The organism is Bordetella genomosp. 13, assembly GCF_007679965.1.
Taxonomy (GTDB): Bacteria; Pseudomonadota; Gammaproteobacteria; order Burkholderiales; family Burkholderiaceae_B; genus Bordetella.
Genome location: NZ_VEHL01000011.1, coordinates 1 through 56,080, shown reverse-complemented (window position 1 = coordinate 56,080; position 56,080 = coordinate 1). Strand labels below are relative to the sequence as shown.

Annotated in this window: 51 protein-coding genes (1 of these 51 cut by a window edge); 21 read left to right on the top strand and 30 right to left on the bottom strand. The window is 68.4% G+C overall.

Translation table 11 applies throughout. The features are described 5' to 3' along the window. On the bottom strand, positions 1 to 1,030 hold the 5' portion of the coding sequence (locus tag FS845_RS23185) for a TauD/TfdA family dioxygenase (protein ID WP_144639838.1). The gene continues 71 nt to the left of window position 1, outside the view; the window shows 1,030 of its 1,101 coding nt (coding positions 1-1,030); it begins with the start codon at positions 1,028 to 1,030; the stop codon falls past the left edge of the window. A 387-nt stretch (positions 1,031 to 1,417) separates the two neighbouring features. Here FS845_RS23185 and ispF point away from each other — a divergent pair, with 387 nt between their 5' ends. Next, complete coding sequence (gene ispF / locus FS845_RS23180) at positions 1,418 to 1,912, top strand: 2-C-methyl-D-erythritol 2,4-cyclodiphosphate synthase (RefSeq protein ID WP_144639835.1); 495 nt, start codon at positions 1,418 to 1,420, stop codon at positions 1,910 to 1,912. Positions 1,913 to 1,980: 68 nt separating this feature from the next. On the opposite strand, the gene murI is transcribed toward ispF, so the two are convergent. Further along, positions 1,981 to 2,802 (bottom strand): glutamate racemase, encoded by an 822-nt coding sequence (gene murI / locus FS845_RS23175; protein ID WP_144639832.1) that lies wholly within the window; start codon positions 2,800 to 2,802, stop codon positions 1,981 to 1,983. Between the two features lie 229 nt (positions 2,803 to 3,031). Between murI and FS845_RS23170 the strand changes: the two genes are divergently transcribed. Both FS845_RS23170 and FS845_RS26625 read left to right on the top strand, forming a co-directional pair. Further along, complete coding sequence (locus tag FS845_RS23170) at positions 3,032 to 4,264, top strand: MFS transporter (RefSeq protein WP_144639830.1); 1,233 nt, start codon at positions 3,032 to 3,034, stop codon at positions 4,262 to 4,264. Next, complete coding sequence (locus FS845_RS26625; RefSeq protein WP_186332389.1) at positions 4,261 to 4,413, top strand: hypothetical protein; 153 nt, start codon at positions 4,261 to 4,263, stop codon at positions 4,411 to 4,413. The genes FS845_RS23170 and FS845_RS26625 overlap by 4 nt, the downstream gene beginning before the upstream one ends. 194 nt (positions 4,414 to 4,607) lie before the next feature. Here the strand turns inward: FS845_RS26625 and FS845_RS23165 are convergent, their stop codons facing one another. The 4 genes from FS845_RS23165 to ompR form a co-directional block, all read right to left on the bottom strand. Beyond that, on the bottom strand, positions 4,608 to 5,126 hold the full coding sequence (locus FS845_RS23165) for a carboxymuconolactone decarboxylase family protein (RefSeq protein WP_144639827.1): 519 nt from the start codon (positions 5,124 to 5,126) through the stop codon (positions 4,608 to 4,610). Positions 5,127 to 5,185: 59 nt separating this feature from the next. Continuing rightward, on the bottom strand, positions 5,186 to 5,734 hold the full coding sequence (locus FS845_RS23160; RefSeq protein ID WP_006217982.1) for a peroxiredoxin: 549 nt from the start codon (positions 5,732 to 5,734) through the stop codon (positions 5,186 to 5,188). A 63-nt stretch (positions 5,735 to 5,797) separates the two neighbouring features. Then, positions 5,798 to 7,243, bottom strand: coding sequence for an ATP-binding protein (locus FS845_RS23155; protein ID WP_144639824.1), 1,446 nt, complete (start codon positions 7,241 to 7,243; stop codon positions 5,798 to 5,800). Continuing rightward, positions 7,230 to 7,964, bottom strand: coding sequence for a two-component system response regulator OmpR (gene ompR / locus FS845_RS23150; protein WP_015040250.1), 735 nt, complete (start codon positions 7,962 to 7,964; stop codon positions 7,230 to 7,232). Before ompR ends, FS845_RS23155 begins: the two co-directional genes overlap by 14 nt. A gap of 131 nt (positions 7,965 to 8,095) precedes the next feature. Between ompR and tsaB the strand changes: the two genes are divergently transcribed. After that, positions 8,096 to 9,526 carry a tRNA (adenosine(37)-N6)-threonylcarbamoyltransferase complex dimerization subunit type 1 TsaB gene (gene tsaB / locus FS845_RS23145; RefSeq protein ID WP_144639821.1) on the top strand — a complete coding sequence of 477 codons (1,431 nt, stop codon included), beginning with the start codon at positions 8,096 to 8,098 and terminating at the stop codon, positions 9,524 to 9,526. Between the two features lie 344 nt (positions 9,527 to 9,870). Beyond that, a complete protein-coding gene (locus FS845_RS23135; RefSeq protein WP_144640242.1) occupies positions 9,871 to 10,659 on the top strand; it encodes a uracil-DNA glycosylase in 789 nt (262 codons plus the stop codon). 252 nt (positions 10,660 to 10,911) lie between these two features. Here FS845_RS23135 and lplT read toward each other — a convergent pair whose 3' ends face one another. Further along, complete coding sequence (gene lplT / locus FS845_RS23130) at positions 10,912 to 12,225, bottom strand: lysophospholipid transporter LplT (protein ID WP_144639818.1); 1,314 nt, start codon at positions 12,223 to 12,225, stop codon at positions 10,912 to 10,914. A gap of 276 nt (positions 12,226 to 12,501) precedes the next feature. Between lplT and smc the strand changes: the two genes are divergently transcribed. From smc to ligA, 3 genes are read left to right on the top strand one after another with little or no spacing between them, the layout of a single operon-like run. Beyond that, entirely contained in the window at positions 12,502 to 16,029 is a 3,528-nt protein-coding gene (smc, locus tag FS845_RS23125) for a chromosome segregation protein SMC (protein WP_186332388.1), read from the top strand. A 41-nt stretch (positions 16,030 to 16,070) separates the two neighbouring features. Then, the gene (locus FS845_RS23120) at positions 16,071 to 17,138 is read left to right on the top strand and encodes a cell division protein ZipA C-terminal FtsZ-binding domain-containing protein (protein ID WP_144639812.1); all 1,068 of its coding nucleotides are present in this window, start codon (positions 16,071 to 16,073) and stop codon (positions 17,136 to 17,138) included. A gap of 60 nt (positions 17,139 to 17,198) precedes the next feature. Further along, positions 17,199 to 19,304, top strand: a complete 2,106-nt coding sequence (ligA, locus tag FS845_RS23115) for an NAD-dependent DNA ligase LigA (RefSeq protein ID WP_144639810.1) — start codon at positions 17,199 to 17,201, stop codon at positions 19,302 to 19,304. A gap of 72 nt (positions 19,305 to 19,376) precedes the next feature. Here the strand turns inward: ligA and FS845_RS23110 are convergent, their stop codons facing one another. The 4 genes from FS845_RS23110 to msrB are packed head-to-tail and all read right to left on the bottom strand — an operon-like array spanning position 19,377 to position 21,445. Then, entirely contained in the window at positions 19,377 to 20,153 is a 777-nt protein-coding gene (locus FS845_RS23110) for a peptidylprolyl isomerase (RefSeq protein WP_144639807.1), read from the bottom strand. 18 nt (positions 20,154 to 20,171) lie between these two features. After that, positions 20,172 to 20,447: a BolA family protein gene (locus FS845_RS23105; RefSeq protein ID WP_144639804.1), complete on the bottom strand. Its 276-nt coding sequence runs from the start codon at positions 20,445 to 20,447 to the stop codon at positions 20,172 to 20,174. A 13-nt stretch (positions 20,448 to 20,460) separates the two neighbouring features. Further along, complete coding sequence (locus tag FS845_RS23100; protein WP_144639801.1) at positions 20,461 to 21,030, bottom strand: septation protein A; 570 nt, start codon at positions 21,028 to 21,030, stop codon at positions 20,461 to 20,463. Positions 21,031 to 21,046: 16 nt separating this feature from the next. Continuing rightward, on the bottom strand, positions 21,047 to 21,445 hold the full coding sequence (gene msrB / locus FS845_RS23095) for a peptide-methionine (R)-S-oxide reductase MsrB (protein WP_144639798.1): 399 nt from the start codon (positions 21,443 to 21,445) through the stop codon (positions 21,047 to 21,049). Between the two features lie 324 nt (positions 21,446 to 21,769). Here msrB and FS845_RS23090 point away from each other — a divergent pair, with 324 nt between their 5' ends. The 4 genes from FS845_RS23090 to FS845_RS23075 all read left to right on the top strand — a co-directional run bounded on the left by FS845_RS23090 (position 21,770) and on the right by FS845_RS23075 (position 26,991). Beyond that, complete coding sequence (locus FS845_RS23090; RefSeq protein WP_144639795.1) at positions 21,770 to 22,933, top strand: ABC transporter substrate-binding protein; 1,164 nt, start codon at positions 21,770 to 21,772, stop codon at positions 22,931 to 22,933. A 430-nt stretch (positions 22,934 to 23,363) separates the two neighbouring features. Continuing rightward, the gene (locus FS845_RS23085; protein WP_144639792.1) at positions 23,364 to 24,401 is read left to right on the top strand and encodes a branched-chain amino acid ABC transporter permease; all 1,038 of its coding nucleotides are present in this window, start codon (positions 23,364 to 23,366) and stop codon (positions 24,399 to 24,401) included. 5 nt (positions 24,402 to 24,406) lie between these two features. Further along, complete coding sequence (locus tag FS845_RS23080) at positions 24,407 to 26,242, top strand: ABC transporter permease subunit (RefSeq protein WP_144639789.1); 1,836 nt, start codon at positions 24,407 to 24,409, stop codon at positions 26,240 to 26,242. Beyond that, positions 26,239 to 26,991 carry an ABC transporter ATP-binding protein gene (locus FS845_RS23075; RefSeq protein WP_186332387.1) on the top strand — a complete coding sequence of 251 codons (753 nt, stop codon included), beginning with the start codon at positions 26,239 to 26,241 and terminating at the stop codon, positions 26,989 to 26,991. The genes FS845_RS23080 and FS845_RS23075 overlap by 4 nt, the downstream gene beginning before the upstream one ends. A gap of 80 nt (positions 26,992 to 27,071) precedes the next feature. Here the strand turns inward: FS845_RS23075 and FS845_RS23070 are convergent, their stop codons facing one another. The 15 genes from FS845_RS23070 to fdxA all read right to left on the bottom strand — a co-directional run bounded on the left by FS845_RS23070 (position 27,072) and on the right by fdxA (position 41,083). Then, a complete protein-coding gene (locus FS845_RS23070; protein ID WP_144639786.1) occupies positions 27,072 to 27,794 on the bottom strand; it encodes a LytR/AlgR family response regulator transcription factor in 723 nt (240 codons plus the stop codon). Next, positions 27,782 to 28,834, bottom strand: coding sequence for a sensor histidine kinase (locus FS845_RS23065; RefSeq protein ID WP_260986416.1), 1,053 nt, complete (start codon positions 28,832 to 28,834; stop codon positions 27,782 to 27,784). Before FS845_RS23065 ends, FS845_RS23070 begins: the two co-directional genes overlap by 13 nt. A 193-nt stretch (positions 28,835 to 29,027) precedes the next feature. Beyond that, positions 29,028 to 30,050, bottom strand: a complete 1,023-nt coding sequence (locus FS845_RS23060; RefSeq protein ID WP_144639782.1) for a sensor histidine kinase — start codon at positions 30,048 to 30,050, stop codon at positions 29,028 to 29,030. 110 nt (positions 30,051 to 30,160) lie between these two features. Continuing rightward, on the bottom strand, positions 30,161 to 30,826 hold the full coding sequence (locus FS845_RS23055) for an STAS-like domain-containing protein (RefSeq protein ID WP_186332386.1): 666 nt from the start codon (positions 30,824 to 30,826) through the stop codon (positions 30,161 to 30,163). Between the two features lie 76 nt (positions 30,827 to 30,902). Beyond that, positions 30,903 to 31,916 carry an ABC transporter substrate-binding protein gene (locus tag FS845_RS23050; RefSeq protein WP_144639779.1) on the bottom strand — a complete coding sequence of 338 codons (1,014 nt, stop codon included), beginning with the start codon at positions 31,914 to 31,916 and terminating at the stop codon, positions 30,903 to 30,905. A gap of 139 nt (positions 31,917 to 32,055) precedes the next feature. Then, on the bottom strand, positions 32,056 to 33,057 hold the full coding sequence (locus tag FS845_RS23045; protein WP_144639777.1) for a branched-chain amino acid ABC transporter permease: 1,002 nt from the start codon (positions 33,055 to 33,057) through the stop codon (positions 32,056 to 32,058). Next, complete coding sequence (locus FS845_RS23040; RefSeq protein ID WP_144639775.1) at positions 33,054 to 33,941, bottom strand: branched-chain amino acid ABC transporter permease; 888 nt, start codon at positions 33,939 to 33,941, stop codon at positions 33,054 to 33,056. Before FS845_RS23040 ends, FS845_RS23045 begins: the two co-directional genes overlap by 4 nt. 98 nt (positions 33,942 to 34,039) lie before the next feature. Beyond that, the gene (locus tag FS845_RS23035; RefSeq protein ID WP_144639774.1) at positions 34,040 to 35,254 is read right to left on the bottom strand and encodes an ABC transporter substrate-binding protein; all 1,215 of its coding nucleotides are present in this window, start codon (positions 35,252 to 35,254) and stop codon (positions 34,040 to 34,042) included. An 85-nt stretch (positions 35,255 to 35,339) separates the two neighbouring features. Then, on the bottom strand, positions 35,340 to 36,101 hold the full coding sequence (locus FS845_RS23030; RefSeq protein WP_144640237.1) for an ABC transporter ATP-binding protein: 762 nt from the start codon (positions 36,099 to 36,101) through the stop codon (positions 35,340 to 35,342). A gap of 14 nt (positions 36,102 to 36,115) precedes the next feature. Beyond that, positions 36,116 to 36,889: an ABC transporter ATP-binding protein gene (locus FS845_RS23025; protein WP_144639772.1), complete on the bottom strand. Its 774-nt coding sequence runs from the start codon at positions 36,887 to 36,889 to the stop codon at positions 36,116 to 36,118. 153 nt (positions 36,890 to 37,042) lie between these two features. Next, entirely contained in the window at positions 37,043 to 37,678 is a 636-nt protein-coding gene (gene nth, locus FS845_RS23020) for an endonuclease III (RefSeq protein WP_144639770.1), read from the bottom strand. Next, positions 37,675 to 38,481, bottom strand: a complete 807-nt coding sequence (rsxB, locus tag FS845_RS23015) for an electron transport complex subunit RsxB (protein ID WP_144639768.1) — start codon at positions 38,479 to 38,481, stop codon at positions 37,675 to 37,677. Before rsxB ends, nth begins: the two co-directional genes overlap by 4 nt. 74 nt (positions 38,482 to 38,555) lie before the next feature. Then, positions 38,556 to 39,791, bottom strand: a complete 1,236-nt coding sequence (locus FS845_RS23010; RefSeq protein WP_144639766.1) for a polyhydroxyalkanoate depolymerase — start codon at positions 39,789 to 39,791, stop codon at positions 38,556 to 38,558. A 154-nt stretch (positions 39,792 to 39,945) separates the two neighbouring features. Beyond that, positions 39,946 to 40,719: a ferredoxin--NADP reductase gene (locus FS845_RS23005; RefSeq protein WP_144639764.1), complete on the bottom strand. Its 774-nt coding sequence runs from the start codon at positions 40,717 to 40,719 to the stop codon at positions 39,946 to 39,948. Positions 40,720 to 40,759: 40 nt separating this feature from the next. Next, positions 40,760 to 41,083, bottom strand: coding sequence for a ferredoxin FdxA (gene fdxA, locus FS845_RS23000; RefSeq protein ID WP_144639762.1), 324 nt, complete (start codon positions 41,081 to 41,083; stop codon positions 40,760 to 40,762). A gap of 731 nt (positions 41,084 to 41,814) precedes the next feature. Here fdxA and pncB point away from each other — a divergent pair. Beyond that, positions 41,815 to 42,993 (top strand): nicotinate phosphoribosyltransferase, encoded by a 1,179-nt coding sequence (pncB, locus tag FS845_RS22995; RefSeq protein WP_144639759.1) that lies wholly within the window; start codon positions 41,815 to 41,817, stop codon positions 42,991 to 42,993. A gap of 51 nt (positions 42,994 to 43,044) precedes the next feature. After that, on the top strand, positions 43,045 to 43,398 hold the full coding sequence (locus FS845_RS22990) for a RidA family protein (protein WP_144639757.1): 354 nt from the start codon (positions 43,045 to 43,047) through the stop codon (positions 43,396 to 43,398). 9 nt (positions 43,399 to 43,407) lie between these two features. On the opposite strand, the gene FS845_RS22985 is transcribed toward FS845_RS22990, so the two are convergent. Next, entirely contained in the window at positions 43,408 to 43,917 is a 510-nt protein-coding gene (locus tag FS845_RS22985; protein WP_144639755.1) for a flavodoxin family protein, read from the bottom strand. Beyond that, complete coding sequence (locus FS845_RS22980) at positions 43,914 to 44,747, bottom strand: zinc-dependent peptidase (protein ID WP_144639753.1); 834 nt, start codon at positions 44,745 to 44,747, stop codon at positions 43,914 to 43,916. Before FS845_RS22980 ends, FS845_RS22985 begins: the two co-directional genes overlap by 4 nt. Before the next feature lie 76 nt (positions 44,748 to 44,823). Here FS845_RS22980 and FS845_RS22975 point away from each other — a divergent pair, with 76 nt between their 5' ends. The 6 genes from FS845_RS22975 (at position 44,824) to FS845_RS22950 (ending at position 52,842) form a co-directional block, all read left to right on the top strand. Continuing rightward, the gene (locus tag FS845_RS22975) at positions 44,824 to 47,058 is read left to right on the top strand and encodes a RelA/SpoT family protein (protein WP_144639751.1); all 2,235 of its coding nucleotides are present in this window, start codon (positions 44,824 to 44,826) and stop codon (positions 47,056 to 47,058) included. An 817-nt stretch (positions 47,059 to 47,875) separates the two neighbouring features. Then, complete coding sequence (gene argE, locus FS845_RS22970; protein ID WP_144639749.1) at positions 47,876 to 49,027, top strand: acetylornithine deacetylase; 1,152 nt, start codon at positions 47,876 to 47,878, stop codon at positions 49,025 to 49,027. Positions 49,028 to 49,126: 99 nt separating this feature from the next. Continuing rightward, the gene (trpB, locus tag FS845_RS22965; protein WP_144639747.1) at positions 49,127 to 50,326 is read left to right on the top strand and encodes a tryptophan synthase subunit beta; all 1,200 of its coding nucleotides are present in this window, start codon (positions 49,127 to 49,129) and stop codon (positions 50,324 to 50,326) included. 7 nt (positions 50,327 to 50,333) lie between these two features. After that, positions 50,334 to 51,188: a tryptophan synthase subunit alpha gene (gene trpA, locus FS845_RS22960; RefSeq protein ID WP_144639745.1), complete on the top strand. Its 855-nt coding sequence runs from the start codon at positions 50,334 to 50,336 to the stop codon at positions 51,186 to 51,188. Positions 51,189 to 51,230: 42 nt separating this feature from the next. After that, complete coding sequence (accD, locus tag FS845_RS22955; RefSeq protein ID WP_144639743.1) at positions 51,231 to 52,106, top strand: acetyl-CoA carboxylase, carboxyltransferase subunit beta; 876 nt, start codon at positions 51,231 to 51,233, stop codon at positions 52,104 to 52,106. Positions 52,107 to 52,287: 181 nt separating this feature from the next. After that, positions 52,288 to 52,842: an acyloxyacyl hydrolase gene (locus FS845_RS22950; RefSeq protein WP_144639741.1), complete on the top strand. Its 555-nt coding sequence runs from the start codon at positions 52,288 to 52,290 to the stop codon at positions 52,840 to 52,842. A 58-nt stretch (positions 52,843 to 52,900) separates the two neighbouring features. Here FS845_RS22950 and FS845_RS22945 read toward each other — a convergent pair whose 3' ends face one another. Together FS845_RS22945 and FS845_RS22940 are read right to left on the bottom strand one after the other, a co-directional pair. Next, entirely contained in the window at positions 52,901 to 53,833 is a 933-nt protein-coding gene (locus FS845_RS22945; protein WP_144639739.1) for a DMT family transporter, read from the bottom strand. Then, complete coding sequence (locus tag FS845_RS22940) at positions 53,817 to 54,308, bottom strand: PaaI family thioesterase (RefSeq protein ID WP_260986415.1); 492 nt, start codon at positions 54,306 to 54,308, stop codon at positions 53,817 to 53,819. Before FS845_RS22940 ends, FS845_RS22945 begins: the two co-directional genes overlap by 17 nt. A gap of 112 nt (positions 54,309 to 54,420) precedes the next feature. On the opposite strand from FS845_RS22940, the gene FS845_RS22935 reads away from it, so the two are divergent. Continuing rightward, positions 54,421 to 55,764, top strand: coding sequence for a PLP-dependent aminotransferase family protein (locus tag FS845_RS22935; RefSeq protein ID WP_144639737.1), 1,344 nt, complete (start codon positions 54,421 to 54,423; stop codon positions 55,762 to 55,764). Positions 55,765 to 56,080: the final 316 nt, after the last annotated feature.

The window sequence follows — 56,080 nt, the reverse complement described above, 5'->3', positions numbered from 1 at the left end:
CATTGCGGTGCCTCAGCCATAGCGCGTGGTCCTTGCCGGTGTGCATGATCTGTTCCGGCGGCAGGCCTGGCCAGTCGGGCGCGCGCAGCCACATGCGCAGCAGGTGGCGCCGCTGTCCGATCTCCGGGCTGTCCTCGTAATGTGTGCGGCCGTGCAGGATGACGCGGTTGTTCAGGAACTGGATGTCGCCGTCCTGGAACTGCATATCGAGGTAGTACTCGGGCGATTCGGCCATGATCTCCACCGCCTTGATCGCGTCCAGGTCGGCGTCGCCCAGTCGTGAATGCCCGGCCGCGGCCGCGTTGCGGATGTAGCTGCCCAGGAAATAGCAGGCCACCTGCTGTGGCCAGCCGTCCAGCCGCGCAAATACAGGGATGGGCGACAGGCTGACGCGCCGGCCGTCGCCCAGTTGCGCGTCCTTCTCGCCGCGCATGAAGCGGTAGCCCGCGTACAGGCGCGCGAGCATGTCCGGCCGGCAGCGCGCCAGCGCGTCGTGGATGGCCAACGCGCTGGAAATGCGGCTGGCGCCGCCGGAACGCGCCGTGCGCAGGCACATCAGGCCGATGATGTCGCACGAATCGGTGTGCATGCTCATCTCGCCGCCGTTCTGGTAGGCGCGCGCCACGTCGCCGTAGCCCGTCAGGTTCAGCACGTGGCCCAGCAATTCGCCGCGATGCGATTGGGACATGGGCACGCCCAGGTAGATCGACAGGCCGAAGTAGATCTGCGCCATCTGGTCGGCGTCGTACTGTTCGCGCGGCAGGCCGCGCAGCATGGCGAAGCCCTTGCCGGCGTGCAACTGTCGCGCCACCACGCGCAGCTTGTCCGCCACGCGCACCAGGGGAAAATCGTCGCGCGCCAGCGGCAGGGTTCCGGGAGGACGCTGCGCGCCCAGGGCATCCAGGGCCTGGCGGATCTCCAGCAGATCATCCGCGTCGAGCTGCACCAGGCATTCGCGCACCCAGTCCACGTCGGGCCCGCGCCACGCCGCGGGCGCCTGGGTCGGGGTCAAGTCGGGCGTGCCAGGCATGCCGCGCTCCTATTGGTTGAGGTCGAGCCAGTTTGCGCGGCGGGTACTGATATGTCTAATCCTATTCAGGCGCATCGCTGATACGTCCGACGCGCATCATCGCTGCGCATGGCGCCTTGCGCTGCCCTCAGGATCGCGTCCTCCGTCATCGCCTGCGCCAGGGCTCAGGGCGCCGCGGCGTCCTGTAGGGCAGCCTGCCGCCTACCCTTACAGGACGCCCGTGTCCGTGGTCACGACGCACTGGCCGGTGGGCAAGCGCAACGGGGGGCGAGCGGCAGAGGCCCGCGCTGGATAGAATGCTGCGATGAGCACAAGCCATCTTTCCCATCGCCTTCGCCACCACATCCCGCTTGCCACCGCCGCCGCGCCGCGACAGGAGCAACATCGATGAGCATCCCCTTCCGCGTCGGCCAGGGTTTCGACGTACACGCACTGGTCGAAGGCCGCCCGCTGATCCTGGGCGGCGTTACCATCCCGCACACCCACGGCCTGCTGGGCCATTCCGATGCCGACGCGCTGCTGCACGCCATCACCGATGCGCTGCTGGGCGGAGCCGGCCTGGGCGACATCGGCCGCCACTTCCCGGATACCGATCCCCAGTACCGCGGCGCGGACAGCCGGGTGCTGCTGCGCGCGGCGGCCGAGAAGGTGCGCAGGGCCGGCTGGCAGGCGGTCAACGTGGACGCCACGGTGCATGCCCAGGCGCCCAAGATCGGCCCGCACGCCAATGCCATGGTGCGCAACATCGCCGCCGACCTGGGGTTGAGCGAAGGCGACGTCAACGTCAAGGCCAAGACCAACGAAAGCCTGGGATTTCTGGGCCGCAAGGAAGGCATCGCGGCGACGGTGGTGGTGCTGCTCGGCCGTGTCGAGCCGGCCTGATCGGCCAGGCCGGACAGGCGAGGAAAAGGGCTGCCCTTGGGAGGCCGGTTCGCCGTCGTGGGGCAGGACTAACGCCAGCCCTCGGGCAGCCGCTGCGCCGGCAGCGCCCATTGCAGCAATTGCGCCGCCTGTACGCTCAGCCGCCGGGCATCGCCGCTGGTGTGCAACTCGCAGCCGCCGTCATACCCGGCCGGCGCCAGCAGGGCCGGCGCCTCGGTGCGCAGCCGGTACGCCAGTTGCCGCGCCAGGGCCGGGCCGGGCTCGATGATGGGCAGGTCGGGCCCCACCCGTTCGCGCAGCAGCGGCAGCAGGAAAGGAAAGTGCGTGCACCCCAGCACCAGCACGTCGGCGCCTTCGGCCAGCAGCGCGCTGGCGGCCCGGTCCACGGCGGCGCGGGCCGCGTCGTCGTGCAATTGCCCGTTTTCCACCAGCATCACCCAGTCGGGGCACGGCCTGAGCACCACGCGGGCGCCGGCGGCCGCGCGCTGCGCCAGCGCGGCGAAGCGCGGGCTGGCCAGCGTGCCGTGGGTGGCGAACACGCCGATGACGCCCGAGCGGCTGAGCTGCGCCGCAGGCTTGATGGCGGGCTCGATGCCGACCACCACCAGGTCGGGATGGTGGGCGCGCATCGTGCCGATGGCGGCAGCCGTGGCCGTGTTGCACGCCACCGCGATGGCGCGGGCCCCGCGCGACACGAAATAGTCGGCGATGGCCAGCGCGCGCTGCTCGAGGAAAGGCTGGGATTTTTCGCCGTAGGGCAGATGGGCCGAGTCGGCCACGTACACCAGCGGCTCGTCCGGCAGGGCGCGGCGGATCTCGCGCAGGGTGCTCAGCCCGCCCGCGCCCGAGTCGTAGATGCCGATGGGGCGGACGTCGGAGGGCGGAGGCATCGAAGGGCGGAGTCGGGAAAAGCGCCATTCTACGCCCCCGGCCGACGGGTCGGCTGACCGGCCCCGGCAGCACGTGCACCTGTCCGTAGGACAATTTCTTGATTCCCCGCGCGCCGGCGCGCAGACTGCTGGCACCGCCCGCCACGCCGGACGCGCCTCGACGCCATCCACGACCGGCGCGCGCCAGCTAAGCACGGCCACCTCGTCCCGACCCGGAGCGCGAACCGCCATGCCGCAACCCACCGAACTGCTACGCCACCGCTGGCTCATCGTCATCGCCGCGGGCGCCATCATGGGGGCCGCGCTGGGCGTGCGCCACGTACAGGGTCTGTTCCTGCAACCCGTGTTGTCGACGCAGGGCTGGTCGCGCGAGGCCTTCGGCTTCGCGCTGGCCCTGCAGAACCTGGTGTGGGGACTGGCCCAGCCGTTCACGGGCATGGTGGCTGATCGGTATGGGTCGGGGAAGGTGCTGGTGCTGGGCGTGGTCGCGTACGCGGCCGGCCTGCTGCTGATGGCGGGTGCCGCCACGCCCGGCGGTTTCGCGCTGACCAACGGCGTCCTGGTGGGCGTGGCATTGTCCGGCACGGCCTTCGGCACCGTCTATGGCGCGCTCAGCCGGATATTCCCGGGCGAGCAGCGCGCCTGGGCGCTGGCGGTGGCAGGCGCGCTGGGCGGGCTGGGCCAGTTCTGCATGGTGCCGTTCGTGCAGGAATTGCTGGGGGCCATGGATTGGCGCCATGTCGCGATGGCGCTGGCGGCGTGCCTGCTCGCACTGGTGCCGCTGTCGGCGTTCCTGCGCGACCGCGCCCCGTCGGCCGGGCCCGCCGCGCCGGCCGCTGCGCAGGCCGGCATGGCGGCCGCCATCCGCCAGGCGCTGCGCCATCCGAGTTTCTGGCTGCTCAACCTGGGCTTCACGGCCTGCGGATTCCAGCTGGCCTTCATCGCCACGCACATGCCGGCCTATCTGACCGAAAACGGCTTGAGCGCCGGACAGGCCGGCGCCACGCTTGCCGTCATCGCGTTGACCAACATCTTCGGCAATTACGTCTGCGCCAGGCTGGGCGGCCGCTGGCCGCCGAGACAGGTGCTTTGCTGGCTCTACGTTGCCCGGTCGCTGGCCATCGCGGTCTTCGTGGCGCTGCCGGTCACGCCCTGGAGCGCCTATGCCTTCTCGGCGGCCATGGGCTTCCTGTGGTTGGGCACGGTACCGCTGACCAGCGGCGTGCTGTCGGGCATTTTCGGCGTGCGCTACATCGGCACCCTGTTCGGCCTGGTGTTCCTCGGCCACCAGATCGGCGGCTTTCTCGGGGTATGGGTGGGCAGCGTGGCGTACGACGCGTACCAGTCCTATGACCTGATGTGGATGGTGTCGATCGGCATCGGCCTGCTGGCGGCCTGGGTGCATTGGCCGATCGACGACCGGCCGTTGGGGCAGGCCGCGCTGGCGGCTCGGGCATCATGAGGGCCGCACGGTCCGGCCGCCTGACGGCGCTGGCACGGCGCGGCGCCCTGGGTGCCGCGGCCGTGGCTTTGCTGGCGCTGGTCTTCCAGGCCTGGCTGGATCCGGCGCTGACGCTGAGCCTGGCCGACGGCCTGTTCCTGTGCCGCTGATCGCGTCCCGTGGGCGCCAGGAAAGAAAAATCCCCGCGGCATGGACATGCTGCGGGGATCAGGCGACGGGCGGCCGATGCGGCGGTCCGGCGGGACCGACCCGGCTAAACAGGCCGGGGTGCGCCGGAGACGCCCGCCTGGAAGTGCTCGGCCGAGTGCGGCCGGTCCGACAGGCCCGGCGCGCGCCCCGGGTATTACTTGCCTTGCGCCGCCAGCGCCAGCGCTGCCGCGTTGATCACCGCCGCGATGCGGCCGGCGTCACGCAGTTGCTCGGAACTGAAACCGTCCTTGCGCAGGTTCTCGAAGTGCGACTGCACGCAGAAGTGGCACTTGCCGATGATCGAGGCCACCAGGGCGAACAGCTCGAAGCGCTTCTTGTCCACGCCGCCATGGGTGGCGTAGGCGTTCATGCGCAGCTGGGCCGGCAGCGTCTTCAACTGGGCATCGCCCGACATCTCGACGTACGGATACCAGACGTTGTTCATGCCCATCAGCGAGGCCGCGGTCAACGCGGCGTTCGCGTCGGTCTCGGACAGCGCGCCCTTGAAGGCGTCGATCAGGAACGGGCTGCGCGACGCATAGGCAGCGGCCAGGGCCGCGCCCAGCGCGTCTTCCGGGGCCAGCGTCGAGCGGGCGATGACGGAATCCAGATTCAGGCGGATGTCCTTCGCCCAATCCGGCAATTGTTCCTTGATGGTAGAGAGGAATTCCATAGCTTTTACCTATATTCTGGAGCAAGGAAAGCCCGGACGAACCGGGCCAGGGGCAATGCTTACAGCGTCGCGCCGCCAACCGTACGGTTGCACGGGCACAGCTCGTCGGTCTGCAGGCCGTCCAGCAGGCGCAGGACTTCCTCGGGGTTGCGGCCGACGTTCAGGTTGTTCACCGACACGTGCTGGATGGTGTTGTCCGGATCGACGATGAAGGTGGCGCGCAGGGCAACGCCAGCACCCTTTTCACGCACGCCCAGTTGGTCGATCAGGGCGCCCGTGGTGTCGCCGAATTGGTAGTGGCCCAGCTTGTTGAGGTCCGGGTGCTCACGGCGCCATGCCAGCTTGACGAACTCGTTGTCCGTGGAGCCGCCCAGCAGGACGGCGTCGCGGTCTTCGAAGTCCTTGGCCAGCTTGTTGAAGCCGACGATCTCGGTCGGGCACACGAAGGTGAAGTCCTTCGGGTAGAAGTAGATCACCTTCCACTTGCCGGGGAACGAGCTTTCGGTGATGTCTTCGAAGGCCGAGACGCCGTTTTCTTCGTGCTGGTTGAAGCCGGGCTTGACGCCGGTGACCTTGAAGGGCTCGAGTTTGTCGCCAACAGTTTTCATGTGTACTCCCAGTGAGTGTTGGGTGGAGAGGCCCCGCGAGGAGCCGAGACATCTAATTTTACGCTATTGGTTTTCGATGTCTAATTGATAATTTCTAAATTTGGCTTTGGGCAGTTCTATTCGTGCCGTGAGCCCGCCACCCGGCCGGGGCTGCATCTTGAGCGAGCCGCCGACGTGCTTGAGCAGACGTTCGACGATGGCCAGGCCCAGGCCCGCGCCGCTGACCCCCGTGCGGGCGGCCTCGCCGCGCGAGAAGGGGCGCAGCAGGCGTTCGACTTCCTCGGGCGCGATGCCCGGCCCGCGGTCACAGACTTCGATGGCCACGGTACTGCCCTCGGATTGCACGGTCATGACCAGGTGCGCCAGCCCGTCGGTGGAGCGGCCGTAGCGGCGCGCGTTCTCGATCAGGTTGCCGACGATGCGCTTGAGGTCCAGCGCGGTGATGCGGGCGCGCAGGCCCGGTTCGATGTTGGCCTCGAGCTCGCCGCCGAGCGAGGCCGTGTGGCTGCGCTCGCGTTCGAACAGCTCGTGCAGCACGGACGAGATGTCGGTTGCCAGCTGGGGCAGGGTGCCGGCCGGACGGGCATATTCCATCAATTGGCCGATACTGTGGTCGATCTGGGCCAGATCGTCGTCGATCGCCTGGCGCGCGTCTTCCGACACGCCGCTCATCTCGATCTCCAGGCGCATGCGCGCCAGCGGGGTGCGGAGGTCGTGGGAGATGCCGGCCAGCATGAGTTCGCGGTCGGCCTCGGCCTGCCGCAGGTCCTTGGACATGCGGTTGAACGAGGCATTCAGGTCGCGGATCTCCAGCGGCCCCTGCTCGGGCAGGGAGGCCGGCGTTTCGCCGCGCGACAGCACCTGGGCCGCGCGCGCCAGCCGCGACAGCGGCCGGTTGACGAAGCCCACGCTGACCGCGGCGCCCACCAATGACAGCAGCAGCGCCGTGGCGCCCCAGCCCAGCCATTCGATGCCGCCCGTCAGCCCGATCTGCTCGCGCTCGAACACCAGCCAGTACAGGTCCTGGTCTATCTGGAAACTGACCCAGAAGCCGGGTACCTGATTGACCCCCCATGCGATGTGGGTGTCCGTGCCGAAGCGGGCACGGATGTGCTGCGCCACCCGCTGCCAGTAGTCGTCGTCGGGCAGGCCCTCGGTGAAGTCGGTGACCTCGCGGGGATAGACCTGGATGCCCTCGTTCGTCGCCAGGTCCAGCAGCAGTTTGCTGCGTTCCTCGGCGTGCGAATACACCAGGGCCGTACGGGTGATGTTCACGGCGGTGATCACCCGTTGGGCCATCTGGTTGGCGCGGGGCCCCAGCTCCATGCTGAAAAATACCTGCAACCACGCGCCCAGGCTGACCAGCATGAGCGTGGCCAGCAAAAGAAACGTGCGCCCGAAAAGACCCAGGCGCAAACGTGAAGTCAGGTTGCGGAAGATTCTGCGTAGGCGGGGCACGGGACCGCGCTCCTGCCCGGTGGGACGGGCTGTTTGGTCAGCTTCCGCCATCCGGAACGAAAACGTAGCCCAGGCCCCAGACCGTCTGGATGAAGACCGGCTTGGAGGGGTTGGGTTCGATCAGCTTGCGCAGACGCGAGATCTGGACGTCCAGGCTGCGATCGAAGGCTTCGTATTCGCGGCCGCGAGCAAGTTCCATCAGCTTGTCGCGCGACAGGGGGATCTTGGGATGGCGGGCAAACACCTTCAACACCGAGAACTCGCCGGTGGTGATGGGCACCTGTTCGCCGTTACGGGTCAGGGTGCGCGTGGACAGGTTGAGCACGTACGGACCGAAGGCGATCGACTCGTTTTCCTGGCTGGGCGCGCCCGGGTGTTCTTCCGTGCCGCGGCGGCGCAGGATCGCATTGATGCGGGCCAGCAGTTCGCGCGGGTTGAAGGGTTTGGACAGGTAGTCGTCCGCGCCCATCTCAAGGCCGACGATACGGTCGATCTCTTCGGCCTTGGCCGTGAGCATGATGATCGGCGTATTGTCGTGTCCGCCCCGCAACCGGCGGCAGATCGACAAGCCGTCTTCGCCTGGCAGCATCAGGTCGAGGACGAGCAGGTCGAAGTGCTCGCGCTGCCATAGTTTGCCCATTTCCTTGGCATCCTCGGCGACGAACACGTTGAACCCTTGTTCAGACAGGTAGCGCCGCAGCAGATCGCGAAGACGGGGGTCATCGTCGACGACTAGGATCTTGCGGATGGGGGTGGTGTTTTGAGTGTTCATGGCCGGAAATGTAACAGTGACAGGAACCGGGGGCAATCGGCATTTCACAATGTATTACACATTGCGCATAACGGTTGAAATCTCTCGGTTTTTTCTCGATAGGTTGCGCCAATTTCGTACAATTCCGACCCATGAACTTGACTCTGCTGGCCTTTGAAACCTCGTCTTCGCGCTGCGGCGTGGCCCTGCTGCAGGACGATGGCGGCGCCCCTCGCGTCGATCTTCTCGAACACGAGGGCGCCCAGGAGCACGCCGAACGTCTCCTGCCGATGGCCCGGGAGTTGCTGACGCGCGCCGGCCTGGCGCCCGCCGACCTGGATGCCGTGGCCTTCGGCCAGGGGCCGGGCGGCTTCACCGGCCTGCGGGTGGCCTGTGGCGTGGCGCAGGGCGTGGCGCTGGGCCTGGGCGTGCCGGTGCTGCCCGTGGTGTCGCACCTGGCCGTGGCCGAGGAAAGCGGGGCCGCATCGGACGACGTGGTGCTGGTGGCGCTGGACGCGCGCATGGAAGAGGTCTACCTGGCGGCCTACCGACGCCAGGATGAGGGCTGGCACGAATTGCAGGCGCCCATGCTGATCGCCGCGGGCGAGGCCATGCCCTGGGCGCTGCATCACCTGCCGGCCTGGACCGGCCAGGCAGGCCGGCCGCTGGCGCTGCTGCGCGCGGGCGATGCCTGGGATGCCTATCCAGCCATGGCCGAGGCCGGCGCCGGCACGCCGCGCTGCCAGGCGGCGCGGCCGCAGGCCACGGCGGTGGCCCAATTGGCGCGGCGGGCATGGCAGCGTGGCGAAGCCGTCGATCCCGAGGCCGCCGCGCCGCTGTACGTGCGCGACAAGGTCGCCTTCACGACGGCCGAGCGGCAGGCCGGGCAGGGGGGCAATCCGCGTGCCGGCAGCCAGCTGGCCGAAACGGGGACGCGGGGCGAGGGGGCGCAGGGCGCCAGCGTGGACGATCGGGCGGAGCCACCGCCGGCCGCGGCTGCCGCCTCGGGCGTGGACGTTTCGGCGCCTTCGCCTTCCGTCGGCGTGCCGGCGGCGCCGAATCCGTCCGAGGCGCCGGTACAGCCCGCCGACGCGGCGCCCGCGGCCGCCCTGGCGACCGTCGACGGCATCGAACTGCTGCCCATGACGCCCGCCGACCTGGACGAAGTGGCTGAACTCGAGGCCCAGGTGCAGGCCTTCCCCTGGACGCGCGGCAACTTCGCCGACGGCCTGGCGGCGGGCTATCCGGGCTGCGTGCTGCGCGCGGACGGCCGGCTGGCGGGCTTCTGCCTGCTGATGCTGGCGCCCGACGTGGCGCACCTGCTGGTGATCGCGGTGCCGCGCGCCATGCACCGGCGCGGACTGGGCAGCCGGCTGCTGCAATGGTGCGAAGCGCGCACCCGCCAGGCCGGGGTGCCCGGGTTGCTGCTGGAAGTGCGTCCGTCGAATCACGGCGCCGTCGGCTTCTACGAACAGGCGGGGTTCCTGCGGGTCGGTGTGCGCAGGGGCTATTATCCGAGCGGTAAAGGTAAACGCGAGGATGCACTGGTCATGCACAAGACCATCGAGAGCGGCGGCGCATGACGGGGCCGTTCGTCCAGGGCGCGGCCCCATCGGCGCCGCGCGTCAATCCCCTGCAGCGGCTGTGGCTGCGTGAACTGGGTATCGAGAAGACCTGGCTGCGCGAGGCTACGCCGGCCGAGTCCGCCGCGGCGGTCGACGTCCGGCCGCAGGCCGGCCGGGTGGGCGCGGCCGGGGGCCGGGCGGGCGACGCCCGGGATGCCGGCGGGCGGCTTGGCGAGGCCCGATCCGACCGGACCGGCGGTCCGCAGCCTGTCGAGGCGCGATCCGCCGAGACCATGGCTGCCCAGGCCCGGCCTGGCGAGGCCCGGCCTGGCGAGGCCCGGTCCCTCGACTCCACCACTGCCATGCCCGCGGGCCGCGCGCTCGACGGCCAAGCCGCCGCCGCGTCTTCCGCAGCCCCGGCGGGCAAGACGGTGTCCGCGCCCACGACCGCGTCCGAACACCTGAAGGCGGCCCTGGCCGCCACCGGCAAGAGCGCCGCTCCGCCGCCCGCCGCCGCGGCCGCGCCGCGCGGTCCGGCGCCCTATGTTGCGGAAACCCCCGAAGCCAGGAATGAACGCCTGCGCCAGGTCCAGTCGGCCGACCTCGAGACCCTGCGCGGCATGGTTACCGGCTGCGAGGCCTGCGGCCTGTGCCGGGGGCGGCGCAATGCCGTGTTCGGCATGGGCGCCGAGGCGCCGCGCTGGATGGTGGTGGGCGAGGCGCCGGGCGAGCAGGAAGACCGGCAGGGCCTGCCGTTCGTGGGCCGTTCGGGCCAGTTGCTGGACGCCATGCTGGCCTCGGTCGGCATGAGCCGGGAGCAGACTGTCTTCATCGCCAACGTGATCAAGTGCCGGCCGCCGGGCAACCGCAATCCCACGCCCGACGAGATCGCGGCCTGCAGTCCCTACCTGATGCGGCAGATCGCGCTGCTCAAGCCCGAGCGCATCCTGGTGGTGGGGCGCTTCGCGGCGCAGACGCTTCTGGGCACGGACGCCACCATCGGCAGCCTGCGCGGACGCGTGCATCACCTGGAACTCGAGGGCCGCAGCATTCCGGTGATCGTCAGCTACCACCCGGCCTACCTGCTGCGCAGTCCGGGCGAGAAGGCGCGCAGCTGGCAGGATCTCAGGCTGGCGGCCACGCTGGCCTAGGCTCGGATCGGCCCCATCGATCAAGGCGCAAGCGTCAGGGGCGGCATCGTGATCGCGGCCAAGCCTGCCGCTCGGCGAACGTCAAGGCCATGTCCAGGCAGTCAGCAGCCCTGCCCAGGCTGCACGCGGGCTGCATCCAGGCCGTACCCAGGCTGCACCTGGGCTGCATCCAGCCGCACCCAGGCAAAAGGGACCGTGAAGACGGTCCCTTTTCCTTTTCCTGCTGCCGGGCATGCCCCCCGGGCACCAGGCTCAGTGCTCGCCGCTTAGCGCCTTGCCGTGGCCTTCCTGGCCGATCTGGTCCACCATGTCGGGATGCGCGCGGCGGTTCAGGCGGCACCAGTACATCACCACCGTCATCAGGGTGAAGACGATCAGCCCGAAGACGACGATGATGGTGTTGATCGACATGTTCAGCCACAGCATCAGCGAGTACATGGCCACCATCAGCAGGATGTTGAGCTGCTCGTTGAAGTTCTGCACCGCGATGGAATGGCCCGCCGACAGCAGCACGTGGCCGCGGTGCTGCAGCAGCGCGTTCATGGGCACGACGAAGAACCCGGCCAGGCCGCCGATCAGCAGCAGCAGCAGGTAGACGGCCCAGGGCGTGTACACCAGCGGCATCAGCAGCACGACCAGGCCCATCGACGCGCCCACCGGCAATACGCACAGCGCCTTGCGCAGCGGGATGCGGCCGGCCAGCACCGAGCCGACCACGGTGCCCACGGCGGCCACGCCCATCAGGATGGAGGCCTGGTCCAGCCGGTAGCCCAGGTGGTCGCGGCCCCACTCGATGACGATCAGCTGCAGCGTGGCGCCCGCGCCCCAGAACAGGGTGGTGACGGCCAGCGAGATCTGGCCGAGCTTGTCGCGCCACAGCACGCGCACGTAGCCGGTGAAGGCGCGCACCAGCTTGACGGGGTTCTTCTGCTGCGGCGGATAGCGCACATGGGTGGGAGGGATCAGCAGGTTGCACAGCGCGGCCAGCAGGTAGACCACCGAGATGACCAGGATGGCGGCCTCGGCGGGCGTATGGACCAGCTTGCCGATGGTGGGATGCAGCAGCAGCGCCTGGGACACCTTGGGCGAGATCAGCGCGCCGCCCAGCACGGTGCCGATGATGATGGACAGCACGGTCAGGCCTTCGATCCAGCTGTTGCCCACCACCAGCTTGTCGGGCGGCAGCATCTCGGTGACGATGCCGTACTTGGCCGGCGAGTAGGCCGCGGCGCCGATGCCCACCACGGCATAGGCCAGGCACACCAGGAAGGTCTGCAGGTCGTGGGACAGGCCCACGCTGGCGTACGAGAACATCAGCAGGCAGCCGCCGACCTTCATGGCGTTGGTGACGAACATGACGCGGCCCTTGGGGAAGGTGTCGGCCACGGCCCCCACGAAGGCGGCCAGCACCACGTAGGCCAGCGCGAAGGTCCACTTCATCATCGGCGCCATCCAGTCGGGACCGCGCAATTCCTGGATCAGGGCGATCGCCGCGATGAACAGCGCGTTGTCCGCCATGGACGAGAAGGCCTGCGCGGCCATGACCAGATAAAACCCGCGTTTCAAAAGGATGTCCCCGCTGCCCTCGGCACTGCCTGTGGGCGGAAAGTTGTGCTGTACGACAAGTGTCAGCGAGTATAGCGTCCGAGTGAGTCCGCGCTACCCCGGGCATATCCCCGGATGCCGCGGGCCGCGCGCGGTTCCTGGCCGTCCACGCAGGCGCCTGGGGTATCATACGACCCGTATCCGCCGGCCCCCAGGGGCCGCTTTCGTATCCGGGCGCTTCGGCCCCGCGTCGCCGCTCAATCTTTCCTTTCCAGACAACCGCCCCGTCATCGTACTGTGCGCCTTACCCAGCTCAAACTCGCCGGATTCAAGTCGTTCGTCGACCCCACCGTCATTCCCGTCCCCAGCCAGCTGGTCGGCGTGGTGGGGCCGAACGGCTGCGGCAAATCCAACATCATCGACGCGGTGCGTTGGGTGCTGGGCGAGGCGAAGGCCTCGGAGCTGCGCGGCGAGTCGATGCAGGACGTGATCTTCAACGGCTCGGGCAACCGCAAGCCGGCGGCCCGCGCCTCGGTCGAGATGGTGTTCGACAACAGCGAAGGCCGTGCCGCGGGGCAGTGGAGCACCTACGCCGAGATCGCCGTGCGCCGCGTGCTCACGCGCGACGGCACCAGCAGCTACTACGTCAACAACCAGCAGGTCCGGCGGCGCGACATCCACGACATCTTCCTGGGCACCGGCCTGGGCGCGCGCGGCTACGCCATCATCGGCCAGGGCATGATCAACCGCCTGATCGAGGCCAAGCCCGAAGAACTGCGGGTGTTCCTCGAAGAGGCCGCGGGCGTGTCGCGCTACAAGGAGCGCCGCCGCGAGACCGAGAACCGCCTGTCCGACACGCGCGAGAACCTGACGCGCGTCGAGGACATCCTGCGCGAGCTGGGCAGCCAGCTGGAGAAGCTCGAGGCCCAGGCGGAAGTGGCCCGCCAGTACCGTGAATTGCAGGCCGACGGCGAGAAGAAACAGTACGCGCTGTGGCTGCTGAAGGAAACCGGCGCCCGCGACGAGCGCCAGCGCAAGAGCCAGGACATGGCGCAGGCGCAGAACGCGCTGGAAGCCGCCACCGCCAGCCTGCGCGCAGGCGAGGCCGCGCTCGAATCCCACCGCCAGGCCCACTATGCGGCTGGCGATGCCGTGCACGCCGCCCAGGGCCAGTTGTACGAGGCCAATGCCCAGGTCAGCCGGCTCGAGGCCGAGATCCGCCACGTGGTCGATTCGCGCAATCGCCTGCAGGCGCGCCGCCAGCAGCTGGAATCGCAGATCGCCGAGTGGGGCGCCCAGCAGGAACATTGCATCGAACAGATCGCCCAGGCCGAGGAAGACCTGGCCGCGGGCGCCGCGCGCACCGAAGAGGCGCGTGCGCGGGCCGAGGACGCCCAGGCGGCGCTGCCCGGCATCGAGGCGCGCGTGCGCGAAGCCGCGGCCTCGCGCGACGCCATGCGCGGCGACCTGGCGCGAGTCGAGCAGAACCTGGCGCTGGCCGCGCAAAGCCAGCGCGACGCCGACCGCCAGCTGCAGACGCTGGAGCAACGCCGCGAGCGCCTGCAGCAGGAACTGCGCGAGCTGCATGCCCCGGATCCCGCCCGCCTGGAACAACTGGCCGGCGACCGCGCCGCCGGCGAAGACCAGCTTGAAGAGGCGCAGGCCGAACTGGCCGAGCTCGAGGGCCGCGTGCCCGAGGCCGATGCCGAACGCAGCCGTGCCCAGGGCGCGGCGCAGCAGGAAGTGCAAAGCCTGGCGCGCCTGGAAGCGCGCCTGTCCGCACTGGTCAAGCTGCAGGAGGACGTGCAGAAGCAGGGGGCGCTCGAGCCCTGGCTGGCGCGCCACGAGCTGGCCGGCCTGTCGCGCCTGTGGCAGAAGCTGCACGTCGAACCCGGCTGGGAAACCGCGCTGGAGGCCATGCTGCGCGAGCGCATGGCCGCGCTGGAAGTGCGCAACCTGGATTGGGCGCGCGCCTTCGCCGATGACGCGCCGCCTGCCCGCCTGGCCTTCTACCAGTTGCCCACGCCCGCGCCGGTGCCGGCCGCGCCCGCCGGCCTGACGCCGCTGGCCAGCCTGCTGCGCATCACCGATCCCGACCTGAAGACGCTGCTGAACGACTGGCTGCGCAACGTCTACACCGCTGCCGACCTGGCCCAGGCCCTGGCCGGCCGCGCCGCATTGCCCGAGGGCGCCGTCTGCGTGGTCAAGGCCGGCCACGTGGTCGACGGCCACAGCGTGCGCTTCTATGCGCCCGACTCCGAGCAGGCCGGCATGCTGGGCCGCCAGCAGGAGATCGAGAACCTGCAGCGCGAGATCAAGGCCCAGCAGCTGATCACCGACCAGTCGCGCGGCGCCGTGGCGCGCGCCGAGGCCGGCTGGCAGCAGGTCTCGCAGGCCATCGCGCCGGCGCGCCAGCGCGTGGCCGAAGTCACGCGCCGCGTGCACGACATCCAGCTCGAGCATTCGCGCCTGCAGCAGCAGGCCGAGCAGTCCGGCGAGCGCGCCGCGCGCCTGCGCCAGGACCTGGACGAACTGGCCGCGCACGAGGAAGACCTGCGCGCCACTCGCGAAGAGGCCGAGGCCCGCTTCGAGACGCTGGACGGCGAGCTGGCCGAGCACCAGACGCGCTTCTCCGATGCGGAGATGGCCGGCGAAGACCTGGCTGCCCAGGCAGAGGCCGCCCGCACGCGCCTGCGCGAGCTCGAGCGCGCCGCGCAGGAATCCGAATTCGCCGAGCGCAGCGTGCAGGCGCGCATCGCCGACCTGCAGCGCAACCGGCAACTGGCGGCGGACCAGAGCCATCGCGGCCGGACCGAAATGGAACAGCTCGAGGCGGACCTGTCCGAGCTGGACGCATCGGCCTCGCAGGCCGGCCTGCAGGATGCGCTGGAGCAGCGCGCCGAACGCGAGGAAGCCCTGACGCGCGCGCGCCAGGAGCTGGACAACCTGTCCGCCGGCCTGCGCGCCGCCGACGAAGAGCGCGTGCAGCAAGAGCGCGCGCTGGAGCCCTTGCGCAACCGCATCACGCAGCTGCAGCTGGACGAGCAGGCCGCGCGGCTGGCCGAGGAACAATTCACCGAGCAGCTCAACGCCCGCGAGGTGGACCGCGAGGCGCTGGCCCGCGACCTGGCCGACCGGCCCGACGAATGGCGCCGCGCCAGCTGGCTGCAATCCGAAGTGGGCCGCATCTCGCGCCAGATCGACGCGCTGGGCTCGGTCAACCTGGCCGCCCTGGACGAGCTGACCACGTCCCGCGAACGCAAGACCTTCCTCGATTCGCAGCAGCAAGACCTGTTGACCGCGATGGAGACCCTCGAGGACGCCATCCGCAAGATCGACCGCGAGACGCGCGAGCTGCTGCAAGAGACCTTCGACACCGTCAACGGTCATTTCGGCGAACTGTTCCCGCGGCTGTTCGGCGGCGGCGAAGCCAGGCTGACCATGACCGGCGACGAGATCCTGGATGCCGGCGTGCAGGTCATGGCGCAGCCGCCCGGCAAGCGCAACAGCACCATCCACCTGCTGTCGGGCGGCGAGAAGGCGCTGACGGCGACCGCGCTGGTGTTCGCGCTGTTCAAGCTGAACCCCGCGCCCTTCTGCCTGCTCGACGAGGTGGATGCGCCGCTGGACGACGCCAATACCGAACGTTATGCGAATCTGGTCAGCGCCATGAGCGAGCAGACGCAGTTCCTGTTCATATCTCATAACAAGATCGCCATGCAGATGGCCAAGCAATTGGTCGGCGTGACCATGCAGGAACAGGGCGTTTCGCGTATCGTTGCCGTAGATATCGATTCGGCCGTGCAGATGGCGGTCGAAGCGTAACCCCTGGAGTGATAGACGCGCCCCGCGCGCGGAATTGATACATGAGCGATTTGCAGATCGGGCTGATAGCCCTGGGTGTGCTGTTCATCCTGTTGGTGCTGGGGTTCAACTGGTGGCAGGACCGCCGGGTGCGCCGCAGGATGCAGGCGCAGTTTCCAGGTTCCGAGCAGGACCCCCTTCTGGGCGCCGGCGAATTCCGCGCGGGCGCGGCGTCCGTGGGCGCCGCCGGCCCGACGCGCCGCGAGCCCGGAATCGGCTCGAACAGTGCGGTGGCGTCCGCCGAGGCGCCGTCGGCCGAGGCCGACGATGCCCAGGAACCCGATCCCGCCTGCGAGGTGGTCATCGAGGTCCACTTCAGCGAGCCGGTGCGCGGCTCCGACCTGCTGCCTTATCTGCAAGGACTGCGCAGCGTGGGCCGCAAGCCCTTGCGCGTTTTCGCCGAGACCGATGGCCATCGCCACCGTGCCCGCGTGCACGTGCAGGAGCTGTACGTCTCCCTTCAACTGGCCGTGCTGCTGGCCAACCGCAGCGGCGCGCTGAACGCCATCGAATGGTCTCAGGCCTGGGCGCGTGCGCAGGACCTGGCCGACCGCTTCGACGGCACCATCGAAAGTCCCGACCAGCAGGCCGCGCTCGAGCAGGCCGCGCGCCTGGACGACACCTGCGCCGCGCTGGACACGCAGGTGGGCCTGACGCTGGTGATGCGCGCCCCGCGATCCGCCTCCGACGTGCTGTCCGCCGCGATGTCGCTGGGGTTCTCCGTCGACGGCCCGCGCCTGGCCTGGCTGGCCGACACGGGCGTGGCGCGCTTCTCGCTGTCGCGCGCCGACGGCGCGCCGCTCGAAGCCGGCGGCGCGGTGGTCGACCGCCTGTACCTGCTGCTGGACGTGCCGTGCAGCCCGGCCGACCCGCACGCCTTCGGCCGCATGGTCGACGTGGGCCGCGAGCTGTCCGAACGCCTGGATGCCGACCTGGTCGACGACCAGGGCAAGCCGCTGGCGCAGGGCGCGGACGAGGTCATCGACGAGCGCCTGCAGGTGCTGTTCCAGCAGCTCGAACAGGCCGGACTGCCGGCGGGCGGCGAACGCGCGCTGCGGGTATTTTCTTGATTTTCATCCGGCGGTCCGGCGGCGCGCGCCAGGTCGCCCGCGCCGGATCCAGGACACGCAATGACGGATAGCAAGCACACCCCGCCCACGCCGGCCGAACGGGCCGCGGTCCTGCGTACCGAGATCGAGCAGCACAACGTCCGCTACTACATCCAGGACGCGCCTTCCATCTCCGATGCCGACTACGACGCGCTGATGCGCGAGCTGGTGGCCATCGAGACCGAGCATCCCGAGCTGGTCACGCCCGAGTCGCCCACGCAGCGCGTCGGCGCCGCGCCGCTGGCCGAGTTCGGCAGCGTGCGCCACGCGGTGCCCATGCTGTCGCTGGGCAATGCCTTCGAGGAAGACGACGTCGCCGCGTTCGACAAGCGCGTGTCCGATACGCTGCGCAGCGCCGGCCTGCTGGGCGCCGAGGCGCAGGCAGCCTATTTCTGCGAACTGAAGCTGGACGGCCTGGCCATCAGCCTGCGCTATGAAGACGGGCGCCTGGTCCAGGCCGCCACGCGCGGCGACGGGCAGACCGGCGAGGACGTCACCGCCAACATCCGCACCATCCGCGCCATCCCGCTGCGCCTGAAGGGCAATGCGCCCAGGGTGCTGGAAGTGCGCGGCGAAGTGCTGATGAACCGCGCCGACTTCGACCGCCTGAACGCGGCGCAGGCCGAGCGCGGCGAGAAGGTCTTCGTCAATCCGCGCAATGCCGCCGCCGGCAGCCTGCGCCAGCTGGATCCGCGCATCACCGCGCAGCGACCGCTGCGCTTCTATGCCTACAGCTGGGGCGAGGTGCAGGGCCTGCCGCGCGGCGAATCTGATCGATACGACGAACCCGCGCCCGGCGTGCGCGAGGCGTCCACGCTGCCGCGCGACCGCCACGGCGACATGCTGGACTGGCTGGCCGAGCTGGGCCTGCCGGTGAACGCGCGGCACAACCATCGCGCCGAGGGCGCCGCGGGCCTGCTGGCGTTCTACGAGCGCGTCGGCAAGCTCCGCGCGACGCTGCCCTACGACATCGACGGCGTGGTCTACAAGGTCGATTCGCTACCGGCCCAGCGCGTGCTGGGTTTCGTGGCGCGCGCGCCGCGCTTCGCGCTGGCCCACAAGTTCCCGGCCGAAGAGGCCAGCACCGAACTGCTGGACATCGAGGTGCAGGTCGGCCGCACCGGCGCCATCACACCAGTGGCGCGGCTGAAGCCCGTGTTCGTGGGCGGCGTCACCGTCACCAACGCCACGCTGCACAACGAGGACGAGATCCGCCGCAAGGACGTGCGCGTGGGCGACACGGTGATCGTGCGCCGTGCGGGCGACGTGATCCCCGAAGTGGTGGGCCCGGTGCTGGACAAGCGCGAGGGCGACCTGCCGCTGTTCGTCATGCCCACGCAATGTCCCGTGTGCGGCTCCGCCATCGAGCGCCTGGAAGACGAGGCCATCGCACGCTGCACGGGCGGCCTGTTCTGCGCCGCGCAGCGCAAGCAGACCCTGTACCATGCGGCCGGCCGCAAGGCGCTGGACATCGAAGGCCTGGGCGAGAAGCTGGTGGACCAGCTCGTGGACAGCGGCCGCGTGAAGTCGCTGGCCGATCTCTACAGCCTGAAGGCGCCGGAGCTGGCCGCGCTGGACCGCATGGGCGAGAAGTCCGCCGAGAACCTGGTGCAGGCCATCGACCGCGCGCGTCAGCCCACGCTGGGCCGCCTGTTGTTCGCGCTGGGCATCCGCCACGTCGGCGAGACCACCGCGCGCGACACGGCGCGCCATTTCGGGTCGATCGACGGCGTGATGAACGCCGACGAAGAGGCGTTGCTGGCCGTGCCCGACGTGGGGCCCGTGGTGGCGGGCTCGATCCACCGCTTCTTCGCCGAGCCGCACAACCGCGAAATCGTCGAGCAGTTGCGCCAGCAGGGCGTCGAACCCGCGGCCGAGTCCGAGCCGCAGGGCACGGCGCTGGCCGGCAAGACCTTCGTGCTGACGGGCACCATGCCCACCTGGACGCGCGAGGAAGCCACCATGCACATCCAAGCCGCGGGCGGCAAGGTCAGCGGCTCGGTGTCGAAGAAGACCGCCTACGTGGTGTCGGGCGAGGATGCCGGCAGCAAGCTGAAGAAGGCCCAGGAACTGGGCGTGACCATCCTGGACGAGGATGGTTTGAAGGCGTTGCTGGGGCAGGGGTAGGCGTACGCGGCAGCAGAAATGAAACAGCCCGCATGAAAGCGGGCTGTTTTGCCGTTGGACGGAGAAACCGTCTTACTGCACCTTGGCCTTGTCGCGCAGGTCCTTCTGGAAGGCGCTGAGCGTCTGCTGGCGCAGCATTTCTTCCAGTTGCGGCTTGACCTGTTCCAGCGGGGGGAATTCCACCGGGCGGGTGTCGTCGACCTGGATGATGTGCCAGCCGAACTGGGTTTGCACCGGCTTGTCGGCCAGTTCGCCCTTCTTCAGCTTCTGCACGGCATCCGCGAACGGGGGCACGTAGTTGGTGGGGGGCGCCCAGCCCAGGTCGCCGCCGCGCTCGGCGCTGCCGGGATCCTGCGAATTCTTCTTGGCCAGGTCGTCGAACTTGGTCTTGTCCGACTTGATCTGGGCCAGCAGGTCGTTGGCGGTCTTTTCATCCTTGACCAGGATGTGGCGGACCTTGAATTCCTGCTTGCCGGCCTGTTCCTTCTTCAGCTTGTCGTACTGGGCCTGCACCTGCGCGTCGGTGACGGGATGCTTTTCCAGGTAGCCGGCCATCAGCGAACGCACCAGGATGCCCTGGCGAGCCAGTTCCAGCTCGGTCTGCACGTCGGGCTGCTTGGCGATGCCCTGCTTCTCGGCGGCCTGCACGAACACCTGGCGATTGATCATCTCCTGCTTGACCTGCTCGCGCAGCTGCGGCGAGTCGGTGGCACCCTGCGTGACCAGCAGCTTGACGAATTCGTCCAGGCTCTTCTGCGTGATGGCCTTGCCGTTGACGGTAGCCACGTTCTGCGCGAAAGCGGGCGCGGCAACGGCGCACGCCGCAGCCAGCATGATGAGGCGTTTCATGGATGTCCTTTGTGGGATTTACAGGGAAGAGGGCGGCTGTGCGTCGAGCGCTAGCGCGTGGATGGGATGGGGGATGAGATCTTGCAAATGATGATACACCAGCCTGTGGCGGGCCACGTGCGACAGGCCGGCGAAGCAGGAGGCCACGATGCGCACGTGGTAATGGCCGGCGCCGCCCTGCGCGCCGGCATGGCCGGCATGCAGGTGCGAGTCGTCGCGGATGTCCAGTTCGAGCGGTTCCAGCGCGGCCAGGCGGCCGCGGATCAGGGCAATGCGGTCGGTGTCGTCGGTCATGATGGAAGCGGGATCAGTCCTTGGCCTTGTCGTCGGGCACGGATTCCACGGGGCGGATGTGCCGCCCCAGATAGACCGACTGGGCGATGACGAAGACGATCATCAGGCCCATCTGGCCGAAGGCCTTGAAGCTGACCCATTGCTCTTCGGTGAACTGGCCCGAGAAGGCCACGTACAGGTTCAGCACGCCGCTGAGCGCGAAGAACAGGATCCACGCCCAGTTGACCTTGTCCCAGACGGCGTCGGGCAGGGCGATCTGCGTGCCCATCAGGGTGCGCATCAGGTTGCGGCCCGCGAGCAGGCGAGCGCCCAGCAGCACGGCGGCGAACAGCCAGTACAGGACGGTGGGCTTCCACTTGATGAAGGCGTCGTTGTGCAGCCACAGCGTGGCGCCGCCGAAGACGAGGATCACGGACAGGCCGATCCAGTGGGTGGCCTCGATGGGCTTGCCCCGGATGCGCAGCCACGCGACCTGCGCCACCGAGGCGGCCATGGCCACGCCGGTGGCCACGTAGAGGTCGGCGAACTTGTAGGCCGCGAAGAACAGGAACAGCGGGAACAGGTCGAACAGGAACTTCTTCATCGCAGGCAGGGGCCCTTCAAGGCGCTTCGGGCTCGAACTTGAGCGACAGCGAGTTGATGCAATAGCGCAGGCCGGTGGGCTCGGGGCCGTCGGGGAAGACGTGGCCCAGGTGCGCGTCGCAGACATTGCACAGCACCTCGGTGCGGACCATGCCATGGCTGACGTCGCGCTCTTCGCGCACGAGACCGGGGGCCAGCGGCTCGAAGTAGCTGGGCCAGCCGCAGCCCGCGTCGAACTTGGTGTCGGACGCGAACAGCGCGGTGCCACAGGCCACGCAGCGGTAGATGCCGTGCTCGAAGGTGTCCCAGTAGCGGCCGGTGAAGGCGCGCTCGGTACCCTTTTCACGCACCACCGTGTATTCCTGGGGGGTGAGGATGGCGCGCCATTCGGCGTCGCTCTTGCGTACTTTTTCCATGGTCTGTTCGACCTCCGATCGTGGGAAAGGTTCGGAGTAACCCACGATGTTAAACGAGTTTGGCGCGGCCGACGTGACCGCTCTGTCGGGGCAATGCGGGTATCCCCTAGCAGACGGTGCAAAGCCTGCTCAAGTAGGGTGTTCGCCATTATCAAATGCGTTTGCTGAGGCCTTCGGGCGGCGCATTCCACCCCTGTTGTCTAAGGGTAGATACGCCCCTTTTCCGCGTCGCATTTGATACGGATTTAACCCTATAATCCGTTTTTCTGTATAACTTCAAACCAGCCCGCAACTCAGATTGCCCGGGCACACAGGAGACAAAAGATGCCCAAGCACTTCGGCTTGTCCGCGTTCGCCGCCGCTCTGGCGCTCAGCCTGCCCATGGTAGCCGGCGCCCAGGTCAAGGTCGGCGTCACGCTGGCCGCCACTGGCCCTGCCGCCTCGTTGGGTATCCCCGAGCGCAACACCGCCACGCTGCTGCCCAAGGAAGTGGCCGGCCAGAAGATCGAGTGGATCGTGCTGGACGACGCCACCGACACCACCGCCGCCGTGCGCAACTCGCGCAAGCTGGTCACCGAGGACAAGGTCGACGTGCTGGTCGGCACCTCGGTCACGCCGGGCTCGCTGGCGATGGTCGACGTGGCCGCCGAAGCCAAGGTGCCCATGATCAGCGTGGCCGCCAGCGCCAAGATCGTCGAGCCCGTGGACGAGAAGCGCCGCTGGGTCTTCAAGACTCCGCAGAACGACGCCCTGATGGCCAGCGCGCTGGCCGACGCCATGGTCAAGGCCAAGGTCAAGAACCTGGGCTTCATCGGCTTCGCCGACGCCTACGGCGACGGCTGGCTGGACGTGATGCAGACCGCCGCCAAGGCCAAGGGCATCAACGTCAGCGCCATCGAGAAGTACGGCCGCACCGACACCAGCGTCACCGGCCAGGTGCTCAAGCTGGTGGCCGCCAAGCCCGACGCGATCCTGATCGCCGGCGCCGGCACGCCCTCGGCCCTGCCGCAGAAGGAACTGAAGGCACGCGGCTTCGGCGGCCTGATCTACCAGACCCATGGCGCCGCCAACAACGACGTGCTGCGCGTGTGCGGCAAGGATTGCGAAGGCATGCTGCTGCCCGCCGGCCCGCTGCTGGTGGCCGCGCAACTGCCCGACGACAACCCCGTCAAGAAGTCGGCCCTGGAATACGTGCAGACCTACGAGAAGGCCTATGGCGCCGGCTCGGTCAACACCTTCGGCGGCCACATGTGGGATGCCGGCCAACTGATCGTGGCCGCGCTGCCCCAGGCCCTGAAGTCGGGCGCCAAGCCCGGCACGCCCGAGTTCCGCGCCGCGCTGCGCGACGCCATCGAAGGCGTCAAGAACCTGCCCGCGTCGCAAGGCGTGTTCAACATGAGCCCCACCGACCACGCCGGTTTCGACCAACGTTCGCGCGTCATGGTCAAGGTCGAAGGCGGCAAGTGGACGTACCAGCCGGGCCTCTGACCCGCGCTGGCATCATCCGGGAGGCGCGTCGCGCGGCGGCGCCGTAAAGGCGCAGCGACGTGCTTCCCCGCAGCACCTCGCACCGGCCCCTAGGGCCTGTTGACACTAAAAGGAGCCTCGCATGCGAACAGAAGCGTGCGGATGGCAAGGCGCGAAGCGCAGGCGTGGTGGTCCCACGGCGAGCATTCGCAACGCAGCCAGGCGTACGCTTCTGTTCGCACCCTTCGGGCAGCCGGGGAATCGGGCGGCATGCGTCGTTGCGCAGGCCTTGCGTGGATTGACCACGCGGCGGCCTGCACGCCTAGCCTGCCGCCCCGATTCCCCGGCTGTGCGAGGCTCCTTTTAGTGTCAACAGGCCCTTGGCCGGTGTGTCGTATTCGCAGTGCTCCGGTCGGGGTCGGGGCGCCAGGAAAATCAACAGGTCGTATAGATGGATTCCACAATTGCGCTGATCCTGCTGCAGGACGGCATCGTCAACGGCGCGATCTATGCCTTATTGGGCATGGCGCTGGTGCTGGTGTTCGCCGTCACGCGCGTCATCTTCATTCCGCAGGGCGAGTTCGTCGCGTTCGGCGCGCTGACGCTGGCCATGCTGGTCGACGGCAAGATGCCCGGCACCGTATACCTGCTGCCGCTGCTGGGCGGCGTGGTCACGCTGCTCGAACTGGTCCGCGCCGCGCGCACCGGCCACTGGGCCGGGCTGCCCAAGGTGGTGCTGGGCTGCGTCGTGCTGCCGCTGGGACTGCTGGCGCTGACCTCGGCCTACGTCGGCCCGGACACCTCGCTGTGGCTGAACATGCTGCTGACGCTGGTGCTGGTGGTGCCCATGGGGCCCATGGTGTATCGCATCGTTTACCAGCCGCTGGCCGAGGCCAGCGTGCTGGTGCTGCTTATCGTGTCGGTGGCGCTGCACTTTGCGCTGATGGGCCTGGCCCTGGTGTTTTTCGGCGCCGAGGGCTGGCGCACGCCGGCCTTCGTCTCGGGCCAGGTCGACCTGGGCTTCGGCACGTGGTCGGCGCAAAGCCTCTTCGTGGTGGCGACCTGCGCGCTGCTGATCGTGGCGCTGTGGCTGTTCTTCGGCAAGACGCTTTACGGCCGCGCGCTGCGCGCCACGGCGGTCAACCGCCGCGGCGCCCGCCTGGTGGGCATCAGCACGTCGATGTCGGGCAGCCTGACGTTCACGCTGGCCGTGGCCATCGGCGCCATGTCCGGCATGCTGATCGCGCCCATCACCACGGTGTACTACGACACCGGCTTCCTGATCGGCCTGAAGGGCTTCGTGGGCGCCATCATCGGCGGCCTGGCCAGCTATCCCGTGGCCGCCGCCGGCTCGGTGCTGGTGGGGCTGCTGGAATCCTATTCATCTTTCTGGGCCAGCGCCTACAAGGAAGTCATCGTCTTCACGCTGATCATCCCGGTGCTGATCTGGCGCTCGTTCGGCAGCCATCACGTGGACGACGAGGAATAAGCATCATGAACCGTATCCTGACGATCGTCTTCCTCGTCGTGCTGGCGGCCCTGCCGCTGCTGTCCTTCACCCCCGAGTTCTGGATCACGCAGCTCAACTACATCGGGCTGGCCAGCCTTGTGGCGCTGGGCCTGGTGCTGCTGACCGGCGTGGGCGGCCTGACCTCGTTCGGCCAGGCGGCCTTCGTGGGCCTGGGCGCCTACACCACCGCGCTGCTGTCCACGCGCTACGGCATCTCGCCCTGGCTGGCGCTGCTGGCGGGGCTGGCGCTGACCGCGCTGGTGGCCTACCTGCTGGGCCTGATCACGCTGCGCCTGTCGGGCCACTTCCTGCCGCTGGGCACCATCGCCTGGGCGCTGTCGCTGTACTACCTGTTCGGCAACCTGGACGCGCTGGGCAAGCACGACGGCATCGCCGGCATCCAGCCGCTGGAGTTCTTCGGCATCTCGCTGGCCAGCGGGCGCAACATCTATTTCCTCATCTGGATCTGCGTGCTGCTGGCCCTATGGGGCACGCGCAACCTGCTGGATTCTCGTCCCGGGCGCGCCATCCGCGCGCTGAAGAGCGGCGCCGGCATGGCCGAGTCCATGGGGGTGAACACGGCCTCGTACAAGATCATCATCTTCGTGTGGGCCGCGCTGCTGGCCTGCGTGTCGGGCTGGCTGTACGCGCACATGCAGCGCGCCGTCAGCCCCAGCCCGTTCGGCCTGAACTACGGCATCGAGTACCTGTTCATGGCGGTGGTGGGCGGCGCGGGCCACGTGTGGGGCGCGCTGCTGGGCTCGGCGGTGATCCTGTCGCTGAAGGACCAGCTGCAGAACCTGCTGCCCTCGCTGCTGGGCAGCGACGCCAACTTCGAACTGATCGTGTTCGGCGTGCTGATGATCCTGGTGCTGCAGTACGCCAGCAGCGGCCTGTGGCCCATCCTGTCGGGCTGGTGGGAACGCGTGGCCGGCGGCGGTTCGCGCCGCAGCCGTCCCGCGCCGCCCGAGGCGGCGGCGCTGCCGCATCGCGAGCGTCCGCAGGGCGGGGCGCTGGTGCTGGAAGTCGACGGGATCCGCAAGGAGTTCGGCGGCCTGGTTGCGGTGAACGACATCTCGTTCAAGGTGCGCGCCGGCGAGATCATGGGCCTGATCGGCCCCAACGGCGCGGGCAAGAGCACCACGTTCAACCTGATCAGCGGCGTGCTGCCGGCCACGCGTGGCCAGGTGCGTTTCCTGGGCGAGCGCATCGACGGCCAGTCGGCGCGCGGCATCTCGCAGCGCGGCGTGGGCCGCACCTTCCAGCACGTGCAGCTGCTGCCGACCATGTCGGTGCTGGAGAACGTCGCGTTGGGCGCGCACCTGCGTTCCGACGTGGGCGTGATGGCCGGGGCGCTGCATGCCGACCGCTCGCGCGAGGCGCGCCTGTTGCACGAGGCCGCGCGCCAGTTGCAGCGCGTCGGGCTGGGCGACTACCTGTACGAACAGGCGGGCAACCTGGCGCTGGGCCAGCAACGCATCCTGGAGATCGCCCGCGCGCTGGCCGGCGATCCGGTGCTGCTGCTGCTGGACGAACCGGCCGCGGGGCTGCGCTACAAGGAGAAGCAGGAATTGGCCCAGGTGCTGGAGCAATTGCGCGCCGAAGGCATGAGCATCCTGCTGGTGGAACACGATATGGATTTCGTCATGCGCCTGACCAATCACCTGGTGGTGATGGATTTCGGCACCAAGCTGGCCGAAGGCGTGCCGGCCGAGGTGCAGCAGAATCCCGCCGTACTCGAGGCCTATCTGGGCGGCATCGACGACGACCTGCCCGATTCGGTGCAGGCCGCGCCGGCCACGGCGGGAGGCACGCGATGAGCATCCAGCAAGACTCCATCCTCGAGGTACGCGACCTGTCCGCCCGCTATGGCAAGGTCGGCGCACTGAGCAACGCCGTCATCAACGTGCCCGCCGGCAGCATCGTCACCGTGATCGGCGCCAACGGCGCCGGCAAGTCGACCATGCTGAATGCCGTGATGGGCGCATTGCCGCAAACCGGCCATGCCACCGGCCAGGTGCAGTATGCCGGCACCGACGTGTCGGGCTGGCAGGTCGAGCGCCGCGTGTCGGCCGGCATGTCCCTGGTGCCCGAGCGCCGCGAGTTGTTCGGCAGCATGTCGGTGGAAGACAACCTGCTGCTGGGCGGCTTTCGGCGCTACCGCGCGCGCGAAAGCGGCTGGCGCGACACGCTGGAAGAGGTTTTCACGCTGTTCCCGCGCCTGCGCGAGCGGCGCAACCAGCAGGCCGGCACCTTGTCCGGCGGCGAGCGCCAGATGCTGGCCGTGGGCCGCGCGCTGATGGCCAAGCCACGCCTGTTGATGCTGGACGAGCCCAGCCTGGGCCTTGCGCCCCGCATCGTGCGCGAGATCTTCCACATCATCGCGCGCCTGCGCGAGACTGGCGTGGCGATCCTGCTGGTCGAGCAGAACGCGCGCGCCGCGCTGCAGGTGGCCGACTACGGCTACGTGCTGGAAACCGGCGAGATCGTGCTGCACGGCCCGGCCCGCGAGCTGGCGGGCAACCCCCGCGTGATCGAGAGCTATCTGGGGCTGGGCAAGAAAGAGTAAGGGAAGCCGTCGGCGGCCGACGCTGCGGCAGCCGGTGCTGCGGCAGCCGACCCTACAGGCTCCGCATGTTCCCGGCCTTCCTACGCCTGCCGCCGCGCCAGTTCGCGGCGCAGTCGCAGGAAGGCCGTCATCCCCAGTTCCAGCGGCGCCGCGCCGCCCGTGAACTCCACGCGCCGCGCCCCTGCGGCCGTGTGCAGGCGCGCCACGTGGTCCAGGTTGACGATGATCGAGCGCGAGACCATCGAGAACGACGGCTCGGGCAGTTGCGGTCGCAGTCCCGTCAGCGTGGTGTTCATCAGCTCGGTGCCGCCGTCGGCGCAGTACAGCATGACGTAGTCGCCCTGGGCGTGCGCCGCCGATATCGATTCCACCTTGATCTGCCGGGTCTGCTGGCGGCCGCGCACCACCAGGTAAGGGGCGGGCGCAGCCGGGGGCGTGGCGGCCTGCGTATGGAGGCCGCGTTTCAGCCGCGCCAGCGTATCGTCCAGGCGTGTCGCGCCCACAGGCTTGAGCAGGTAGTCGACCGCCGCGACGTCGAAGGCGCGGGCCGCATAGTCGGCATGGGCCGTGACGAACACCACGGCCGGCGGCGCGGGAAGCCGCTGCAGCAGGTCGAAGCCCGTGCCGTGCACCAGGTCCACGTCCAGGAACATCGCATCCGGCGCCTCGGCCAGGACCAGCGCCGCGGCCTGCGCGCCCGTCGCGGCCTCTCCCGCCACCCGCACGTCGGACCGCGCCTCAAGCAGGCGGCGCAGGTAGCGCCGCGCCGGCGCCTCGTCGTCGACGATGATCACACGTAGCATGGCTCGCCCTCGACGGTCAGGCGCGCCACCGTGCGCGGACCCCGCTGCTCCAGCGTGAAGCTGTGGCGGCCGGGATAGCGCAGCGCCAGCCGCTGGCGCAGGTTGCCCAGGCCGACCCCGGGGCGCAGGGCGTCGAACGGCGCGGCCAGCTGGCCCGGGTTGTCCACCTCGACGACCAGCATGGCCTGGTGCATGCGGGCGCGTATGTGGATGGAGAAGTGCTCGTCCTCGTTGCGCATGCCGTGCTTCAAGGCATTTTCCACCAGCCCCTGCAGCGTCATGTGGGGCAGGCCGACTTCCCGCGCGGCCGGGTCGATCTCGTAATGGCACGCGAAGCGTTCGTCGAAGCGCAGCGCCTGGATGCCGACGTAGTCCCTCACCGCGGCCACCTCTTCGTCGACGCTGCACATGGCGTGGTTGCGCGTGCTGAACGAATAACGCAGGTAGGCCGCCAGCCTGCGCGTCATTTCCTCGGCGATGGTGGGGCGCTCGGCGATTTCGCCCAGGATGGTGTTGAGGGAATTGAACAGGAAATGCGGCGCGATCTGGCGCTGCAGGTGTTCCAGTTCCAGCTGCAGCGCGCGCGTTTCGGCGCGGGTCTTGGACAGCCGTTCGGCGCGCGCGTCCAGTTCGGCGCTGAAGCCCAGGTACACGAGAGTCCAGATGGAGAAGATACCCAGGTAGTAGACGAAGCCCAGCATGAAGCTGTTGCGCGGGATGTAGGCGGTGGCTTCGGGCGGATAGAGCCCCTGCACGACAACGCCCAGCAAGGTGAACAGGCCGGCCAGGCCGACGCAGATGACCGCCGCCGCCGCCAGCACGGGCGCCTGCCGCGAGCTGCCGGCGTATCGGGCATGCAGCGCAGCCGCGGCCGTGGTGGACAGGAAGCCCAGCAGGTCCAGCGTGAGCGTCAGCCCCAGTGCGAGCGCGGGATGGCCGAAGGCCGCATACCGGATGAAGAAGCCGACGGCGCCCAGCACCAGCCAGCCGGTCGCCTGCGCGCGCCAGAAAAAGGGCGACAGGCGCGTTCCGTTCAGCATGGGCGGGCGGAGTGCCATGAGGCCGGGGCGGCGCGCCGCGCTGGATGGGCAAGGGTGGGGACTAGGGCCATGGGGTCTCTGCGAGCCAGGGCCCCATCATCGAAAAACCACGTGCTGCCAGGGCCGGGGTACTGCGATCCGCAGGCAAGAATACCGTGAGTGCCCGTACCGGACAAGCCGCGCGGCGAGGCCTTCAGACGAAGCTGGGTTCGCCCTGCACCGACAGGCGCGCCACGATGTGGCCGCCTTCGCGTTCCATCGTCAGGGCGTGCCGGCCCGGGTAGCGCTGCGCCAGCCGCTGGCTGAGCGTGTCCAGCACGGGAAGGGTACGCGCCGGATCGAACGGGCCCGACAGATGGCCCGGATGGTCCACCTCGATCTCCAGCATCGCGTCGCGCGCCCATACCAGCACCCGTACGGTGAAGAGGCCTTCGCCGGCCCGCTGGCGTTGCCGCACCGCGTGTTCCACCAGGGCCGGCAGCGTCATGTGCGGCAGGCGCATGCTCAGCGCGGCGGGATCGATCTCGAAGTGGCACGTGAAGTCCGCGCCCAGCCGAGGCGCATTGAGGGCGACGTAGTCCCGCGCGGCCGCCACTTCCTCTTCCACGCTGCTCAGCGCGTGGCTGCTCTTGTCCAGCGCATAGGCGAGGTAGTTGGCCAGCTGGCGCGTCTGGACCTGCGCATGCGCAGGCTGGATCTCGATGTTGGCCTCGATGGCCTGCAGCGCGCTCAGCACGAAATGGGGCTCGACCTGGCGTTGCAGGTGCTCGAGGTCTTTCTGGCGCGCGCGGGCTTCGGCCAGCCGCTCGCCGCGCACCGCCATCTCGGCGCTGAAGGCGTAGTACGCCAGCGACCAGATGCACAGCACGCCCAGGTAGTAGACGAAACCTAGCGAGAAGGTGCCGGCCGGCAGGATGGCCGAGTCGCCCAACGGGAGCAGGTCGCGGATCGCGCTGCCCAGCAGGCCCAGCAGCACGGCCCCGGCCACGCAGGCCGCGGCCGGGGCCAGCAGCATCGGCGCGCCCCTCGTGGCGCCGCCATGGCGCGCATGCAGCACGGCCGCCGCGCTGGTGCCGATGAAGCCCAGGGTATCGAGGGTGCAGGTGAGGGCCAGCGCCAGCGTGACATTGCCGAACGCCGCGCTGCGGATCCAGAAGCCCAGCGCGGCCAGGGCCAGCCAACCGTAGGGCTGGACGCGCCAGAAGTAGGGAGACAAGCCAGCGCCGGTCGGCATGGTCGCGAGGACGGATCGAAAGGCAGGCAGGATAGCCGTTGGGGACGGCGCCGGCAATCTGCGCCGGATCGCGCGGGTGTTCCGCGGTCAGGTCACATGTCGCGGTCTTCCTTGGCTCGTTTCGCGCGCGAGATCATTCCAAGGATTTGAGGGTTGGCATTTGTGGTCAGCAACTCGACTTCAGGATGCTCGGTTGCGAAGACCCGAAATATCTGATCGGCAAACGCCTGCCCGATCGTGTCTACTCCACTGAAATCGAACACTACGTATTTGAAGCGCTCTATTCGAGTCAGCAGACGTGTCGCTTGGGAGCGGGAAATCAGGCTTTCCACACCCATCTTCGCCAGCTTTACCGGTACATGGGTGCGGTCAAACGTCATTTCGTCGGGGTCGGAAAACGAACTGAAAATGTCATCGAGCGATCGGCCGGGAAGGTGAGCAATCTCCAACGCCACTTTTGTCCCTTCATAGGGCTCGCGGCCGTCAGACTCCAGCAACCAGTCATCGTATTTGCCGTCACCTCTGTGGGTGTGCGAGAACGACAGGCCAAAAGAGTCGAGGTTGAACCAATCCATGACCCGCGAAGTAAAAAACAAGCCCTCGCCACAATGACGCGAAGGATCGGTGGTCAACTTCCCCTTGGCCAGTTCCAGGATAGCCAGGCGCTCATCGGGCAACGTGCTGCGAGCATCGAATTGCTCACGCAGGAAAGCGATGAGATCCGGATCGATATTGGAAAACCGGGCAGCATATGTCAACGCCGATGTCTTTGGATGTAAACATCCAAGCATCACGTTGACAACGTCGGCGTTGCAGTATCGCGCCGTGCTCAGCCTACAGCGCAGCCTGCACCCGTTGCGCGACCTCGGCCGGCACCCATTGCTTCCATTCGGCGGCGTAGGTCTTCAGGAAGTGCTTGGCCGCGTCCTCGGGCTCGGCGCCTTCGTTCTCCAGCCAGCCCAGGGTGCCGTCGATGGCGGCGCTGGAGATCTTGATGGACGTGAAGAAGGCCTGCAGTTGCGGCGCCTGGCGCGCGAAGTCGGCATTCAGGCCGGTGACGACGGGCTGCGGCTTGAACTCGGTGGGCACCGGGTCGGCGCACTTCGGGTCGGTGATGCAGCTGTACGCTTTCTGGTCGAAGGCCGGCAGTTCCAGCTTGACCAGGTCCAGCGCGCCCACCAGCGCGGTCGGGGTCCAATAGTAGAAGACGATGTCGCGCTTGCGCTTGTAGGCCGAGACGATGGCCGCCTTCTGCGCCGCGCCCGAGCCGGGGGCGAACATCGTATAGCTCTGCTCCAGCTTCAGCGCGCGCAGCAGGTTGTCGTTCAGCGTGCCGCAGGCCCAGCCCGCGGGGCAGCCGTAGATGCGGCCGCGGTTCGGCTCTTCGGGATCGGTGAAAGTATCCTTGTAGCGCGCGAGGTCCGCGGCGCGCTTCAGGTCGGGATGCCGTTCGGCCGTGTAGCGCGGGATGTACCAGCCCTCGCCGGCCTCGTAGACCTGGCCCACGCCCATCACCTTCTTCGAGGCCAGGGCCTTGTCCCACGCGCTTTCGATCTGGCCGGGCCACACTTCGGGCGTGACGTCGACGTCGCCGCGTTGCAGCGCGGCCAGCATCGCCAGGGTCTCGCCGGGCTCCATCTGTGTCTTGCAGCCGTAGCCGTTTTCCAGGATGAAGCGCTCGATGCCGGCCAGCACCAGGTTGGATTCCCAGTTCAGGCCCGTGAAGCGCACGGGGCGCTGCACTTCGCATTGCGGCTTGCTGTCGGCGGCATGCGCCGCCGTGGGCAGCGCGGCCGCCAGCGCCAGGCCGGCGGCCAGCGCCAGGGGGGAAAGGGGTGTCGCACGCATCGGCGGGGCTCCTGGCAGGCGTGCCGCCGGGGGATGCGGGCGGCGGTTCGGTGGTCGGCCGTCCATTCTACGAGCCGGGCCCGCGCGCCGCGCCCGCCGGACGCGACGCTTGGTAAGCAGCTGTGAACGCGGGGGCGTCTCAGGCTTTGGCCGCCGTGGCCGTCGCCGCGGCCCGGCGCCGCGCGTACAGCGCGCCCGCCTCGCCCACGATGCCGCGGCGGAAGGCCATGACGCATACCACGAAGATCAGGCCGATGACGATGGTGACGGACTCGCCCAGCTGGTTGAACCATTCGACGCCGGTCAGTTGCGCCAGGCCGCGTCCGAAGTCGCCGACCTTGTTCTCCAGCATCACCACGACGAACGCGCCGATGACCGGGCCGGTAAGGGTGCCCAGGCCGCCGATCAGCGTCATCAGGATCACCAGGCCGGACATCTGCCAGGTGGCGTCGGACAGCGTGGCGGACACGAACACCAGCGACTTGGTGGCGCCCGCCAGGCCGGCCAGCGCGGCCGACAGCACGAAGGCCAGCAGTTTGAATCGGTCCACGTCGTAGCCCAGCGACAGCGTGCGCGGCTCGTTCTCGCGCAGCGCCTTGAGCACTTGCCCGAACGGCGAATGCACGGTGCGCCAGATGATGAAATAGCCGATCGCGAAGATGCCCATCACCACGTAGTACAGGTTCAGATCGCGCGAGAGATCGACCATGCCCAGCAGCGTGCCGCGCGGGATGCTCTGCAATCCGTCCTCGCCGCCGGTGAAGCGTGCCTGCAGGAAGAAGAAGAACACCATCTGCGCCAGCGCCAGCGTGATCATGGCGAAGTAGATGCCGCTGCGGCGGATGGCGATCAAGCCCATCACCAGGCCGAGCAGCGCGGCCACGGCCACGCCGAACAGCAGGCCCAGTTCGGTGGGCAAACCCCAGATCTTGATCGAATGCCCGGCCGCGTAGGCCGCGCTGCCCAGGAAGGCCGCGTGGCCGAAGGACAGCAGGCCGGTGTAGCCCAGCAGCAGGTTGAAGGCGCAGGCGAACAGCGCATAGCACAGGACCTTCATGACGAAGATCGGATAGACGCCCACGAAGGGCAGCACCGCCACGATGATGGCGGCCAGCAGGTAGCCCAGCAGTTGACGGTTCATTTTTCCCTTCCGAACAGCCCGGCGGGGCGCAGCAGCAGCACGATGGCCATGATGATGAAGACGACGGTGCTGGACGCTTCCGGCCAGAACACCTTGGTCAGCCCTTCGATGACGCCCAGGCCCAGGCCCGTGACGATGGCGCCCAGGATGGACCCCATGCCGCCGATCACCACCACGGCGAACACGACGATGATCAGGTTCGAGCCCATCAGCGGCGAGACCTGCAGCACCGGCGCGGCCAGCACGCCCGCGAAGCCCGCCAGCGCCACGCCGAAGCCGTAGGTCAGCATGATCATGCGAGGCACGTTCACGCCGAAGGCCTCGACCAGGCGCGGGTTCTCGGTGCCGGCGCGCAGCAGCGCGCCCAGCCGGGTGCGCTCGATCACGAACCAGGTCGACATGCAGACCACGATGGACGCCACCACGACCCAGGCGCGGTAGTTGGGCAGCACCATGAAGCCCAGATTGGTGGCGCCGCGCAGCGCCTCGGGCGTGGGATAGGGCTGGCCGGACACGCCGAAGAAGCTGCGGAACAGCCCTTCGAGCAGCAGCGTCAGCCCGAAGGTGAGCAGCAGGCCATACAGGTGGTCGAGCTTGTACAGGTGGCGCAGCAGCAGCCGCTCGATCACGATGCCGAACAGGCCCACCACGATGGGCGCCAGGATCAGCATGACCCAGTAGTTCAGGCCCAGGTAGGCCATGCCCATCCAGGCGACGAAGGCACCCAGCATGTACAGGGCGCCGTGTGCGAAATTGATGACGTTGAGCAGGCCGAAGATCACCGCCAGCCCCAGCGACAACATCGCGTAGAACGAGCCGTTCACCAGGCCCAGCAGCAGTTGTCCCAGCAGCGCCTGTATGGGTATGCCGAATACTGAAATCATCTTGTGGATATTCCTGCGCGCGTGCGGATTACAGCGTATTCAGTTCGCGGCGCGGCCACGCGGGGTAGGCGAGGCCGCGCCGCTACGGCGTCGAAGGATTACTTCTTGACCAGCTTGCAGGTCGATTCCGACAGCTTGGTGTAGACGTCATCGCCCGGCAGGGTGGCGACGATCTTGTAGTAGTCCCAGGGGCCCTTGGATTCCTTGGGCGTCTTCACCTGCACCAGGTACATGTCGTGCACCATGCGGCCGTCTTCGCGCACCGTGCCGTTCTTGGCGTAGAAGTCGTTGACCTTGTTCGACTTCATCCACTTCATCAGCGCGTCGGCGTCGTCGGTGCCGGTGGCCTTGACGCCGTTCAGGTAGAACGACACCGACGAGTAGTCCGCCGCCTGCAGCGACGAGGGCTTGCGCTTGACCTTGTCCTCGAACTTCTTGGCCCAGGCGCGCGAGGCGTCGTCCTGGTCCCAGTACCAGCTGTCGGTCAGGTACATGTTCTGGGTGGCTTGCAGGCCCAGCGAGTGGATGTCGTTGATGAAGACCAGCAGGCCTGCCATCTTCATGGTCGAGGTCACGCCGAATTCGTTGGCGGCCTTGATGGAGTTGACGGTGTCGCCGCCGGCGTTGGCCAGGCCCAGGATCTGCGCGCCCGACGATTGGGCCTGCAGCAGGAAGGACGAGAAGTCGGTGGTCGACAGCGGGGCGCGGACCGTGCCCTTGATCTCGCCGCCGTTGGCCTTGATGACCGCGGTGGTGTCGCGCTCCAGCGCGTGGCCGAAGGCATAGTCGGCGGTCAGAAAGAACCAGCTCTTGCCGCCATCCTTCACCACGGCCGAGCCCGTGCCGCGCGCCAGCGCGACGGTGTCGTAGGCGTAGTGCACGGTATAGGGCGTGCACTGGGCGTTGGTCAGGTCGGACGCGCCGGCGCCGATGGAGATGAAGGGCTTCTTCTTCTCGGCGGCCACGGCGGCCATGGCCAGGTTGGTGGCGGAGTTGGTGCCGCCGATCAGCACGTCGACCTTCTGCTGGTCGAACCATTCGCGCGCGCGGGCCGAGGCCACGTCGGCCTTGTTCTGGTGGTCGGCCGACAGCACTTCGATCTTCTTGCCGTTGATCGCGCCGCCGGCATCCTCGATCGCCATCTGGATTGCCGTCAGGCCCGCCTTGCCGTCGATGTCCGAGTACACGCCCGACATGTCGGTGATGAAGCCGATGCGGATCACATCGTCGGAAATGCCCTGGGCCTGGGCGGGTAGCCCGGCGAATCCCAGGCCAGCCAAGGCCAGTGCAGCAGTGATGGTGTGCAACTTCATGGGATGACTCCTCTCTTCCTGTGTTTTGGGGTGCCGGATGTCTGCCGGCGGGTGACAGGCTTTCTTTTTTGTATACGGGCCGTGCTCAGACGCCCAACAGTTCGTTGAGCGTGTCCTGCTTCTGCGCGAGTTGCGATGCCTCGAAGTGCTCGACGATCTGGCCGTGCTCCATGACGTAGAAGCGGTCGGCCAGCGGCGCCGCGAAACGGAAGTTCTGCTCGACCATGACGATGGTGTAGCCGCGCGCCTTCAGCGCGGTGATCATGCGGGCCAGCGCCTGCACGATGACGGGTGCCAGGCCCTCGGAGATCTCGTCCAGCAGCAGCAGGTTGGCGCCGGTGCGCAGGATGCGCGCCACCGCCAGCATCTGCTGCTCGCCGCCCGACAGGCGCGTGCCCGGCGAGTTGCGGCGCTCGTGCAGGTTGGGGAACATCTCGTAGATCTCGGCCAGCGACATGCCGCCGCCCAGCGCGCCCACGGGCGGCGGCAGCAGCAGGTTCTCTTCGCAGGACAGGCTGGCGAAGATGCCGCGCTCTTCGGGGCAATAGCCCACGCCCAGGTGGGCCACGCGATAGGTGGGCAGGTCGATGGACTCGGTGCCGTTGATGCGCACCGAGCCCTTGCGCGAGCCGGTCAGGCCCAGGATGGCGCGCAGCGTGGTGGTGCGGCCCGCGCCGTTGCGGCCCAGCAGCGTGACGACCTCGCCGCGCGCGACCTCGATGTCCACGCCGTGCAGGATGTGCGATTCGCCGTACCAGGCGTGCAGGCCCGAGATCCGCAAGGCGGGGGTGCCGGTGGCGGCGGTCGATACCGGGGGGGTCTGCGCCGCGTGCGCTTCATGCGGCATGGCTTGAGTAAGGCTCATGCATGCGCTCCTTGAAGTTCGCCATCGGTGGTGCCCATGTAGGCCTGCATCACCGCGGGGTGCTTGGACACGACGGCGTACGATCCCTCGGCCAGCACCGCGCCGCGCGCCAGCACGGTGATGGTGTCGGCGATCGAGGACACGACGTTCATGTTGTGTTCCACCATCAGGATGGTGCGGCCCTCGCTGACCCGCTTGATCAGGTGCGTGACGCGGTCGACGTCTTCATGCCCCATGCCCTGCGTGGGTTCGTCCAGCAGCATCAGCTCGGGTTCCATCGCCAGCGTGGTGGCGATCTCCAGCGCGCGCTTGCGGCCGTAGGGCAAATTGACGGTGGTCTCGTTGGCGAAGGCGCCCAGGTCGACCTGTTCCAGCAGCTGCATCGCGGTGCGGTCCAGGCTGTGCAGGCGCGATTCGCTTTTCCAGAAGTGGAACGACGTGCCCGTCTTGCGCTGCAGGCCGATGCGCACGTTCTCCAGCACCGTGAGGTGCGGGAAAACCGCCGAGATCTGGAACGAGCGGATGACGCCGCGGCGGGCGATCTGCGCGGGGCGTTCGCGGGTGATGTCGACGCCGTTGAAGACGATGCTGCCCGAGGTGGGCGACAGGAACTTGGTGAGCAGGTTAAAGCAGGTGGTCTTGCCTGCCCCGTTGGGCCCGATCAAGGCGTGGATCTGGCCGCGCTTGACGCGCAGGTCGACCCCGTTCACGGCCACGAAGCCGCGAAACTCCTTGGTCAGCTTTCTTGTCTCCAGGATGGCATCGTCCATATCGGCATACCAACATCGTTTTATATGATTGCGGCGAGTATGCGCACCCATATGGCAAATTGCCATGAGGGTTTTTCATAGTATTGTGCTGCGCAGCGTACGCCGGCCGATATGCTGGATTTATGACAGGGCCGCGCCAGGCGCGGTCCGCCGTCACGCCGCGGTTTTCTGTTTGAATTCGCAAAGGTCGGAAATGCCGCACTGCGGGCATTTCGGCTTGCGCGCCACGCACACGTAGCGGCCGTGCAGGATCAGCCAGTGATGGGCGTCCAGCCGGTATTCGGGCGGAATCACCTTCTCCAGCTTCAGTTCCACGTCCAGCACGTTCTTGCCCGGCGCGATGTTGGTGCGGTTGGACACGCGGAAAATGTGCGTGTCCACGGCGATGGTGGGCTCGCCGAACGCCGTGTTCAGCACCACGTTGGCGGTCTTGCGGCCCACGCCGGGCAGCGCCTCCAGCGCCTCGCGGTCGCGCGGCACCTCGCCGCCATGGCGCTCGAGCAGCAGGCGGCAGGTGGCGATCGTGTTCTTGGCCTTGGTGCGGTAGAGGCCGATCGTCTTGATGAACTCGGACAGGCCTTCCTCGCCCAGGTCCAGCAGGGCCTGCGGCGTGCCGTGGGTGGGAAAGAACTTGCGCGTGGCCAGGTTCACCGACTTGTCGGTGGCCTGCGCCGACAGCAGCACGGCGATCAGCAGCTGGAAGGGCGTCCCGTATTCCAGCTCGGTGGTGGGCGTGGGGTTGGCAGCTTGCAGGCGGGCGAAGATCTCGCGGCGTTTGGCGGCATTCATGGACGGTCGGCGTGTCGTCGGGCGCGGGCGCGCGCCAGGGCGGATTCGATGGCGGCGCGGCGGCGGTCGGCGTCGGAGGGGGCGGATATGTCAGCGGGGGACTCGGCGCCGCCAGGCGCGGGGCTGGCCGAGGCGGCGTCGAGCATCGCGGCACTGGCCCGCGCGGCGGTAGCCGCCCCGGCACCGGCTGCCTCGGCATCCCCCGACGCGGTAATCTGGCCGGCGGCACCGGGCGAGGCCGTCGGGCCCGCGCGGAGGTCCCGCGGCGCCAGGTCTTCCTCCGTGTCGGCCATCAGACGCTGCTGTTCGGCCGGCGCGCGGGCCAGCCGCTCGCGCCGCGCCACGTGGCGCGCACGCGCCGCGTCGGCATCGGCGGGCGTCCACGCGCGGCCGGCGGGCACCATGGCGATGCAGTCGACCGGACAGGGCGGCACGCAAAGGTCGCAGCCCGTACAGAGCTCGGGCAGCACGGTGTGCATGCGCTTGGCCGCGCCCACGATGGCGTCCACCGGACAGGCCTGGATGCACAGCGTACAGCCGATGCAATGGGCCTCGTCGATGACGGCGGCGGTAAGCGGGCCGGGATGGCCGCGCGTGAGGTCCAGCGGCAGTCCGGGCGTGTCCAGCAGGCGCGCCAGCGCGGCGATGCCGTCCTGGCCGCCCGGCGGGCAGCGGTTGATCGCGGCGTCGCCGGCGGCGATGGCCTCGGCGTACGGGCGACAGCCGTCATAGCCGCACTTGGTGCACTGGGTTTGCGGCAGCAGGCCGTCGATGCGCTCGGCGAGCGTCGGAAGGGAAGGCATGGGCGATGAAGCGAAGCGAGGCGCGGAGCCCGCGGGCGCGATGCGCCGCGGCGGGCCCCGGTGCGCCGGTCCGCTCAGGACTGGCGTATGAATGCCGCGATTTTAGGGCAGATCGTCTCGCGCCACCGGCGGCCGGCGAAGATGCCGTAGTGGCCCGCGCCCTTGGCCAGGTAATGCTGCTTGCGCGCGGCGGGCAGGCCGCGGCACAGGTCGATGGCCGCGCGGGTCTGGCCCTGGCCCGAGATGTCGTCCAGTTCGCCTTCGATGGTCAGCAGCGCGGTCTTGCGGATGTCGGCGGGGCGCACGGGCTGGCCGTCCACGACCCAGGTGCCGTTGGGCAGGCGGAACTCCTGGAACACCGTGCGGATGGTGTCGAGGTAGAACTCGGCCGGCATGTCCAGCACGGCGTTGTACTCGTCGTAGAAGCGCACGTGCGCCTCGGCGTCGCCGTCGTCGCCGCGCAGCAGGTCCAGGTAGAAGTCGTAGTGCGACTTCAGGTGGCGATCGGGATTCATCGCGATGAAGCCGGCGTGCTGCAGGAAGCCGGGATAGACGCGCCGGCCGGCGCCGCGGTAGTTGCCCGGCACCGTGTGGATCAGCTGCGTCTCGAACCACTCGTAGGGCTTGGTGGTGGCCAGGCCGTTGACCTGCGTGGGCGACTGGCGCGGGTCGATGGGGCCGCCCATCATGGTCATGGTGCGGGCCTGCACGGGCTCGTCGGCGCTGGCCATCAGCGAGATGGCGGCCAGCACCGGCACGGTGGGCTGGCACACCGAGATCACGTGCACGTCGGCGTCGGCGCCCAGCGTGCGGATGAACTCCTGCACGTAGCGCACGTAGTCGTCCAGGTGGAACGGGCCCGCGGCCAGCGGCACCATGCGCGCGTCGACCCAGTCGGTGACGTACACGTCGTGCGCGGGCAGCAGGGCGCGCACGGTGTCGCGCAGCAGCGTGGCATGGTGGCCCGACAGCGGCGCCACCAGCAGCACGCGCGGATCCTTGCGGGCGGCGGCGTTGCGGGCGAGGTCACGCTCGAAGTGGATCAGGCGGCAGAAGGGCTTGTCGACCACACAGGCCTCGCGCACCGCGACCGGCTTGCCGTTGATCTCGGTGGCGTGCAGTTGCCATTCGGGCTTGTGGTAGTCCTTGCCGATGCGGTGCACCAGCGCCAGGCTGGCGGCCATCTGGCGCGCGATGGGCGTGTAGGACAGGGGATTGTAGGGACTGGAGAACCACTGCGAACCCGCGTCGGTGAACTCGGCCAGCGGGCGCAGGAAAGCCCGCTGCATTTCGTGCAATTGGTACAGCATCGATTCGGTGTCCCTTGCTAGGCCTGTTTGCTGAGGGAAATAAGCATATTTCCAAACAGTCTGTTACGGGTGGTCGAGGTTCCTTGCTGCGTTGCAAAAAAACGACTGGAAAGGGGCTTCGAGGCGGGCTAAGTCGTGGTGGGGCGGCGGGCCGCTACCAGTAGTTTTCCACTGCCAGCGTGCCGGGAATGCCGCGCCGGCCAGGCGCGAAGCCGCGTTCGCCCAGCAGCTTGCGGGCATCGGCCAGCATCTCGGGGTTGCCGCACAGCATCACGCGGGCGGGCGCCGGATCAAGCGGCAGGCCGGCCAGCTGCTCCAGCCCGCCGTCGGCGATCAGCGTGGTCAGGCGAGCCTGCGGCATGCCGGGCAGGGTCTCGCGCGTGGCGATGGGCAGGTAGATGAGCTTGCCGGGCGCGGCGGCCTGCCAGGCGGCGATCTCGTCGCGGTAGGCCAGTTCCTCGGCCGTGCGCACGCCGTGCGCCAGCACGATGCGGTCGAAGCGCTTCCAGACGGCCGGATCGTCCAGCATGGACAGGAAGGCCGACAGGCCGGTGCCGGTGGCCAGCAGCCACAGGTGCTCGCCGGTGGGGAAGCGATCGAGCGTGAGGAAGCCGAACGCCGTCCTGTCGACGTACAGCGCGTCGCCGGGCCGCAGCTGCGCCATGCGCGGGCTGAACTCGCCCTCGGGCACCACGATGGAGTAGAACTCGAGCCAGTCCTCGTTGGGCGCGGACACCATGGAATAGGCGCGCCACACGGTGGGTTCGGCATGCGCATCGGTGGGGTCGGCGGGCAGCCCCACGCGCGCGAACTGGCCAGGCTGGAACGTATAGGCCGGATCGCGCGTGACGCGCACCGAGAAGAGCTTGCCGGGCACCCAGGTGCGTACCTGGGTGACGGTCTGGCGGGTGTACTTGCTGTCGGTCATCGGCAATGTGGCGGGTGCGCGCAAGCGCCGCCGGCGCGCCTCAGCGCTCGAGGAATTGCAGCTTGTCTTCCTTGCCGTTCCACTCGTCGGCATCGGCTAGCGGCTTCTTGGCGCGGCTGATGCTGGGGAAATCGGCGGACAGCTCGGCGTTCAGGGCGATGAACTTCATCTGGTCCTGCGGCACGTCTTCTTCGGCATAGATGGCATTGGCCGGGCACTCGGGGATGCAGACGGCGCAGTCGATGCACTCGTCGGGGTCGATCACCAGGAAGTTCGGCCCTTCGCGAAAACAGTCAACCGGGCAAACGTCCACGCAATCGGTGTATTTGCACTTGATACAGTTTTCGGTGACTACATGGGTCATTCAGGAAACTCCGGACAGGCGGCGCGTCAATGGAACGATTTTACCCAATGCGCCGGGGCGGCGTGATCATAACCCCGGGAGGGGCATGGCGTTTCCTGGGGCGGGGACGCATGGGGCGGTCTTGACAGAGATCGATGCGGGATGCCGTGGTGCTTCGATGGGGGCTCTCGTTCGGTCGATCTGGGGCTCTCTCGTTGCGTCGATCTGGGTTCTTGAGCGCCGGCGTCATGGCTGCGAAGTCCCGTCCTCGCGCTTTCGCGCTGCGGGCGGGACTTCGCAGCCATGCCGCCGGCTCAAGCCGTCCCAGGTTCCGCGATCAAACCGCCCTAGGGCGTTGTACTTGCGACTCCAGGCGTCGCATCAACAGTAGATATCAGGCGCCGCATCAGCAAATTCAGCGTCGCATCCCAAAATTCCAAGCGCCGTACATCACACATATATGGCCAACGGTTTTCTTGGGGGGAGGGAAATGATCCCGCCTGGAAGAGAGAGAAAAGCAACGCGACATTACGCACAGCTGCGAGCCGCGCGGTCACCGGAGAAGTCCCGCCCGCAGCGCGAAAGCGCGAGGACGGGACTTCGCAGGCGAGCGTGCGGCGCCAGAAGAACTCAAGCCACGATACCCCTCAAGAACTCCAACCGGGATATGCCAAGAAACCCCAGGGAGCGCGAGGGCCCCGCCCTCGCAAAGCCCCCCCCGTGGTATGGTTGCCGAAACGAATCGCGCGATCATGATAATCACTTCGCTGCTCGACACCGACCTCTACAAATTCAGCATGATGCAGGTCGTGCTGCATCAGTTTCCCGCCGCCCAGGTCGAATACCGCTACAAGTGCCGCACCGCCGGCATCGACCTGCGTCCATACCTGGAAGAGATCCGCGCGGAAATCCGCCATCTGTGCCAGCTGCGCTTCACCGAGGCCGAGCTCGAATATCTGCGCAACCTGCGCTTCATCAAGAGCGATTTCGTCGACTTCCTGGGCCTGTTCCACCTGCCCGAGCGCTGCATCACCGTCAGTCCCGACCCCGAGCACGAGGGCGAGATATCCATCTCGGTCAAGGGACCGTGGCTGCACACGATCCTGTTCGAGATCCCGGTGCTGGCCATCGTCAACGAGGTCTATTTCCGCAACACCAGCAAGGACGCGGACTGGGAAGAAGGGCGGCGGCGGCTGCAGTCCAAGATGCACCTGGTGCTGGATGATCCCGCGCTGGCCGACTTCCGCGTGGCCGACTACGGCACGCGCAGGCGCTATTCGAAGCTGTGGCACGAGGAAGTCGTGACCACCATGCAGACGCAGATGGCCCCGCATTTCGCCGGCACCAGCAACGTGCTGCTGGCCATGCGCCACGGCGTGCTGCCCCTGGGCACCATGGGCCACGAATATCTGCAGGCCTGCCAGGCACTGGGGCCGCGGCTGCGCGATTCGCAGGTCTTCGCCTTCGAGGTGTGGGCCAAGGAATACCGCGGCGACCTCGGCATCGCACTATCCGACGTGTACGGCATGGATGCGTTCCTGCGCGACTTCGATATGTATTTCTGCAAGCTGTTCGACGGCGCGCGACACGATTCGGGCGATCCCTTCGTGTGGGGCGAGCGCATGCTCGAGCACTACCGCGTCAACCGTACCGATCCGCGCGCCAAGACGCTGGTGTTTTCCGACGGCCTGACGTTCCCGCGCGCCATCGAGCTGGCGCGCCGCTTCGCCGGCCGCTGCAAGGTGTCGTTCGGCATCGGCACCAACCTGACCAACGACCTGGGCCACGAGCCGCTGCAGATCGTCATGAAGATGGTCCGCTGCAACGGCCAGCCGGTGGCCAAGGTGTCCGACGCGCCCGAGAAGACCATGTGCGACGATCCGGCCTACCTGGCCTATCTGCGCCAGGTGTTCCAGTTGCCGCCCGCGTGAGGCGCGGCGCTTTCTTTTTCCGCCCACTCTCTTCCAGCAAGGGGAAGTTTCATGAGCAGCATCAAGCGTTTCAACGTCGCCAAGCGCCTGTCCGACATGGCCGTGTACAACGGCGTGGCCTATCTGGCCGGCCAGGTGCCCGACGACGCGACGCTGGACATCACCGGCCAGACGGCGCAGGTGTTGGCCACGATCGACCGCCTGCTGGCCGAGGCCGGCACCGACAAGACCAAGATCCTCATGGCCCAGATCTTCGTGACGAACATGAAGGAATTCGACGGCATGAACAAGGCCTGGGACGCATGGGTCGCAGACGGCAACTCGCCCCCCCGCGCCACCGTCGAAGCCCGCCTGGCCAACCCCGACTACAAGGTCGAGATCGTCGTCACGGCGGCAATAGGCTGATCTCGGGCCCTACACGCCCGCCAGCAACGTGGCGGCCAGCAGGCCGCCCAGTTCCTCGCACTGCGCCAGGACGGTTGCCGGTACGGTCTTGTCGGCCAGTATCTCCTCGGGTGTCTGCGCGCCGTTGCGCGCCACCAGGGCCGGCGCCGCGGCGCGCAGGCGCCAGCCGGTGCAGATGCGCTCGGCCTGGCGCGCGGCGCCGGCGCCGTCCGTGCCCGCGCTGATTGCCAGGCCGTAGGGCCGCCCCGCGATGCGGTCCAATGCGGCGTAGTAGCTGCGGTCGAAGAACTCCTTCATTTCGCCGCTGAGCGAGCCCAGGTTCTCGGGCGCGCAGAACAGGTAGCCGTCGGCATGCAGCACGTCCCCGGGCCGCGCGCGCCCGGCGCGTCGACACACCACCGCCAGCAACGGCGCGGACTCCAGGTCGCGGGCCGCCTGGCGTGCCCCGCGTTCCAGCGCCGCGGCCATGGCGCGCGCCGCGCCGGTGCGCGAATGCCAGACGATCAGCAGCGTCTTCACGCCAGCCGCGCCAGGGTGTCCTGGCGGTAGTACGCCTGCAGCAGGGCATGCCATTCGGGCAGGGCCTGCGCCAGCGGCAGTGGGTCGATGAAGAAGTGCTCGGAACTGACGGCGAAGAATTCGGCTTCGTCGGTAGCCGCGTACGGATCCAGCGGCAGGCTGGCATACCAGACGTCTGCATCCTCGCCTTCGGGATCGACGTCGGGCGGGATGGCGGCCTCCACGGCCTCCAGCGCGGCCACGTAGCGCTCGTAGCTGTCCTGCAGCACCTGCCGCCACACGCGGGGCTTGAGGTCCGCATGCGCCGCCAGCGACGGCATGCCGTCCGCCTCGCCCGAGTGCAAGTCCAGCTTGTGGGCGAATTCGTGGATGACCGCGTTGAAGGCGCCGGCCTCGGGATCGGGATCGCTCCAGGACAACACGATCGGCCCGCCGTCCCAGGCTTCGCCCGCGGCTTCTTCCGTGTACTCGTGCACCACGCCGTCCTCGTCCATCTGGCGGCGCGGGATGGCGAAGCCCTCGGGATAGACGATGATCTCGTCCCAGCCCTCGTACAGCGCGGGCGACAGATGCAGGATGGGCAGCGCCGCCTGCGCGGCGATGGCCAGGCGCATGAAATCGGTGGGTTCCAGGCCGCGCGCGCCGTTCATGTTCTTGCTGGCCAGCAGCCAGGCGCAGCGCGCCCGCAACTGCTCGCGCTCGGGCGCCGACAGCGGCGCCAGGAACGGATAGGCCGACAGCACCTGCAGCCAAAGGTCGTCGGGAATGCGGGCCTGCATCTGGGCCACGTCGGGGGCGGCGGCCCCACGGCCGCGCAGCCATCGAAACATGATGGGATTCCTGGGGTTGCTTCGGACCCTTAGTGTAGAGTTAGAAAATCTCCCTGGTCCGTCCTCGTTGCGCGCAATGTCCGTCCCTTCCGATCCTGTTTCGCCCGGTCCGTTCGACGCCGTCTGGCGCCAGGCCGCCGTGCAGGGGCTCGACGACGACGGCGCGCGCCTGGTCGAGCGGGCGGCCGCCTGGGCCGGGCCGCGTTTCGACGACCAGCTGGCGCTGACGGGCGAGCCGCTGCGCAGCCACGCGGCCGGCGTGTCGCGCCTGCTGGCCAGCCTGCATACCGACGCCGCCACGCGCGCCGCCGCCTTGCTGGTGTCGTTGCCGCACGACCCGATGGCGCCCGTGCCGGCGCCGCGCAACGATCCCGTGGCGGCCGAGTTCGGCGCCGAGGTGGCGCGCCTGGTGCACGGCGCCCGCGCCTTGTTGCGGCTGGGCGCGGTGGCGCGACAGGCCAGCGATGCCTCGGCCGACAGCGGCAGCCAGAAAGAGATGCAGCGCAAGATGCTGCTGGCCATGGCGGCCGACCTGCGCATCGTGCTGATGCGCCTGGCCTCGCGCCTGCAGACCCTACGCTGGCATGCCGAGACCAAGGCGCCGTGCGATCCGGCCTTCGCGCGCGAGACGCTCGATCTGTACACGCCGCTGGCCAACCGGCTGGGCATCTGGCAATTGAAGTGGGAGATGGAAGACCTCGCGTTCCGTTTCCTCGAACCCGTGCGCTACAAGGAAATCGCGCGCTTGCTCGAGGAAAAGCGCGTCGAGCGCGAGGCCTTCATCGCCGGCGCCATCGAGCGCCTGCGCGGCGCGCTCAAGGCCGCAGGCATCGCGGCCGAGGTGAGCGGCCGGCCCAAGCACATCTACAGCATCTGGAACAAGATGCGCGTGAAGACGCTCGATTTCTCGCAACTGTTCGACCTGCGCGCGCTGCGCGTCATCGTCGACGACGTGCGCGCCTGCTACGCCGTGCTGGGCCTGGTGCACGAGATGTGGACGCCCTTGCCCGAGGCCTTCGACGACTACATTTCCCGGCCCAAGCCCAACGGCTACCGCTCGCTGCACACGGTGGTCAGCGACCACGACGGCCGCCCCTTCGAGGTGCAGATCCGCACGCGGGAGATGCACCAGTTCGCCGAATACGGCATGGCCGCGCACTGGCGCTACAAGGAGGCCGGCGCGCGCGGCGGCCAGGTGGCCGCGTCCAGCGACTACGACCGCCAGCTGTCGTGGATGCGCCAGCTGCTGGCCTGGAACACCGAGGTCGAGGCCGCGGACGGCCAGGACACGCCCGACACGGCGCAGACGGGCGACGGCCGCATCTACGTGCTGACGCCGCAGGCCCGCGTGATCGAGCTGCCCGAGGGCGCCACGGCGGTCGACTTCGCCTATCACCTGCACACGGACCTGGGCCACCGCTGCCGCGGCGCGCGGGTCGATGGCCAGATGGTGCCGCTGCACACGCGGCTGGCCACGGGGCAGACGGTCGAGATCATTTCCGCCAAGGCGGGCGGCCCATCGCGCGACTGGCTCAATCCGCAGCTGGGCTACCTGGCCGCGCCGCGCTCGCGCGCGAAGGTGCGCGCGTGGTTCAACGCCATCGAGCTGCAGCAGCGCATCACCCAGGGCCAGGCGCTGGTCGAGAAAGAACTGCAGCGCCTGGGCAAGACCGCGGTCAACCTCGAACAGCTGGCGCAGACGCTGGGCTTCGCGCGCGCCGACGACCTGTACGTGGCTGCCGCCAAGGAAGAGTTCAGCCTGCGCCAGATCGACGCGGTGTTCCAGCAGCCGGCCCCCGCCGTGGAGCCGCAGCCGCATGCGCTGCGCCATGCCAACGCACCGGGCGCGGGCAGCGTCACGGCGGGCGGCAAGAGCGGCGTGCTGGTGGTGGGCGTGGGTTCGCTGATGACCCAGCTGGCGCGCTGCTGCCGGCCCGCCCCGCCCGACACGATTGCCGGCTTCGTCACGCGCGGCCGTGGCGTCTCGATCCATCGCGCCGACTGCCCCAGCTACCTGGCCCTGGCCGCGCGCGAGCCCGAGCGCGTGATCGACGTGGCCTGGGGCCAGACCCACGACACGGTCTATCCGGTGGACATCAGCGTGCGCGCGCACGACCGCCCGGGGCTGTTGCGCGACCTTTCCGAAGTCTTCGCCCGACTGCGCCTGAACGTGGTGGGCGTGAACACCCAGAGCCGCCAGTCGTTGGCGCACATGATCTTCACGGTCGAAGTGCGGGACGGGGAGGTGCTGAACCGGGCGCTGGATGCGCTGGTGGCGGTGCAGGGCGTGACGGGGGCGGATCGGCGCTGAGGGTGCCTGGCTCGTCGGGTGAGGGGTGATCCGGTCGGCCTGTAGCAGGTTTCAGTGCTGTGGCGTATTCGGTTCATCGCGGGGGCGTATTCGGTTCATTGCGGTGGCGTATTGGGTTCTTCAGCCGCCGCATCCATACCTGCGAAGTCACGTCCTCGCGCTTTCGCGCTGCGGGCGCGACTTCTCCGGCACGGAGGCGGCTCCCTGCGCCGCAATGCGGCGGTCGCAAAATGCAGCGTAATGCGGTGGCCGCAAAAATCGTTGTCGTGGCGATGTGACGTGCGTACTCGGCCCGTGAAGCCACTGTCGGCAAGGCGCCGCCGGTGATTCGAGCACCAGCCGTCGCATAGGCACGCTCCCCCTCTCTCCCTCCAGACCATGCTGAGCATTACATCGCTGGCTCATCGCGTCGACGCTCCATCGGATGCAGACAGTGGAATCATGGACGGAAGTGCGCCATGCCATGGTGAGAGAGAAGTAGAAGTTCAGCCCAGGAATGGAGAGAGAAAAAAGGTTTTGAGCCGCAGGCATCCAGATGACGTGAGCCGGGGGCATGGCGGAGAAGTCGCGCCCGCAGCGCGAAAGCGCGAGGACGGGACTTCGCAGCCATGACCCCGGCGCTCAAGAACTCTGACCCGGCGCTCAAGAACTCTGACCCGGCGCTCAAGAACTCTGACCCGGCGCTCAAGAACTCTGACCCATCCCTCAAGAACCTTGAACCCTCAACCACGCGCATCAGGACAAACCCGCCCCATCTCCCCGAACGACTTCCAGCCGTCCTAAACTGCCTTTTTAGCCACAAAGAAACCTACGCCCCATGAACACCCGCTCCTGGCTCGAACAGCTTGTCGCCTTCGACACCACCAGCCGCAAGTCGAATCTGGCGTTGATCGAGACCGCGCGTGACTACCTCAAGGCGCAGGGCGTACAGGCCTGGCTGGCGCACAATCCCGAGAAGACCAAGGCCAACCTGTTCGCCACGCTGCCGGCTGCCGACGGCAGCGCCGAGGGCGGCGTCGTGCTGTCGGGCCATACCGACGTGGTGCCCGTCGATGGGCAGGATTGGTCCTCCGATCCGTTCAAGCTGGTCGAGAAGAACGGCGCCCTGCAGGGGCGGGGCGCGTGCGACATGAAGGGGTTCATCGCCTCCTCGCTGGCGCTGGTGCCCGAGTTCCTGGCCATGCCGCGCAAGAAACCCATCCACCTGGCGTTCTCTTACGACGAGGAAGTGGGGTGCGTCGGCGCGCCCGTGATGCTGGCCGAGCTGAAGGAACGCGGCATCCGCCCGGATGGCTGCGTCGTAGGCGAACCCACCGGGATGAATGTGGTGGTGGCGCACAAGGGCATCAACCTGTTCCGCTGCCGCGTGCACGGCAAGGCCGCACATTCGTCATTGACGCCGCGCGGCTGCAACGCCATCGAATACGCCGCGTTGCTGATCTGCCGCATACGCGAGCTGGCCGACGCCATGAAGGCCAAGGGGCCATACGACGAGTTCTTCGACGTGCCGTTCTCCACCATGACCACCAACCAGATCCGCGGCGGCATCGCGGTCAACACGATTCCCGAGCTGTGCGAGTTCATGTACGAATTCCGCAATCTGCCGGGCGTATCGCCCGACAGCATCCAGGCGGACGTCGAGCGCTACGTGCGGGACGACCTGCTGCCGCGCATGAAGGCCGAGTACGACGGCGCGCGCATCGAGGTGCAGATGGGCGCCGCCGCGCCGGCGCTGGAGGCGTCCGAACAGGCCGCCATCACCGAACTGGTGCGCGGCCTGACGCAGGACCGCGCCACCCGCAAGGTGGCCTATGGTACCGAGGCCGGCCTTTTCCAGGCCGTGGGCATTCCCACGGTGGTGTGCGGACCGGGCCACATCGAGCAGGCGCACAAGCCCGACGAGTTCGTGGCGCTGGACCAGTTGGACGCCTGCGACCGCTTCCTGCGGCAGCTCGGCCAAGCGCTGTAGGCACACGATTCGGGCCGCCCGCCCGGCTACGGTAAAATGTCGGGTTGCAAAACCGGTGCTGCCCCTGTCTGTGCTGGGCCGCCACCCCGGAGAACCCTGGTGAAACCTTACGACCTACCGGATGCCAAGGGCCATTTCGGCCCCTATGGCGGCGTGTTCGTGGCGGAAACGCTGATGCACGCGCTGGACGAACTGCGCACCGCCTACGATCAAAGCCGCGTCGACCCGGCCTTCATCGAGGCGTTCAACTACGAACTCAAGCATTTCGTCGGCCGGCCCAGTCCGGTCTACCACGCCCGCCGATGGTCGCAGGAACTGGGCGGCGCCCAGATCTGGTTCAAGCGCGAAGACCTGAACCACACCGGCGCCCACAAGGTGAACAACTGCATCGGCCAGGCCTTGCTGGCCAAGCGGATGGGCAAGCCGCGCGTCATCGCCGAGACCGGCGCGGGCCAGCACGGCGTGGCCACGGCCACCGTGGCGGCGCGCTACGGCATGGAATGCGTGGTGTACATGGGCAGCGAGGATGTGCGCCGCCAGGCCTCCAACGTCTACCGCATGAAGCTGCTGGGCGCCACGGTGGTGCCGGTCGAATCCGGCTCGCGCACCCTCAAGGACGCGCTGAACGAAGCCATGCGCGACTGGGTCACTAATATCGAGAACACCTTCTACATCATCGGCACGGTGGCCGGTCCCGATCCGTATCCCCGCATGGTGCGCGACTTCCAGACCGTCATCGGCAACGAATGCCTGGTTCAGATGCCCGAGGAAGCCGGCCGCCAGCCCGATTTCGTGGTGGCGGCGGTGGGCGGCGGTTCCAACGCCATCGGCATCTTCCACCCCTACATCCCCCACGAGTCGGTGCGCCTGGTCGGCGTCGAGGCCGCGGGCGAGGGCATGGACAGCGGCCGCCACGCCGCCTCGCTGGCCGCCGGCCAGGTGGGCGTGCTGCACGGCAACCGCACCTACGTCATGCAGGACGCCGACGGCCAGGTGCAAGAGACCCATTCCGTCTCGGCCGGCCTGGACTACCCCGGCGTGGGCCCCGAACATGCCTGGCTGAAGGACAGCGGCCGCGCCCAGTACGTCGGCGTCACCGATGACGAGGCGCTGAAGGCGTTTCACGACTGCTGCCGCATCGAAGGCATCATGCCCGCGCTGGAGTCCTCGCACGCCATCGCGCAGGCCGCCAAGATGGCGCCCACGCTGTCCAAGGACCAGATCATCCTGGTCAACCTGTCGGGCCGCGGCGACAAAGACATGCACACCGTCGCCGAGCGCGCGGGCATCACGTTCTGAGCCTGACATGACCAACACCTCCAACCGCATCGACGCTGCCTTCGCACGCCGCGAAGCCGGCCGCGCAGCGCTGGTGCCGTACATCGCCGCGGGCGATCCGTCGCCCGCCGCCACCGTGCCGCTGATGCACGAGCTGGTGCGCGCCGGCGCCGACATCCTCGAACTGGGCGTGCCGTTCTCCGATCCCATGGCCGACGGCCCCGTGATCCAGCGCGCCGCCGAGCGCGCCATCGCGCAGGGCGTGGGCCTGGCCCGCGTGCTGGAACTGGTGGCCGAGTTCCGCCGCGACGACGCCGTCACGCCCGTGGTGCTGATGGGCTACGCCAATCCGATCGAGCGCATGGGCCAGCAGGCCTTCGCGCATCGCGCCGCGCAGGCCGGCGTCGACGGCGTGCTGGTGGTCGACTATCCGCCGGAAGAGATCGACGCCTTCGCCGCCGATCTCGGCCAGGCCGGCATCTGCCCCATCTTCCTGCTGGCGCCCACCTCGACCGATGCGCGCATCCAGTCGGTGGCGCGCGTGGCGCGCGGCTACGTGTACTACGTGTCGCTCAAGGGCGTCACGGGCGCCGCCAGCCTGAACACCGACGACGTCGCCCAACGCCTGGAGCTGATCCGGCGCCACGTCGACATCCCGGTGGGCGTGGGCTTCGGCATCCGCGATGCCGACAGCGCGGCGCGCGTGGCGCGCCATGCCGATGCCGTGGTCATCGGCACCAAGCTCATCCAGACCATCGAAGACGCCGTGGCCGCAGCCGCGCCCGGCCAGGAAACCCAGGCCGCCGTGGCCGCCGCTGGCCAGTGGCTGCGCACCATCCGCGCGGCCCTGGACCAAACCCAACGACACAGCGCGGCCGCCTGAGCGGCGCCGCGCGCGATTTGCCCTACGGGACGACGACACACTATGAGCTGGATCGAGAAACTCCTGCCGCCTCGCATCAACAAGACCGCCGACAGCGGCCAACGCCGCGTGCCCGAAGGGCTGTGGGTCAAGTGCCCCTCGTGCGAATCGGTGCTGTACAACGAAGACCTGGCGGCCAACCTGCACGTGTGCCCCAAGTGCGACCATCACATGCGCATCGGTTCGCGCACGCGCATCGACTCGCTGCTCGACCTGGAAGGCCGCGTCGAGATCGGCGGCAATACGCGCTCGATGGACCCCCTGAAGTTCAAGGACTCGCGCAAGTATCCCGAGCGTCTGGCCGAGGCCGTCAAGCAGACCGGCGAGTCCGATGCGCTGGTCGTGGTCAGCGGCTCGGTGCGCGGCATTCCTACCGTGCTGGCCTGCTTCGAATTCGAATTCATGGGCGGCTCGATGGGCTCGGTGGTGGGCGAACGCTTCGCCCGCGGCGTGCAGGCCGCCATCGACAACCGCACTCCCTTCATCTGCGTGGCGGCCTCGGGCGGTGCGCGCATGCAGGAAAGCCTGCTGTCGCTGATGCAGATGGCCAAGACCAACGCCATGCTGACGCGCCTGGCGGCCGCCGGCCTGCCGTTCATCAGCGTGCTGACCGACCCGACCATGGGCGGCGTGTCGGCCAGCTTCGCCTTCATGGGCGACGTGGTGATCGCCGAACCGCGCGCGCTGATCGGCTTCGCCGGCCCGCGCGTCATCGAGCAGACCGTGCGCGAGAAGTTGCCCGAAGGCTTCCAGCGCTCCGAGTTCCTGCTGCAGAAGGGCGCCATCGACATGGTGGTCGACCGTCGTCAGCTGCGCGAGGAAATCGCCCGCCTGCTGGCCCTATTGACCCGCCAGCCGGCCGACGCGGTCGCCGCCTGACCGGCAAGCTCCGCCCTGCGACCCGGCCATTTTTCCATCCATGGGGAACTGGCCGGGCATTGAACCGGGCAAAGTCGATTTCGAACACACATGTTGCTGATTGAAGACAATCTCCCTGCATAAGAGGGACGGTTTTCTGATATGTTTAGCCGTGTCGTTACATATCGGTCTTGGAGCTTCCATGCACAGCATCAACAAGAAAAGAACCCTCACGGGGCTGGCCGCCGGGTTGGCTCTGGCGTGCGCCGCTTCGATGGCGCAGGCCCAATCCCAGGAAGGCACGCAGGGCGGTGTCGGCCTGCACTATGGCGTGGGCGACCATTACCAGCGCATCACGCTGCAGTACGAAACCCCGTCGGTCTGGACGTACAACTTCGGCGGCAACTGGGGCCGGCTCGACCTCACGCCGGAATTCGGCGCCTCGTACTGGTGGGCGCAGGGCAATCGTGAGCCGGGCCACGTCTGGCAGGCCAGCGCCATCCCCATGTTCCGCTGGTGGACGGGCGAGCGCTTCTACCTCGAGGCCGGCATCGGCGCCACGGTGTTCAGCCACACCACCTTCGCCGACAAGACCATCAGCACTGCCTTCCAGTTCGGCGATCACGTGGGCGCGGGCTTCCTGCTGAACGACAGCAGCCGCATCGGCCTGCGTTATTCGCACTTCTCCAACGCCAGCATCAAGCGCCCCAATCCGGGCCTGAACGTGCTGCAGCTGACCTATCTGTACCAGTTCTGACGACCACGCCTTCGGCCCTGGCCTTCGACGATGAACCCGCCGGATTCGGCGGGTTTTTTTACGCCCTCGGGCCGGGCTGGCGCACGGTCATGCGTCCCGCGCTCAAGGCGATCGCCATGCCCGCCGTCGCCGTGGCCACGCCGGTCCAGGCCAGTGGGGAGGGAACCTCCTGCAGCAGCGCCAGCGCCCCTAGCGTGGTCAGGCACGGCACGGCCGCGGTGAACAGCGCGGTGGTCTGCGCGCCCAGCGTGGCCACGGCGCGCGTGTAGACCAGCAGCGCCACCACGCCCACCAGCATGCCCTGGAACAAGGCCTGGAACACGATATCGGGCAATGCCGCCTCGGTCATGCGCGTGCCGGGCAGCAGCACGTACAGCGGCAGGAAGCAGGCCAGCGAACCTGGCGCCACGATGGCCGCCGCGCGCAACGGCGCGATCGCATAGCGCTGCGCCAGCAGGCCGTACGATGCCCAGCACAGCGAAGCCAGCAGCAGTGCGGCGTCGCCCACGTATTGGCGCGGCGCCGCGCCGGCGAAGCTGTCCCAGCCGATGGCGACGACGCCGGCCAGGATCAGCGCCAGGCCCACGCGCCGGCCGCGTTCGACGCGCTGTCCCGTGGCGGCGCGCAGCAGCAGGAAGGTGAACAGCGGGATGGTGCCGTGCACCAGCACGCCGCCGTGGCTGGCCGGCGCCAGGCGAAAGCCCAGATAGGCGAACAGGGCGAAGCCCAATCCGCCGGTGAACGCCAGCAGCGCGGCCTGATGCAGTCGCAGGCCGCTGGTACGGAACCGCCACAGCAAGGGCAGCAACAGCAGGCCCGCCACGGTAAAACGCAGCAGGGCGATGTCGGGCAGCGTCAGCGCGGTGGTGGTCAGGCCCAGGCGCGAAACCAGCGTGAAGCCCGAGAACAGCAGCACGGCCGCGATGGCGCAGAGCACGCCGGGCAGGCGGGCGCCGGCCTCCGGTCCCGCGCCGTCAACGACCCTGTGCATGGCCGCCCCGCAGTGTCATCACGGCGCTGGTCACGCTGGCCACGGGCTTGCCGTCGTCGCGCTCGATCTCGCACAGGTAGTGGCTGATGGTGCGGCCGCGATGCGTGGCGCGGGCCCGCGCGCGCAGGCGCGACTGCCATACCGGGCGCAGGAAGGTGGCGCGCAGGTCGATGCTGGTGAAGCTCTCCGCGGCGGCAATCAAGGTGGAATGCGCGGTGCCGATGGCCGCGTCGGCCAGCTCGCACAGCAGGCCGCCATGCACCGTGCCCTGCTGGTTGCCGTGGCGCAGGGCGTCGGCGTCCAGCTCGATCACCGCCATCGCCTCGCCGATCTCGATGACGCGAAAGTCCAGCAACTGCGAGATCGCCGTGGGATAGCGTAGGTGCGTGGTGTCGCCGGGCCGCAGGGTGCCGTCCAATTGGCGGCGCAGGTATTCGAGGACGGGCAGGGGAGTGGGAGCAGGCATCGTCGTCATGGCAGAAGATCTTTTGCAGGCAGGCCAGCCCGGGGCAGGGCAACCCGGGCTTATGCGGCACAGCGTAATTCCGTAGACTAGGACAATCAAAAAATTGTCCTAGGTACACGCGATGGCGACTTCCCCCGTGCATGCGCTGGCCGATGCCTTGGCGGCCGATATCCACGCCGGACGGCTGGCCCCGGGCGCCATGCTGCCGACTCACCGCGAACTGGCGGCGCGGCATGGCGTGGCGCTGGCGTCCGCCACCAAGGTGTATGCGCGCCTGAAGGCGCAGGGGCTGGTGGTGGGCGAAACCGGCCGCGGCACCTTCGTGCGCGATCGGCCCCCCGGGCAACGCGACTGGGACAGCGCGGACGAGGCGCGCCTGAACGCCGGCATGGTCGACCTGTCCTTCAACCATCCCACTTTGCCCGGGCAAGCCGAACTGTTGCGCGCGATGCTGCGCAAGCTGGCGTCGGCGGGTGACCTGGCAGCGCTCATGCAGCAACAGCCACCCGGCGGACGCTCGCACGAGCGCCGCAGCGTGGCGGACTTCCTGCTGCGCGCACGCGGCATCGACGTTGCGCCCGGGCGGGTGTTCCTGGTGAACGGAGCCCAGCAGGGCCTGGACATCGCCGCGCGCGCGGTGCTGCGTCCCGGAGACGCCGTCGCGGTCGATGCGCTGACGTACCCCGGCTTCAAGATGCTGGCCCGGGCGCAGGGGCTGCCGCTGCAGCCCGTGCCCTGTTCGCCTGCGGGCCCGGATCTGGATGCGCTGGAAGCGCTGTGCCGGCGCGGCCGCGTCCGCGCCATCTATGCGATGCCCACGTTGCACAATCCGCTGGGCTGGGTGTTGAATGACGCCCAGCGCCGGCGCCTGGTCGACATCGCGCGGCGGCACGAGTGTTTCCTGATCGAAGACGCTGCCTATGCGTTCCTGGCCGCGGCCGCGCCGCCCGCGTTGGCGGCCCTGGCGCCTGAACGCACCTTCTACGTGTCCAGCCTGTCCAAGAGCGTGGCCACCGGCCTGCGCTTCGGCTGGCTGGCGGTGCCCGAGGCGTGCGCCACGGCGGTCAAGGCACACATCCGTGCCAGCCACTGGAGCCTGCCCAGCGTGATCACGGCGATGGCCACGCGCTGGATCGAGGACGGCACCGTGGCGCGCCTGGAGGCCGCGCACCGGCGCGACGCGCGGCGCCGCCAGGCCACGGCGCGCGAGGTCTTCGACGGGATGGATATCTTGGCCAATCCGGCTGCGCTGTTCGTCTGGCTGACCCTGCCGGCGGAGCTGCGCATGGATCGCATCGCGGCCGCGCTGGCTGCCCGCAACATCGCGGTGTCCAAGGCCGAGGCCTACGCGGCCACCCGCCACGCGCCGCACGCCCTGCGGCTGGGCCTGAGCTCGGTGCCGCTGGCGCAACTGAAGCCGGTGCTGCGGCAGGTGCGGCAGACGATCGAGGCCTTCCCGATATAGCGGGTCCCGGTTGCGATGCCGGGCCATGCGCAGGCGTCGGGCCATGCCAAGTCATGCCGGGCGATGTAGAGCCATGGCAGGCCATGCCGAGCCATGCAGAGGCCGGCGTGCGCCATGGTCTTGCCCGTCTCCGACGTCGCGACTCCGCCAACGTGATCGCCGCCCTTGCGCCATGGGCGGATGTGTGCCCAGGCAGCTGGTGCCGCCGGGATGCCGGTGAAAAAAAGCCCGTCGATCACTTGAACTGACCCCTGAAAGTTGGACGAGATCCGACCTTCGGGGGTTTTTGCATGGCGAAGTACGACGAGCGTTTCAA

Bases quoted from the DNA above. Each gene is read 5' to 3' on its own strand.
- ispF (WP_144639835.1), top strand. From the start codon at position 1,418: ATGAGCATCCCCTTCCGCGTCGGCCAGGGTTTCGACGTACACGCACTG.
- murI (WP_144639832.1), bottom strand. From the start codon at position 2,802: ATGCCTCCGCCCTCCGACGTCCGCCCCATCGGCATCTACGACTCGGGC.
- FS845_RS23170 (WP_144639830.1), top strand. From the start codon at position 3,032: ATGCCGCAACCCACCGAACTGCTACGCCACCGCTGGCTCATCGTCATC.
- FS845_RS26625 (WP_186332389.1), top strand. From the start codon at position 4,261: ATGAGGGCCGCACGGTCCGGCCGCCTGACGGCGCTGGCACGGCGCGGC.
- FS845_RS23165 (WP_144639827.1), bottom strand. From the start codon at position 5,126: ATGGAATTCCTCTCTACCATCAAGGAACAATTGCCGGATTGGGCGAAG.
- FS845_RS23160 (WP_006217982.1), bottom strand. From the start codon at position 5,734: ATGAAAACTGTTGGCGACAAACTCGAGCCCTTCAAGGTCACCGGCGTC.
- FS845_RS23155 (WP_144639824.1), bottom strand. From the start codon at position 7,243: ATGGCGGAAGCTGACCAAACAGCCCGTCCCACCGGGCAGGAGCGCGGT.
- ompR (WP_015040250.1), bottom strand. From the start codon at position 7,964: ATGAACACTCAAAACACCACCCCCATCCGCAAGATCCTAGTCGTCGAC.
- tsaB (WP_144639821.1), top strand. From the start codon at position 8,096: ATGAACTTGACTCTGCTGGCCTTTGAAACCTCGTCTTCGCGCTGCGGC.
- FS845_RS23135 (WP_144640242.1), top strand. From the start codon at position 9,871: ATGCCCGCGGGCCGCGCGCTCGACGGCCAAGCCGCCGCCGCGTCTTCC.
- FS845_RS23120 (WP_144639812.1), top strand. From the start codon at position 16,071: ATGAGCGATTTGCAGATCGGGCTGATAGCCCTGGGTGTGCTGTTCATC.
- ligA (WP_144639810.1), top strand. From the start codon at position 17,199: ATGACGGATAGCAAGCACACCCCGCCCACGCCGGCCGAACGGGCCGCG.
- FS845_RS23110 (WP_144639807.1), bottom strand. From the start codon at position 20,153: ATGAAACGCCTCATCATGCTGGCTGCGGCGTGCGCCGTTGCCGCGCCC.
- FS845_RS23105 (WP_144639804.1), bottom strand. From the start codon at position 20,447: ATGACCGACGACACCGACCGCATTGCCCTGATCCGCGGCCGCCTGGCC.
- FS845_RS23100 (WP_144639801.1), bottom strand. From the start codon at position 21,030: ATGAAGAAGTTCCTGTTCGACCTGTTCCCGCTGTTCCTGTTCTTCGCG.
- msrB (WP_144639798.1), bottom strand. From the start codon at position 21,445: ATGGAAAAAGTACGCAAGAGCGACGCCGAATGGCGCGCCATCCTCACC.
- FS845_RS23090 (WP_144639795.1), top strand. From the start codon at position 21,770: ATGCCCAAGCACTTCGGCTTGTCCGCGTTCGCCGCCGCTCTGGCGCTC.
- FS845_RS23085 (WP_144639792.1), top strand. From the start codon at position 23,364: ATGGATTCCACAATTGCGCTGATCCTGCTGCAGGACGGCATCGTCAAC.
- FS845_RS23080 (WP_144639789.1), top strand. From the start codon at position 24,407: ATGAACCGTATCCTGACGATCGTCTTCCTCGTCGTGCTGGCGGCCCTG.
- FS845_RS23075 (WP_186332387.1), top strand. From the start codon at position 26,239: ATGAGCATCCAGCAAGACTCCATCCTCGAGGTACGCGACCTGTCCGCC.
- FS845_RS23070 (WP_144639786.1), bottom strand. From the start codon at position 27,794: ATGCTACGTGTGATCATCGTCGACGACGAGGCGCCGGCGCGGCGCTAC.
- FS845_RS23065 (WP_260986416.1), bottom strand. From the start codon at position 28,834: ATGCTGAACGGAACGCGCCTGTCGCCCTTTTTCTGGCGCGCGCAGGCG.
- FS845_RS23050 (WP_144639779.1), bottom strand. From the start codon at position 31,916: ATGCGTGCGACACCCCTTTCCCCCCTGGCGCTGGCCGCCGGCCTGGCG.
- FS845_RS23045 (WP_144639777.1), bottom strand. From the start codon at position 33,057: ATGAACCGTCAACTGCTGGGCTACCTGCTGGCCGCCATCATCGTGGCG.
- FS845_RS23040 (WP_144639775.1), bottom strand. From the start codon at position 33,941: ATGATTTCAGTATTCGGCATACCCATACAGGCGCTGCTGGGACAACTG.
- FS845_RS23035 (WP_144639774.1), bottom strand. From the start codon at position 35,254: ATGAAGTTGCACACCATCACTGCTGCACTGGCCTTGGCTGGCCTGGGA.
- FS845_RS23030 (WP_144640237.1), bottom strand. From the start codon at position 36,101: ATGCCGCATGAAGCGCACGCGGCGCAGACCCCCCCGGTATCGACCGCC.
- FS845_RS23025 (WP_144639772.1), bottom strand. From the start codon at position 36,889: ATGGACGATGCCATCCTGGAGACAAGAAAGCTGACCAAGGAGTTTCGC.
- nth (WP_144639770.1), bottom strand. From the start codon at position 37,678: ATGAATGCCGCCAAACGCCGCGAGATCTTCGCCCGCCTGCAAGCTGCC.
- rsxB (WP_144639768.1), bottom strand. From the start codon at position 38,481: ATGCCTTCCCTTCCGACGCTCGCCGAGCGCATCGACGGCCTGCTGCCG.
- FS845_RS23010 (WP_144639766.1), bottom strand. From the start codon at position 39,791: ATGCTGTACCAATTGCACGAAATGCAGCGGGCTTTCCTGCGCCCGCTG.
- FS845_RS23005 (WP_144639764.1), bottom strand. From the start codon at position 40,719: ATGACCGACAGCAAGTACACCCGCCAGACCGTCACCCAGGTACGCACC.
- fdxA (WP_144639762.1), bottom strand. From the start codon at position 41,083: ATGACCCATGTAGTCACCGAAAACTGTATCAAGTGCAAATACACCGAT.
- pncB (WP_144639759.1), top strand. From the start codon at position 41,815: ATGATAATCACTTCGCTGCTCGACACCGACCTCTACAAATTCAGCATG.
- FS845_RS22990 (WP_144639757.1), top strand. From the start codon at position 43,045: ATGAGCAGCATCAAGCGTTTCAACGTCGCCAAGCGCCTGTCCGACATG.
- FS845_RS22980 (WP_144639753.1), bottom strand. From the start codon at position 44,747: ATGTTTCGATGGCTGCGCGGCCGTGGGGCCGCCGCCCCCGACGTGGCC.
- FS845_RS22975 (WP_144639751.1), top strand. From the start codon at position 44,824: ATGTCCGTCCCTTCCGATCCTGTTTCGCCCGGTCCGTTCGACGCCGTC.
- argE (WP_144639749.1), top strand. From the start codon at position 47,876: ATGAACACCCGCTCCTGGCTCGAACAGCTTGTCGCCTTCGACACCACC.
- trpA (WP_144639745.1), top strand. From the start codon at position 50,334: ATGACCAACACCTCCAACCGCATCGACGCTGCCTTCGCACGCCGCGAA.
- accD (WP_144639743.1), top strand. From the start codon at position 51,231: ATGAGCTGGATCGAGAAACTCCTGCCGCCTCGCATCAACAAGACCGCC.
- FS845_RS22950 (WP_144639741.1), top strand. From the start codon at position 52,288: ATGCACAGCATCAACAAGAAAAGAACCCTCACGGGGCTGGCCGCCGGG.
- FS845_RS22945 (WP_144639739.1), bottom strand. From the start codon at position 53,833: ATGCACAGGGTCGTTGACGGCGCGGGACCGGAGGCCGGCGCCCGCCTG.
- FS845_RS22940 (WP_260986415.1), bottom strand. From the start codon at position 54,308: ATGACGACGATGCCTGCTCCCACTCCCCTGCCCGTCCTCGAATACCTG.
- FS845_RS22935 (WP_144639737.1), top strand. From the start codon at position 54,421: ATGGCGACTTCCCCCGTGCATGCGCTGGCCGATGCCTTGGCGGCCGAT.